At 44.7% G+C, this 57,671-nt stretch carries 55 protein-coding genes (2 of these 55 cut by a window edge); 5 read left to right on the forward strand and 50 right to left on the reverse strand.

The genetic code is table 11. From position 1 onward, the window contains the following. The 6 genes from ald to QY97_RS01390 all read right to left on the reverse strand — a co-directional run. Window positions 1-467: the 5' end (the start) of an alanine dehydrogenase gene (gene ald / locus QY97_RS01365; RefSeq protein WP_039232449.1), read on the reverse strand. The gene continues 646 nt to the left of window position 1, outside the view; the window shows 467 of its 1,113 coding nt (coding positions 1-467); its start codon is at window positions 465-467; its stop codon lies off the left edge, out of view. 103 nt (window positions 468-570) lie between these two features. After that, complete coding sequence (locus QY97_RS01370) at window positions 571-1,806, reverse strand: PucR family transcriptional regulator (RefSeq protein ID WP_039232451.1); 1,236 nt, start codon at window positions 1,804-1,806, stop codon at window positions 571-573. 239 nt (window positions 1,807-2,045) lie between these two features. Continuing rightward, the gene (locus tag QY97_RS01375; RefSeq protein WP_039232455.1) at window positions 2,046-2,225 is read right to left on the reverse strand and encodes a hypothetical protein; all 180 of its coding nucleotides are present in this window, start codon (window positions 2,223-2,225) and stop codon (window positions 2,046-2,048) included. A 230-nt stretch (window positions 2,226-2,455) separates the two neighbouring features. After that, window positions 2,456-3,049: an SCO family protein gene (locus QY97_RS01380; RefSeq protein WP_039232458.1), complete on the reverse strand. Its 594-nt coding sequence runs from the start codon at window positions 3,047-3,049 to the stop codon at window positions 2,456-2,458. Between the two features lie 221 nt (window positions 3,050-3,270). Beyond that, window positions 3,271-6,399: an AAA family ATPase gene (locus tag QY97_RS01385; RefSeq protein ID WP_039232461.1), complete on the reverse strand. Its 3,129-nt coding sequence runs from the start codon at window positions 6,397-6,399 to the stop codon at window positions 3,271-3,273. Continuing rightward, window positions 6,396-7,541, reverse strand: a complete 1,146-nt coding sequence (locus QY97_RS01390; RefSeq protein ID WP_039232464.1) for an exonuclease SbcCD subunit D — start codon at window positions 7,539-7,541, stop codon at window positions 6,396-6,398. Before QY97_RS01390 ends, QY97_RS01385 begins: the two co-directional genes overlap by 4 nt. Before the next feature lie 162 nt (window positions 7,542-7,703). Here QY97_RS01390 and QY97_RS01395 point away from each other — a divergent pair, with 162 nt between their 5' ends. After that, window positions 7,704-8,129: a DUF2621 domain-containing protein gene (locus QY97_RS01395; RefSeq protein WP_039232468.1), complete on the forward strand. Its 426-nt coding sequence runs from the start codon at window positions 7,704-7,706 to the stop codon at window positions 8,127-8,129. Between the two features lie 43 nt (window positions 8,130-8,172). Here QY97_RS01395 and QY97_RS01400 read toward each other — a convergent pair whose 3' ends face one another. Then, window positions 8,173-8,673, reverse strand: a complete 501-nt coding sequence (locus QY97_RS01400) for a CcdC family protein (protein WP_082090059.1) — start codon at window positions 8,671-8,673, stop codon at window positions 8,173-8,175. Window positions 8,674-8,738: 65 nt separating this feature from the next. After that, entirely contained in the window at window positions 8,739-9,446 is a 708-nt protein-coding gene (locus QY97_RS01405) for a cytochrome c biogenesis CcdA family protein (protein ID WP_039232472.1), read from the reverse strand. Window positions 9,447-9,647: 201 nt separating this feature from the next. On the opposite strand from QY97_RS01405, the gene QY97_RS01410 reads away from it, so the two are divergent. After that, complete coding sequence (locus QY97_RS01410; protein ID WP_039232475.1) at window positions 9,648-9,839, forward strand: aspartyl-phosphate phosphatase Spo0E family protein; 192 nt, start codon at window positions 9,648-9,650, stop codon at window positions 9,837-9,839. Between the two features lie 92 nt (window positions 9,840-9,931). On the opposite strand, the gene QY97_RS01415 is transcribed toward QY97_RS01410, so the two are convergent. The 6 genes from QY97_RS01415 to yneA all read right to left on the reverse strand — a co-directional run bounded on the left by QY97_RS01415 (window position 9,932) and on the right by yneA (window position 14,458). Then, window positions 9,932-10,150 (reverse strand): YneF family protein, encoded by a 219-nt coding sequence (locus QY97_RS01415; RefSeq protein ID WP_039232478.1) that lies wholly within the window; start codon window positions 10,148-10,150, stop codon window positions 9,932-9,934. A gap of 80 nt (window positions 10,151-10,230) precedes the next feature. Continuing rightward, the gene (sirA, locus tag QY97_RS01420) at window positions 10,231-10,677 is read right to left on the reverse strand and encodes a sporulation inhibitor of replication protein SirA (protein WP_039232480.1); all 447 of its coding nucleotides are present in this window, start codon (window positions 10,675-10,677) and stop codon (window positions 10,231-10,233) included. Window positions 10,678-10,844: 167 nt separating this feature from the next. Next, window positions 10,845-12,851 (reverse strand): transketolase, encoded by a 2,007-nt coding sequence (tkt, locus tag QY97_RS01425; RefSeq protein WP_039232483.1) that lies wholly within the window; start codon window positions 12,849-12,851, stop codon window positions 10,845-10,847. A 270-nt stretch (window positions 12,852-13,121) separates the two neighbouring features. Next, window positions 13,122-13,355 (reverse strand): DUF896 domain-containing protein, encoded by a 234-nt coding sequence (locus tag QY97_RS01430; protein ID WP_039232485.1) that lies wholly within the window; start codon window positions 13,353-13,355, stop codon window positions 13,122-13,124. A 117-nt stretch (window positions 13,356-13,472) separates the two neighbouring features. Then, entirely contained in the window at window positions 13,473-14,129 is a 657-nt protein-coding gene (locus QY97_RS01435; protein WP_039232488.1) for a YneB family resolvase-like protein, read from the reverse strand. A 5-nt stretch (window positions 14,130-14,134) separates the two neighbouring features. Further along, window positions 14,135-14,458 (reverse strand): cell division suppressor protein YneA, encoded by a 324-nt coding sequence (yneA, locus tag QY97_RS01440; protein WP_039232491.1) that lies wholly within the window; start codon window positions 14,456-14,458, stop codon window positions 14,135-14,137. 158 nt (window positions 14,459-14,616) lie between these two features. Here yneA and lexA point away from each other — a divergent pair, with 158 nt between their 5' ends. Together lexA and QY97_RS01450 are read left to right on the forward strand one after the other, a co-directional pair. Further along, window positions 14,617-15,240, forward strand: a complete 624-nt coding sequence (gene lexA, locus QY97_RS01445; RefSeq protein WP_039232494.1) for a transcriptional repressor LexA — start codon at window positions 14,617-14,619, stop codon at window positions 15,238-15,240. A 147-nt stretch (window positions 15,241-15,387) separates the two neighbouring features. After that, window positions 15,388-15,612 (forward strand): KTSC domain-containing protein, encoded by a 225-nt coding sequence (locus tag QY97_RS01450; RefSeq protein WP_229731519.1) that lies wholly within the window; start codon window positions 15,388-15,390, stop codon window positions 15,610-15,612. A 79-nt stretch (window positions 15,613-15,691) separates the two neighbouring features. On the opposite strand, the gene glnA is transcribed toward QY97_RS01450, so the two are convergent. The 4 genes from glnA to hflX form a co-directional block, all read right to left on the reverse strand. Further along, complete coding sequence (glnA, locus tag QY97_RS01455) at window positions 15,692-17,026, reverse strand: type I glutamate--ammonia ligase (RefSeq protein ID WP_039232500.1); 1,335 nt, start codon at window positions 17,024-17,026, stop codon at window positions 15,692-15,694. 59 nt (window positions 17,027-17,085) lie between these two features. Next, on the reverse strand, window positions 17,086-17,490 hold the full coding sequence (locus QY97_RS01460; protein WP_039232502.1) for a MerR family transcriptional regulator: 405 nt from the start codon (window positions 17,488-17,490) through the stop codon (window positions 17,086-17,088). 134 nt (window positions 17,491-17,624) lie between these two features. Then, window positions 17,625-18,887, reverse strand: a complete 1,263-nt coding sequence (locus QY97_RS01465) for a methionine gamma-lyase family protein (protein ID WP_039232504.1) — start codon at window positions 18,885-18,887, stop codon at window positions 17,625-17,627. A gap of 13 nt (window positions 18,888-18,900) precedes the next feature. Beyond that, window positions 18,901-20,163, reverse strand: coding sequence for a GTPase HflX (gene hflX / locus QY97_RS01470; protein ID WP_039232507.1), 1,263 nt, complete (start codon window positions 20,161-20,163; stop codon window positions 18,901-18,903). A 154-nt stretch (window positions 20,164-20,317) separates the two neighbouring features. Here hflX and QY97_RS20360 point away from each other — a divergent pair, with 154 nt between their 5' ends. Continuing rightward, complete coding sequence (locus tag QY97_RS20360; RefSeq protein WP_157761879.1) at window positions 20,318-20,467, forward strand: hypothetical protein; 150 nt, start codon at window positions 20,318-20,320, stop codon at window positions 20,465-20,467. An 81-nt stretch (window positions 20,468-20,548) separates the two neighbouring features. Here the strand turns inward: QY97_RS20360 and QY97_RS01475 are convergent, their stop codons facing one another. The 32 genes from QY97_RS01475 to QY97_RS01630 all read right to left on the reverse strand — a co-directional run. After that, window positions 20,549-22,087, reverse strand: coding sequence for an acyl-CoA carboxylase subunit beta (locus tag QY97_RS01475; protein ID WP_039232509.1), 1,539 nt, complete (start codon window positions 22,085-22,087; stop codon window positions 20,549-20,551). A gap of 77 nt (window positions 22,088-22,164) precedes the next feature. After that, complete coding sequence (locus QY97_RS01480) at window positions 22,165-23,073, reverse strand: hydroxymethylglutaryl-CoA lyase (RefSeq protein WP_039232511.1); 909 nt, start codon at window positions 23,071-23,073, stop codon at window positions 22,165-22,167. Between the two features lie 11 nt (window positions 23,074-23,084). After that, window positions 23,085-23,297, reverse strand: a complete 213-nt coding sequence (locus QY97_RS01485) for an acetyl-CoA carboxylase biotin carboxyl carrier protein subunit (protein WP_039232514.1) — start codon at window positions 23,295-23,297, stop codon at window positions 23,085-23,087. Window positions 23,298-23,310: 13 nt separating this feature from the next. Beyond that, entirely contained in the window at window positions 23,311-24,669 is a 1,359-nt protein-coding gene (locus QY97_RS01490; RefSeq protein WP_039232517.1) for an acetyl-CoA carboxylase biotin carboxylase subunit, read from the reverse strand. Window positions 24,670-24,688: 19 nt separating this feature from the next. Beyond that, entirely contained in the window at window positions 24,689-26,323 is a 1,635-nt protein-coding gene (locus tag QY97_RS01495; RefSeq protein WP_175286605.1) for an AMP-binding protein, read from the reverse strand. 25 nt (window positions 26,324-26,348) lie between these two features. After that, on the reverse strand, window positions 26,349-27,491 hold the full coding sequence (locus QY97_RS01500; protein ID WP_039232520.1) for an acyl-CoA dehydrogenase: 1,143 nt from the start codon (window positions 27,489-27,491) through the stop codon (window positions 26,349-26,351). A 141-nt stretch (window positions 27,492-27,632) separates the two neighbouring features. Then, complete coding sequence (locus QY97_RS01505) at window positions 27,633-28,196, reverse strand: TetR/AcrR family transcriptional regulator (RefSeq protein ID WP_083965740.1); 564 nt, start codon at window positions 28,194-28,196, stop codon at window positions 27,633-27,635. 178 nt (window positions 28,197-28,374) lie between these two features. After that, complete coding sequence (gene spoVK, locus QY97_RS01510) at window positions 28,375-29,307, reverse strand: stage V sporulation protein K (RefSeq protein WP_039232787.1); 933 nt, start codon at window positions 29,305-29,307, stop codon at window positions 28,375-28,377. A 227-nt stretch (window positions 29,308-29,534) separates the two neighbouring features. Further along, complete coding sequence (gene hfq, locus QY97_RS01515) at window positions 29,535-29,768, reverse strand: RNA chaperone Hfq (protein WP_039232523.1); 234 nt, start codon at window positions 29,766-29,768, stop codon at window positions 29,535-29,537. 32 nt (window positions 29,769-29,800) lie between these two features. Then, the gene (gene miaA, locus QY97_RS01520; RefSeq protein WP_039232526.1) at window positions 29,801-30,751 is read right to left on the reverse strand and encodes a tRNA (adenosine(37)-N6)-dimethylallyltransferase MiaA; all 951 of its coding nucleotides are present in this window, start codon (window positions 30,749-30,751) and stop codon (window positions 29,801-29,803) included. Window positions 30,752-31,043: 292 nt separating this feature from the next. Next, window positions 31,044-31,817, reverse strand: coding sequence for an arylamine N-acetyltransferase family protein (locus QY97_RS01525; RefSeq protein ID WP_039232529.1), 774 nt, complete (start codon window positions 31,815-31,817; stop codon window positions 31,044-31,046). 99 nt (window positions 31,818-31,916) lie between these two features. Next, on the reverse strand, window positions 31,917-33,569 hold the full coding sequence (locus QY97_RS01530; RefSeq protein WP_039232533.1) for a glycerol-3-phosphate dehydrogenase/oxidase: 1,653 nt from the start codon (window positions 33,567-33,569) through the stop codon (window positions 31,917-31,919). A 162-nt stretch (window positions 33,570-33,731) separates the two neighbouring features. After that, the gene (gene glpK, locus QY97_RS01535) at window positions 33,732-35,225 is read right to left on the reverse strand and encodes a glycerol kinase GlpK (protein ID WP_039232536.1); all 1,494 of its coding nucleotides are present in this window, start codon (window positions 35,223-35,225) and stop codon (window positions 33,732-33,734) included. Between the two features lie 18 nt (window positions 35,226-35,243). Beyond that, window positions 35,244-36,065 (reverse strand): MIP/aquaporin family protein, encoded by an 822-nt coding sequence (locus QY97_RS01540; RefSeq protein WP_039232789.1) that lies wholly within the window; start codon window positions 36,063-36,065, stop codon window positions 35,244-35,246. 172 nt (window positions 36,066-36,237) lie between these two features. Further along, window positions 36,238-36,792, reverse strand: coding sequence for a glycerol-3-phosphate responsive antiterminator (locus tag QY97_RS01545; protein WP_039232539.1), 555 nt, complete (start codon window positions 36,790-36,792; stop codon window positions 36,238-36,240). 70 nt (window positions 36,793-36,862) lie between these two features. Beyond that, complete coding sequence (gene mutL, locus QY97_RS01550) at window positions 36,863-38,776, reverse strand: DNA mismatch repair endonuclease MutL (RefSeq protein WP_039232542.1); 1,914 nt, start codon at window positions 38,774-38,776, stop codon at window positions 36,863-36,865. A gap of 61 nt (window positions 38,777-38,837) precedes the next feature. Further along, entirely contained in the window at window positions 38,838-41,459 is a 2,622-nt protein-coding gene (mutS, locus tag QY97_RS01555; RefSeq protein ID WP_039232545.1) for a DNA mismatch repair protein MutS, read from the reverse strand. A 116-nt stretch (window positions 41,460-41,575) separates the two neighbouring features. Next, on the reverse strand, window positions 41,576-42,109 hold the full coding sequence (gene cotE / locus QY97_RS01560; protein ID WP_039232547.1) for an outer spore coat protein CotE: 534 nt from the start codon (window positions 42,107-42,109) through the stop codon (window positions 41,576-41,578). Between the two features lie 126 nt (window positions 42,110-42,235). After that, the gene (locus QY97_RS01565; protein ID WP_039232549.1) at window positions 42,236-42,667 is read right to left on the reverse strand and encodes a RicAFT regulatory complex protein RicA family protein; all 432 of its coding nucleotides are present in this window, start codon (window positions 42,665-42,667) and stop codon (window positions 42,236-42,238) included. A gap of 1 nt (window position 42,668) precedes the next feature. Continuing rightward, entirely contained in the window at window positions 42,669-44,213 is a 1,545-nt protein-coding gene (gene miaB / locus QY97_RS01570; RefSeq protein ID WP_039232552.1) for a tRNA (N6-isopentenyl adenosine(37)-C2)-methylthiotransferase MiaB, read from the reverse strand. A 213-nt stretch (window positions 44,214-44,426) separates the two neighbouring features. Beyond that, window positions 44,427-45,293, reverse strand: a complete 867-nt coding sequence (locus QY97_RS01575) for a 2-oxoacid:ferredoxin oxidoreductase subunit beta (RefSeq protein WP_039232556.1) — start codon at window positions 45,291-45,293, stop codon at window positions 44,427-44,429. Next, a complete protein-coding gene (locus tag QY97_RS01580; protein WP_039232561.1) occupies window positions 45,293-47,068 on the reverse strand; it encodes a 2-oxoacid:acceptor oxidoreductase subunit alpha in 1,776 nt (591 codons plus the stop codon). The genes QY97_RS01575 and QY97_RS01580 overlap by 1 nt, the downstream gene beginning before the upstream one ends. A gap of 90 nt (window positions 47,069-47,158) precedes the next feature. Beyond that, entirely contained in the window at window positions 47,159-48,079 is a 921-nt protein-coding gene (locus QY97_RS01585; protein WP_039232563.1) for a dipeptidase, read from the reverse strand. Between the two features lie 235 nt (window positions 48,080-48,314). Next, window positions 48,315-48,575 (reverse strand): stage V sporulation protein SpoVS, encoded by a 261-nt coding sequence (gene spoVS / locus QY97_RS01590; protein WP_039232564.1) that lies wholly within the window; start codon window positions 48,573-48,575, stop codon window positions 48,315-48,317. Between the two features lie 126 nt (window positions 48,576-48,701). After that, window positions 48,702-49,502 (reverse strand): TIGR00282 family metallophosphoesterase, encoded by an 801-nt coding sequence (locus tag QY97_RS01595; protein ID WP_039232566.1) that lies wholly within the window; start codon window positions 49,500-49,502, stop codon window positions 48,702-48,704. Between the two features lie 100 nt (window positions 49,503-49,602). Then, the gene (rny, locus tag QY97_RS01600) at window positions 49,603-51,162 is read right to left on the reverse strand and encodes a ribonuclease Y (RefSeq protein WP_039232569.1); all 1,560 of its coding nucleotides are present in this window, start codon (window positions 51,160-51,162) and stop codon (window positions 49,603-49,605) included. 252 nt (window positions 51,163-51,414) lie between these two features. After that, window positions 51,415-52,464 carry a recombinase RecA gene (recA, locus tag QY97_RS01605; RefSeq protein ID WP_039232572.1) on the reverse strand — a complete coding sequence of 350 codons (1,050 nt, stop codon included), beginning with the start codon at window positions 52,462-52,464 and terminating at the stop codon, window positions 51,415-51,417. Between the two features lie 294 nt (window positions 52,465-52,758). Next, entirely contained in the window at window positions 52,759-54,057 is a 1,299-nt protein-coding gene (locus tag QY97_RS01610) for an O-acetylhomoserine aminocarboxypropyltransferase/cysteine synthase family protein (protein ID WP_039232575.1), read from the reverse strand. Between the two features lie 176 nt (window positions 54,058-54,233). Beyond that, window positions 54,234-55,478, reverse strand: a complete 1,245-nt coding sequence (locus QY97_RS01615; RefSeq protein ID WP_039232577.1) for a competence/damage-inducible protein A — start codon at window positions 55,476-55,478, stop codon at window positions 54,234-54,236. A gap of 133 nt (window positions 55,479-55,611) precedes the next feature. Beyond that, entirely contained in the window at window positions 55,612-56,190 is a 579-nt protein-coding gene (gene pgsA, locus QY97_RS01620; RefSeq protein ID WP_039232580.1) for a CDP-diacylglycerol--glycerol-3-phosphate 3-phosphatidyltransferase, read from the reverse strand. Window positions 56,191-56,253: 63 nt separating this feature from the next. After that, window positions 56,254-57,150, reverse strand: a complete 897-nt coding sequence (locus QY97_RS01625) for a helix-turn-helix domain-containing protein (protein WP_039232583.1) — start codon at window positions 57,148-57,150, stop codon at window positions 56,254-56,256. 18 nt (window positions 57,151-57,168) lie between these two features. Beyond that, a protein-coding gene (locus tag QY97_RS01630; protein ID WP_039232585.1) for a YmfK family protein crosses the window boundary here: on the reverse strand, window positions 57,169-57,671 show its 3' portion. 289 nt of this gene lie beyond the right edge of the window; the window shows 503 of its 792 coding nt (coding positions 290-792); its start codon lies off the right edge, out of view — the gene reads right to left on this strand; it ends in the stop codon at window positions 57,169-57,171.

Here is a 57,671-nt window from a genome sequence, read left to right on the forward strand (position 1 = left end):
CCTTTCCCTCCCTTGTTCTTTTCAAGGAATTGAGCGCCGATTTGTGCAGCCATCCGACCAGCTACTTCACTCATCGGTGAAAGAAGCGGCAAAGTACGATTAACTGATACGGTTTCATAAGCAATGGCTGTTACTTTGTTCTCTACAAGAGCCTTTGTTAACGCCGGCTCTGCCGCAAGGTGAAGATACGTAAATAACAATAAACCTTCGCGGAAATATTGATACTCAGACTCAATTGGTTCTTTTACTTTCAAGACCATATCTGCCTGTCCCCAAACAGCTTTTGCTGAATCAACGATTTCTGCGCCAAGCTGTTTGTACTCTTCATCTGTAAAACCGCTTCCAATTCCAGCCCCGGCTTCTACAAGCACCTTATGGCCGGCTGTGGTAAGCGTAGGGACACTTGCCGGTGTCATTGCCACCCGGTTCTCATTGTTCTTGATCTCCTTTGGAACACCAATGATCATATCAACATCTCCCTTATTTTCACTATATACTTAATAATATGATAGAATCCGAATTTTTTCATTATTCTAAATAAAAAAATAAGAGAGGGGTTTTTGTGAATTTCTACAACTCCCCCTCTAGCTGATGAATTAATAAGTCTAAATACAGCGTCATCTTTTGATTCGCATCCTTTAGCTGTATTCCGGCTATTTCAGATATTCGTTTTAAACGGTAGGATAGGGTATTGGCATGAATATGGAGTGCTTTAGCTGCCTCATTAATATTGCCATCGTGCTGAAGAAAAACAAAGATGGTTTCCTGAAGATTTGAATGGTGCTCACGATCATACATCTTCAGCTTTTGAAGCATTGGATTTTGGTACCCGCTCTTTTTTCTAATCGCTGCTAAATCCTCAATAAACTGAAACACTCCAAGCTTTTCATAGCTGTAAATAGACGCAGTTGCTTCAGGAAATTGCTGCTTCATTTTAAATACATATAATGCTTCCTGATAGCTTTCCGACACCTTCAACGGATTATCAACCACACAACCTGCTGCAGGGACAATCTTTGCCATTTGGCCGCGTTCCTTCATTTTTTCAAGAAAATTCCCAATAAAGTTTGTCATCGCTTCAAACTCGTTTGTCTCCGGAAGTCTTACTAATAAAATCAGCTGACTATTATCAACTGTTTTTGCAACTACGGGAACCTGCTGCATCGTTTCAATTAGATACCCCGCCTTCCGCTCGACGGAAAGGGTAATCGGCTCTATAAAGTCAAAAATAACAACAGCAAGCGACCCCTTTACACGCAAATGGTAATGCTCATTCGCCTGCTCAAAGTCTTTCATCCGGGAAAAGTGTCCAGTTAACAGCTTCCAAAGCAGCTCTTCCCCATTTTTTTCTGCCTTCTCGCGCTGATTTCGACGCTGGATCAATTGATTCTTCACCGCCTGAGCAGCCTCCTGCAAAATGGCAATCTTTTTCTCATCAAACGGCTTACGTGGATGTGCCCATATGAATCCAACCACTTCCTTATTCTTCCGTACAGAGATAGCCACCCGCTCTTCAATCTTTACTTGTTCAATTTTAGGAACAACAACTGGCTCCTCCGACTCAAACAATTTAGGAATGGCTCCCGCCTTCCAAAGGCTGTTAATGACATGCTCAGGCACCCGTCTCCTCATGATGGTAGCAATTCTAACCGGGTCCACTTCATCTTCATGCCGGCTGTAGGCGATAATTCTATGGTTAGCATCTTCTATTGTAATCGGGCACTCAAGCTCCTCACTAATTAAATCAGCGAGTGTTTCCAGCGACTCGTAATGGCCTGAAAAGAAATTCTCTGCCGCTTTCTCCATATAACCACTTTCTTTCTCTCAAAATTCACGTACAAATATTATATTATGATAAAGCTTGTCTTAAAAGTATTTTCACCTATCCGCGTGGAATTAGGATGTTTGAGTCCATAGGAAAACGGAGCAGCCGCTTCGGCTTACTCCGTCTTAATTGAAAAGTGAATAGATTAGCAGGCAATCCGATAGATTGGCAGGCAAATAGGAAATGAATAATTCGTAGAAGGCAAATATCGGGAGAATGGTTAATACTTTCTTGCACCGCATTCTGGGCAGATGTAGACATCTTCAGCATCAAAGATTGTACCGCATTTTGTTTGCTCTAATACAACAAAAGCCTTTCTTAAATCTGCACGTACACCTTCCCAACCGCATTCACATTTGACTTGATTGAATGACCCGAACTTGTAAACACCGTAGTTCATTCTTTCCACCCCTTTTTTAATTTTCAGAAAATATCCTGTGTAATTATCTTACACAAATTAACAAAAAAAATCAATTAAAAATTTGTGAATTTTTTGTTAATAATGTAAAAAATCAAGTCTTGTTTTTATTTTTCAATATGGTAAATTAATAGAATGAGTCTTATTTTCAGCAGCTATTATGACCTGCCGAAAATAAGGCTCATTTTTTGTGCCAGCGCTTATACCTAGCGTTATTCCTGCTCAGCTAAGACTTTCATATCCTGAACAATTTCCTCAAACGGTACATCCTCTGAACCATTATAGCTCTTTACAACTGTTCCTTCTTTGTTAACCAAGTAGAAGCTTGTGCCATGCATAACTTGATTAGAGTTTGGATCTGGAATCGCTAAAGTTTGAAAGTTTTTCTCAGCGAATTCTCTTATATATTCCGGACTATAACCTGTAAGAAGGTCCCACTTTTTCTCATTAACTTCGTAGTAAGAAATATATTCCTTGAGCTTTTCAGGTGTATCCACCTCGGGATCTACACTGAAAGAAACGATATGATAATCATCAATGCCTTCTTCTTCAATCACCTTTTGTAAATCCGCTAAGTTTTTAGTCATTGGCGGACAAACGGTTGTACAATTTGTAAAAATTAAATCCGCAATCCAGACCTTTCCTTTCAAATCGTTAAGGCTGACCTGCTCATTGTTCTGATTCGTATGTTCAAAATCCTGCAGTTTTACATCCATATTTGGCTCAATAGTATCATTTCCGCAGCCAGCGAGGACAAAGAGCAGGGTGAACGCAGAGACCAGTAAATACTTGCGCCATCGTGTCATTTTATTTCCCTCCTAGAAAGCAAGCTAGTACGCTTCTCCATTCATGTTATGCGATACGTCATACAAACTCAATGCTTGGTATGTATTTTATTCTAAACAATTTATGAACAGCCTCATGTTATTTGTCCTTATATAAAGAAGCTGCTCTATTCACTCATGAATAGAACAGCCCAGCTAGGAACATGATTTGTCCTGCCTCTGTGAAGAGGCTCGCTGTGGACTTACGTCAGCTGAAAGCGAGTGTAGCTTCCGCTTTGCGTAGCGACAACCTCAAGGCGGGCATCAATCCGCTCCTTTAATTCCGGAACGTGTGAGATTAAACCGACTAGTCTTCCCGAACCTTGAATTTCCATTAATGATTCGATCGCCTGATCGAGCGACTCTGAATCAAGCGTGCCGAAGCCTTCATCAATAAACATAGTCTCCAGCGATATTCCTCCAGCATATTGCTGTACAATTTCTGCTAAGCCAAGCGCCAAAGCCAGGGCCGCCTTGAAGCTTTCTCCTCCTGAAAGAGTCTTCACATGCCTCTCCTTGCCCGTATACTGATCAAATATCAGCAGCTCTAATCCGCTTTGAGCATTACCTTTTGCCCGGTCCTTCTTTCGATGAAGCGTATAGCGGCCGCTTGTCATTTTAACGAGCCGCTCATTAGCTACCGTTAAAATGTCATCAAGGAAAGAAGCGAGGACGTACCTTTCAAAGGTAATCTTATGTACGTTCTTTCCATGAGAAATTTCATACAAGTGGCCGATAATGCCATATTCTTGTTCCAGGTCCTTTAGCTTTTCATTAATCGCCCTTACCTGCGTCTGGATGTGGTCGTAATTGCTGATTAAATGATTAATGCGCATACGCTTTTGATCTTTTTCAGCCAGCTGCTGTTCAATAATTTCCTTCTTCGCTGACAGGTCGGAAAGGTCCGGTGCTTGTACACCTTCTAAATTCTCCGTCCATTCATGCAGCCGGTCAGAAACAGAGCGATACCGCTCGTTAAACTGATTAACATCAGCCTGCAGCTGTTTTACTTCATCCTCGCTGCGTTTGCTGTCTGCATAATGTTTATAATTCTTAAATCCCTGCTCTGTTTGCAGCTGAACAAAGCGGTCCCGTTCGGCATCCAGACGTTCCTCTTGCTGTTTGAGTGCCCATTCTCTTTCCTTTAAGCCTGCTTCCGCTCCAGCAAGCTTTGTTTCTGCGGCCTGCTTTCTTTGAACGGCTTCTTCCAGACGCCTTTCCAATTCCTTCTTTTTAGCCTCAGCTTGTTTTACCGCTCGTTCAAACGCCGCTTTCTCCCGAATTGGAGCCGGGATTTTCTCAAGCAGTCCCTTCACCTGTGACTGCTTGCCTGCATACGCCTCCCGGGCAGCCAGCTCCTTCTTTTGGTATTCTTCTAATTGCTCGCGTTGTTCCTTCCACTTTGCGTTCAACTGCCGCCGTTCGGCCAGCCACTTTTCTTTTTGCTGCAATTGCTGCTCTGCTTGATTCCTTTCCTGTTCGGCTCTCTGATGAACGACCATCAGCTCGGCTTTCTGCTCAGCCATACGTGACCAATGTACTTGCATACCGGCTTCCTTTGCTTCTCTTTCAAGCTCTTCCACCTTCTCCTGCTCCGATTGAACATGAATCAGGAGAGCATCCAGCTCACGCTCTGCCTCCTGTTTAGCTGCTTCTAAACGCCTTGTTTCCTGTTTAGCTGCTTCTACTTCATTCTTCTCCGGGGCATCAAGATGAATAGATGCCGGATGCGGATGCTCCGTCGACCCGCACACGGCACACGGTTCGCCTTCAGTAAGGGCTCGCGCCAAAATGCTCGCCTGCTGCTTCTGCCAGCTCTCCTCAAGCAAAGCGGCGTTTTTCTCCGCTTCGGCAAGCTGCTGTCTTTTCTCAACCGCTTGCTGCTCTACCTTCACCCTTTGGCGCTGATATTCTTCCAGCCGCTGATTGGTCCATGCAGCTTTGTCCAGCACACGAATTTGTAAATCTGCCTGCTGTTTTTTCTTTTCTTCTTCATACAGTATCTTTTGCCAGCCGTCTAAAGACTCAATCCATTCTTCCAGCTTTTCAAGCCGCTCCTCCAGCTCTTTGCCCTGTGAAGAAAGCTGGGCTTTCCTTTCCTCGTATTCTTTCGCTTCCTTATTTAAACGGCTAAGGGCAGCTTGCTCTTCATCAAGCGAGAACACTTGTTCTCTTAGAGCTAGGAGGGCATTTAATGCTTCAGCTGCTTCGCTCCGTTCGGCTTCCCTATTTCTTTCTTCCTCCCATTCTGATACAGCTTTCTTCAATGCTTCCTGGCTGGCTGTAAACGCGGCGTTCGCTTGCACAGCCCTTTCCTTCTCTCTATCAAGCTCTTTCTTTAGTTTCCAGCATACTTGCTCCTGCTGCTCAAGCTTCCAGGCTCTTTGTGCCCATTCAATGTCTTCCTTCTTTCTCTCGATCAATGGCTTTTGAGCTTCGAGCTCCTTTTTTGTTTCCTCGAGGTGTTCTTTGTGCTTTAGCTGCTCAATAAGACGTTTTGCCTCATGAATGGCTTGATTGAGCTGGTCACGTGCCGTTTGCTGTTCATTAATCTCTTGCTGAACCTCTCGCAGATGATCTCTCAATACGCGAATTTCCTCATCCAACTGAGAAAAAACAGCCGTCTCATTACGAGGCTCCTGCTGCAGGAGATGCTGCATTTTTTCTGTAACAGGCTCGATGCTGTTTAACAGCTGCTCCCTTTCCTGCCTGCTGCCCCTTACCCTTTCTGCTAATTGATCTGCTTCCTTTTTCAGCTTTTCTTCAATCAGCTTATAAAACTGAGTATGAAACAGCCGCTGCAAAACCTTTTCTTTTTCTTTACTGTCGGAGACAAGCAACTTTCTGAATTCCCCTTGAGGAATCATTAAGATTTGTCTGAATTGATTCGCATCGATCTGAATAATTTCTTTGACCTTCTCATCAACATCCCGAACGTTCGCTGCAATCAGTTCTTTTTCACCGTCTGCTTTTAATTCATATAATTCTGCTTTCGCCGTCACCGTCGTGTAGCCCTCTCCGCGTTCTTTCTTCTTATCCTGCTGCGGGGCCCGGTAAATTTCGTAGCTCCGTCCCTTTAAGGAGAACTCAAGGGACACCTCAGTCAGAATGCTTTCATCAGCAAACTGGCTGCGGAGCTCATTCCCTGCTCTTTCCTCACCGCTGGACTTTCCATAAATAGCGTAGCTGATTCCGTCAAATATCGTTGTTTTTCCAGCCCCGGTATTGCCAGAAATGACGAACATGGTCCGGTTCTCCAACTGCCTAAAGTCGATTTCCTCCCTGGCTGCATAAGGACCAAACGCCTGCATCGTAAGCTTAATCGGTCTCATCGCTGGTCTGCCTCCAAACGTGCTTCCTGAATTACTTTTTCCATGATGGTTCTCTTTTCATTTGTGAAGTCTTCTGTCGTCATTTGCTGATAAAAATCAGCAAACAGTTCAACCTCCGATTTCTTCTTTTCTCTTTCGAATGCATAGGTTGTCTTTTCCCGCTGGTCGATCAGCTCTATCTTTCTCTCTAAGTGGAGAATGTTAGGATAGGCTTGGCGCAGTTTCCCCATTGGATCAATCAGAGCTCCCTGATCCAGCAACGTAACCTTTAAATAGTCTTCTGCTTGTTCTGCCTGGATTCGTGAAGGGTCCAATAGCTCTTCCATTGTTCCCTCGATTTCGCGCATGTCCTTCTTTGGTTTCAATGTCCGTTCCTTGATGGAAAATACCCCTTTGTCATCTATGTCGATAATCGAAATGCTTTTCCGCTGTTTCGCTTCAGAGAAAGAGTATTTTAATAAAGAACCAGAATAGCGAACGGTATCATGCTTAATCGCATCGGGGCTATGCAAATGGCCCAGCGCCGTATAGTGAAAAGGCTCAAAGACATCGGCGCTGACACAGCCTGAACCTCCAACAGAAAGCGTCCGCTCTGAATCACAGGTTTGTCCTCCAAGCACAAATGCATGCCCGACAAACACATTTACTTCACGATGATCCATTTCTTGCTCCATCTTGCCCACCAATGCCTTCATAGCCTCCTGATGGGACCGGATAGAATCATCGCCTAGCAGCTGCCGAACGACTCCCGGTTCTGCATAAGGAACACAATAAAAATTGACCCCGTTGATCCGAACCGGCGACAGCTGATCATCCGCTTTGCTTTTCAAATAAAACCTGCTGTGCTGAAACCATGATGATCCAAAGGAAAGCCGCTCAGCACTGTCATGGTTCCCGGCAATAGCCACGATCGGTGTTTCCAGTTCAATATTGATTTTAAACAGCATCTCATTCAATAATTCCACTGCACTTGTCGGCGGCACCGAACGGTCATATAAATCGCCCGCAATGACAACGGCATCTGGCTTCTCCTCTTCTATCACTTTAGCAAACTGCTCTAATACTTCACGCTGCTCTTCTGTCATATAGACTCCATGTACAAGCTTTCCTAAATGCCAGTCAGCTGTATGTATAAACTTCATTTATCTCACCTCAAAAATTTCTCTTCCTATCATAGTATCGAAATTTCTTTCCGTCGCCAATCACTTCTTAACCGAATCCATTAAACTGGCCGTTTCCTGTTGTGCCTCGATTTATGTTTGACTATAATAAATATTGGTAGTATAAGTTTGGAGGTTGCTATCATGCTTGAAGGCTGGTTTTCTTATTTTATTCTTTTTTGGACCTTTTTTTTAATCGGAAGCTTTGCCATTGGCGGATTCTTTATGTTCCGCAAATTTTTGAAGAGACTTCCGAAAGCGGACGGAAAATCAGACATGGATTGGGAAGAATATTACGTCGAAAAAACAAGAAAACTTTGGCAGCAACCTGAAAAAGAGCTGCTTGAAGAGCTTGTCAGCCCGGTCCCCGAGCTATTTCGGGATGTCGCCCGCCAGAAAATCGCTGGAAAAATTGGCGAGCTCGCATTAAGAGAGAAAGCAAAAAGAATTAACCAAGATTTAGTTATTAGGGGCTATATTGTGGCTACTCCTAAACGCGACCATAAATTTCTGCGCAAGAAGCTCAATGAAATGCAAATTGATGTTTCTCCCTATAACCACTTATTTTAAGTCTACAAAAAAGAGCCCGCTTTCTAATAAGCAGGCTCTTTCTTCATAGAATCGTCTGATGATCCAGCGAACCATTCGACATTTTCGTTTTCAGCTTTCGATATTGAAGGTACATAGAAATTCTCCACGGCAGGATCATGGAGAAAGCGAGAATAAAGAACATGCCGCTCAGTTCTCCTAGATCGACAGATGAGCTCAATACTACCTTGCCAATAATTCTAATGATTAAAAGGCTGATTAAAATAATGGGAAACGCTTTCGAACGCTTTAAATAAATCTCGCTGCTTCGAACTTCAAATTTGGATGTTTTTATTAATAAGATGGAGAACAGCATTCCCACCACTACAGCTTCCAATAATTCCACAGGTGTCACTCGAAACACCGGAAAGATAAACATAAGGGCACCTGTACTCATAAATAGCGGCGGCAAAATAATTTTCTTCGCTGACGCTGGTTTCTTCGCCGCTTTCATGCGCACAATCATTGCGGCAATGCCCATAAGAACCGCTAGAATGGTTGAAGCCGCAATCCACATTTTGATCATTCCTTATCTGTCATATGCATTTGCTATGCTATTATAATTGATTTTCACTAAAAAGCAAAGGGACCTTAAAATCCCGTAAAGCCGCCGAAAAACGGACTTAAGAAGATAATAATCTTCGTCATCCAGTCAAAGAACAAAACAATCCCCATCACGATCATAATGTAGCCGCCAACCTTTACAATCATTGCACTATGCTTCCGAATCCATTTCATCCGGCCGATGAAGAACGACAGAATAAAGAATGGAATGGCAAATCCAAGTGTATAGGCAATCATGTACAATAAACCAGAACCCGGATTAGCCGCTGCTAATGCAAAGACCGATAGCAGGATTGGCCCGGTACAAGGTGTCCAGCCAGCGGCAAACGCTAAACCAATCAGCACAGAGCCAAAATAGCCAGCTGGCCGATTCTTAAATTCCACTCGCCTATCCTTCATCATGAATGTCGGCTGAAGAATACCTGTTACAACCAATCCGAAGAAGACGATGAAGATGGCTCCAATTTGTCGAATGAAGTCCTGGTAACGGGCAAATAGGTCACCAATAAAGCTTGAAGCAAACCCTAAAGCAATGAAAATCAGCGAGAATCCGAGCAGGAAGCAAAGGGTGTGAAGCATGCTTCGCTTCTGCAGCATATTGTTTTCATTTTTCAGTTCATTTACGCTCATGCCGGTGATATAAGAAAGAAATGCTGGATACAGCGGCAAACAGCATGGAGAAATGAAGCTGAGAAAGCCCGCTCCAAATGCTAAAAATATATTAATATCAGTCAATGTACTTCCCTGCCTTTCCATTCACATTGTAACAAAGTTTCATGCTGGAGAGGAGAAAAACCCTCATAAACTCTAAGCAGCCCCTTTCTGTATAAATAACTAATAGAGGAAAGTATTTAATTTTGAAAAAAAGTAAAAGATTGGGTATACTAGAGAAACTACAAGAGCTGTCTCATTACTTTACAGAAAGGAATCGTACCCGTGCGCAAAGATGAATTGCTAGATGCCATCGAGAGAAAACGGACAGAGCTGTTCAAGGTTGTGGCAGCTAACGGTTTAAGCTCCCCTCTGGCAGTGAAGTACAGCCAGGAACTCGATCATTTATTGAATCACTATGACAGTAAGTACACCCGTGTCTCTTCACTGCCTTTTAATAAACCATACAAAAAATGAGCACATATTCCGATAACTACTGAGGAATAGTGCTCATTTTTTGTATGCTCGCAATGAGCTCAAAATAAAAGCACTCAATATTGAGCGCCCTTTTATTTATTATTATCGAATTGCTTGTTCATTTGAGACATCATTTGATTTATCTTCTTCTGCGAAGGCTTCATTCCCATTTGCATCATTAACATTCGCAGCATTTGTTCATTAATTGGCGGATTTTTCTTTAAGTAGTCCATCATATATTTACGGGCTAAGAAAAATCCAAGCGCAATTCCAGCTGCAAAAGCCAGAATTCCGACGATTACATACCACATAAAATACTTCCTCCTTCATATTGTCTAATAAAAGTTTACTAAACCGGAAACCATTATACAATATGAAAGAGTAATTTTCCTTACTTAAAGAGGATTTCTTTTTTGATCGGAGCGAGCCAGCCGTAGTTTTTTTGCTGGAAGTCTACAGCAAATAAGCAGGCATTCAACTTCTTTAGTGCATGGAAGAAAATCGTTTCTGCTTCGTAGCTGCCTGATGCCTTTAAGTAAAGACAATGCTTCTTTGTCAGGAGTACTGCTTTTCCTTTTTCTTTCGGCAGTTCTACTTTGTATAACGATTCACTCTCTGACGAAAAACCAGATTTGCCGCCTAGTGCCTTTTTCAAGGCAGAAGCGACTGCGCTTAAGGAAAACTCCTGTGTGATATGTTGAATCTGCCGCTCGATAACACTTTTTTCTTCTTTTCCTTTAATTGTACTCTCGAAAAACAGCTGAAAAAAACTATGTTCACGCCCATAGAAGTAGTGGGCAAATTCTTCACCGATCCAATAAATTTGATAGCTCCTCATTCCCACAATCCCTCCTGCTTGTCCTTTTCTCCCATTATAGAAAAGAATTGTTGCCGGAGTTGTTGAATTTTGGGAAAAACAATCACTAGTTTTGTCGATTCTTTATTTTTTAACCACAAGAAAAGCCAGGCAAGCCTTGCCCGGCTTTTCTTTCTTGTCTTTTGTTATTAACGATCAAGCAACGCTTTGGCGCGTGAAACGATATTTTCAGCTGTAAATCCATACTCTTTCATCACAGTAGAGCCTGGAGCAGAAGCACCAAAACGATCTATTGCTACTATATCTCCTTCATCGCCTGTATAGCGTTCCCATCCAAAGGAAGCTCCCATTTCAATTGCTAAGCGTTTCTTTACTTCTTTCGGAAGGACAGAACGCTTGTATTCTTCGCTTTGCTGCTCGAAGCGATCCCAAGAAGGCATGCTGACAACTGATGCATGAATCCCTTCCTGCTCAAGAGCTTGCTGTGCCTCCACAGCCAAACTCACTTCAGAACCTGTCGCTAGAAGCAGCAGATCAGCTGTTTCTTTTCCGGCCGGTGAGACGACGTAAGCACCTTTCGCTACGCCTTCTGCTGCCGTCTCAGCAGTCCCTTTTAATGTTGGCAAGCCTTGACGAGTCAGTACAAGCGCTGTCGGTGTCTCCTTAGACGTAACAGCCAGCTTCCAGGCCGCCGCTGTCTCATTTGCATCAGCCGGGCGAATAACAGATACATTCGGCATGGAGCGCAGAGCCGCTAAGTGTTCAACCGGCTCATGCGTTGGCCCATCCTCACCTACAGCAATGCTGTCGTGTGTAAACACGTATGTGACCGGTAAATTCATTAGCGCAGATAGTCTAATAGCCGGGCGCAGATAGTCTGAGAAGACAAAGAAGGTGCCGCCGAAGACTTGAAGTCCGCCATGAAGCGCCATACCATTCAGCGCTGCTCCCATGCCAAACTCCCGTACACCGAACCAAATGTTGCGTCCTTCATATGCGTCTGGGAAAAAGTCTTTTTCGTTTTTAATCGCTGTCTTATTGGAGCCTGCTAAATCCGCAGAACCGCCGATAAACGTAGGAAGATTTTTCGCAATCGCATTTAACACTTCACCAGAAGACGCACGGCTGGCCAGGCTTTTTCCTTCTTCATATACTGGAATATCCTTATCCCAGCCTTCAGTCAGCTCACCATTTATCGCTCCCTGGAGCTGTCGGCCAAGCTCGGGGTACTTTTGCTGGTATTCCTTAAATAGGTTGTTCCATTTTTCTTCTGCTTCTCTGCCCTTCTGAACGATGAGTTCCTCGAAGCGGCCGTATACCTCTTCAGGCACATAGAAGTCTTCTTCAAATGTCCATTGGTAATATTCCTTCGTCAGTTTCATCTCATCTTCACCGAGCGGGGCACCGTGGACATCTGACTTACCTGACTTATTTGGTGAACCATAACCGATAATTGTTTTTACTTCAATCAGAGTCGGGCGGGAAGTATCCTTTTGTGCTTCCTCAATCGCTTTGGAAATTTCTTCCATGTCGTTGCCATCTTCTACACGCAAATATTGCCATCCGTATGATTGGAAACGTTCCCCGACATTTTCAGAGAAGGACTTATCCAGTTCTCCATCTAGTGAAATATCATTAGAATCATACAACATGATCAAACGGCCTAATTTCAAGTGCCCAGCAAGAGAGGCAGCTTCTGAAGCTACACCTTCCATTAAGTCTCCATCTCCGCAAAGGGCATATGTAAAGTGATTGACAACCTCATAATCATCCTTATTATAAACAGCTGCTAGATGTCTTTCAGCCATCGCCATTCCGACAGCCATGCCTACCCCTTGACCAAGAGGACCTGTTGTAGCTTCTACGCCATCCGTATGGCCATATTCCGGATGTCCTGGTGTCTTGCTTCCCCATTGGCGGAAGTTCTTAATTTCCTCCATAGAAAGATCGTACCCGGATAAATGCAGCAAGCTGTAAAGCAGCATAGAGCCGTGGCCTGCTGAAAGTACAAAACGATCCCGGTTGAACCATTTGGAGTTTTTTGGATTATGATTCATAAAGCGGCTCCAAAGAGTATACGCCATCGGGGCAGCGCCCATTGGCAGCCCTGGGTGGCCGGAATTTGCTTTTTCAATCGCATCTATTGAAAGAGTACGAATAGTATTGACTGCTAACTGATCAACTTTGTCGAACATGGCAAACTTCCTTTCCTAGACAATGTAGTTCCTTCTTAATATTATAGGTCTTTCAGAAAATATACAAGATTTCGGAGAACATCCGCCTCAAATTTATAACAAAAAAACCGGCTTCAGCCGGCCCTTTCCTATTAGCAAAGACTCACTTCTTCCGCGCGGGCGCTTACAGGTCCGTAACCATACCGCTTTCCGTGCTTTTAAGGCAAGTATTCTTAACTAACCTATTCATATTGAACATGAACTTTTTCCGCTGACAAAGACGAAGTTACATTAATGCATTCTTTTTCGGTTTTGAATGTTTTTGACCTTTTTAGGAGTTACTTCATTCCCCTCTGGATCAAAAATACGCACGTTTTCTACCGTGTTCTTTACCGACTTGCGGAAAGCATTTAAGTATTCCTGGCGCAGCTCTTTCTGCTCCGCTTGCTCTTTTGGTGTAAGGCCTTCTGCCTTTGACTTTTTAGAAAGTTCATTGATACGTGCAAGTTTATTTGAAGAAAGCATAGATTGTCTCTGTTCAACCTCTAACCTTAAATGGTTAGATATTCAACAGACGCTCCTTTCTATAAGATGATTCCTTCTCATTCTATAAGAAAAAAGACGTCTAAACAAGCAAGTTGCCTAATTAACGGGCTCATTCACCTTCTCGGCGTATTCTTTAAACCTTCTATGTACAGTCGCTTTTGATATGTTATAACCAAACCCTCTTAAGGTTGCCGCAATTTCATCAAATGTCAGCTTGTTTTTGCGCAGGCGGACAATCTCTTCAATAGGTACTTCTTTTCTTTCTCTGCCTGCCGGGTTTCCTCTGTTTTTCAAATTCTTTTCAGGCTGAAACCCATTCTCTACAGCACGCTTCATTCCGCGCTTGATTTTTAAGTTATGTATTTTCCTTTGATACTCCTCAACCATACTGACAATCTGAATAACCATTGAATCAGATTCAGACAGCCGAAGCTCTCCATCATCAGCGATACTGTACACCCTTACCCCTTCTTTAAATAAGCAATGCAGCAGGGCAATTTTTGCATTTCCCCGTCCAATCCGTGTCTCATCTTGAATTAGTACCGCAGATACTTTTTCTGCTTTCACCTTATCCAGCAGGTCGAGCATTCCCGGCCGGTCCAGCTCGTAGCCGCTCGCCCGGTCTTTAATTACTGCTGCAACTTCATATCCTCTGCTGGCGGCTAATTCCAGCAGCTCTTCTTCCTGACGTTCCAAAGACGTCTCTTGAGATTCCTTTTTCGTGCTTACCCTGCAATAAATGATTGCTTTCACTCTGCTTACTCCCCTTTAAGTACGACTTGACGATCAAGATAGGCCTTCGACTCGCTAATGGGAATTAAGAGCCGGTCTCCTTCTATAATCTTAACGGTCCGCAGCTGATTCTCCTCCTGAATCCACTTAATAAATTCTTCCTTATTCATGCCATTTTCCGCTACATATCGGTCCGCTATACTCCAAAGAGAATCTCCCTTTTGGACAATGACCTCTTCATAGGAATAATCCGGTGTGCTAAAGCCGCTAATCAGCATAAACCCTGCTGCTATCGTTACAATTGCTAATAATAATACGTAGTAATTTTCTTTTAGTGCTGTCTTTATCATAACAAAATCCCTCCGCTCGAATATTCGTTCGTATTGTTATCTATTATTTTAGTAAGAACATTTGTTTGAGTCAAGCCAGGAACTCGAACTTATGTTTGTATATTGCCCTGTACCGTGCTATAATACAGAAAAACGATAAACGTAAGAGGTGTGGATGGATGACGAAACTATCAAAAAGGCAGCAAGACATATTAGATTTCATTAAGCGTGAAGTAAAGTCTAAAGGATACCCGCCATCAGTGAGAGAAATTGGAGAAGCAGTTGGCCTCGCCTCAAGTTCTACTGTTCACGGCCATCTTGCCCGCTTAGAAAGCAAAGGCATTATCCGCCGTGACCCAACCAAGCCGCGTGCGATTGAAATATTAGATACAAAAGAAGAAGACCTTGTACCAAAACAGAACGTAGTAAATGTTCCGCTTGTCGGAAAGGTGACAGCTGGTCTGCCTATCACTGCTATCGAAAATGTAGAGGAATTCTTTCCGCTGCCTGAGAGGCTTGCTCCTGCTGATGAGAAGGTATTCATGCTTGAGATTGAAGGTAACAGCATGGTCGAAGCCGGGATTTTAAACGGCGACTACGTCGTTGTACGGCAGCAGCAAACGGCCAAGAACGGCGAGATCATTGTAGCTATGACAGAAGAGAACGAAGCTACAGTGAAGCGCTTTTTCAAAGAGAAAGACTTTATCCGCCTCCAGCCTGAGAACTCCTCCATGGAACCTATCATTCTGCCAACTGTCACGATTCTTGGAAAAGTGGTTGGTGTTTACAGACATATTCATTAATAATTTCACCTTGCTCCTTTCCTTGAAGCTGAAAGGAGTTTTTATTTTCAAAGATCACAGAGTTTAATAGATTGTTAGTTTAATAAAACGTATGAATGAATACGAAGGAATATGAACAGATTTTTTGCGAGGTGATTCATCATAGATATGAACCCGGTTCGTTCCAGCCATTTAAAAGCCGTTGGGTACGATGAAGAAAGCCGTACGATGAGGGTGGAGTTTCATAATGGTATCTATTTGTATTTCGATGTGCCACGAACGGTCTATGAAGGCTTACTGCGGGCTCCGTCAAAAGGCCGGTTCCATGCTGCACGAATAAAATATAAATATAGATACCAGAAAGATACAGAAGTGTATTCTCTTATCAGTTAACAACCACAGACATTGTGTCATTCCATTCCCACCTAAAAAAAGCCGCCAGCACTGAATGTGCCGGCGGCTTTTGGTTGTATTAGTAAGTTTGGATGTATTGCTCGCGCTCCCAAGGGTGAACTTGCGTACGGAACATGTCCCATTCAATTTCTTTCGCTTCGATAAAATGCTCAAAGATGTGCTCTCCAAGCGCCTCTCTAACGACTGGATTTTTCTTCAATTCTCTAAGTGCTTCAGCCAATGTGGATGGAAGATCTTCTATTCCTTCTGCTTTTCTTTCTTCTTCATCCATTGTGTAAATGTTGCGGTCAACAGCCGCTGGAGCCTTCAGTTCGTTGCGAATACCGTCTAGCCCTGCTTGAAGAAGAACGGCCATCGCTAAATATGGGTTAGCTGCCGGGTCTACGCTTCTTACCTCTACACGGGTACTCATGCCGCGTGCAGACGGGATACGGATAAGCGGGCTGCGGTTTTGTCCGGACCAAGCAACATAACAAGGTGCTTCATAGCCTGGAACAAGGCGCTTATAAGAATTGACAGTTGGGTTTGTAATCGCTGTAAAGGCCTGAGCATGCTTGATCGTGCCCGCGATGAATTGGTAAGCTGTTTCACTTAGCTCTAATTCACCTTCTGGATCGTAGAAAGCATTTTTGCCGTCTTTAAATAAGGACATGTTACAGTGCATTCCTGAACCACTCACACCGAATAAAGGCTTTGGCATAAACGTAGCATGCAATCCATGTTTTCTTGCGATTGTTTTAACAACAAGTTTGAATGTTTGAATATCATCACAAGCTGTTAAAGCATCCGCATATTTGAAGTCAATCTCGTGCTGTCCTGGAGCGACTTCGTGATGAGACGCTTCTACTTCAAAGCCCATTTCTTCAAGCTCTAGTACGATATCGCGGCGACAGTTTTCACCAAGATCTGTCGGCGCAAGATCAAAGTAGCCTCCATTGTCATTTAATTCTAAAGTAGGCTCACCTTTAGCATCTAGTTTAAATAGGAAGAATTCCGGCTCAGGCCCTAAGTTGAAGTTTGAGAATCCTAATTCTTCCATTTCTTTTAAAATACGCTTTAAATTGCTGCGGGGATCTCCTAAGAATGGCGTTCCGTCCGGCATATAAATATCACAGATTAAGCGGGCAACCTTTCCTTTTTCAGCTGTCCAAGGAAATACAACCCACGTATCTAAATCTGGATAAAGATTCATATCAGACTCTTCAATTCGTACGAAGCCTTCAATGGAAGAACCATCGAACATCATCTCATTGTCTAATGCTTTTTGCAGCTGGCTTACCGGGATCTCTACGTTTTTAATAGTTCCTAGTATGTCAGTGAATTGCAGGCGGATAAATTTTACATTCTCTTCTCTCGCCAAGTTCATAATGTCTTCTTTTGTGTACTTGCCCATACAGATGGATTCCTCCTCAAAATAATAAAGCTTAATAATTGAACAGCAAATAGCTGGTCTTAATGAAAATTGCGAAATTTCTCTCCGAAGGAAGAGTCGGGGCGCTGAAACCGCCCTGCGTTAATTAATTCCTTGCGCAGAAGCTTTCTGACTTCTTCGTCAGTGAAATCTTTCTTACCTTTACCTTCTTCATCCTTCAAGTCACTATGTACAACTGTCTTTCCTTCTTCTAGCAGAAGCTTTTTGATTCCTGCCATATTGATTCCTTCATCGAGTAAGTCCTTTACTTCAAAAAGGCGATCAATATCGTTTAAAGAAAAGAGCCGGCGGTTTCCCTCCGTCCGTTGTGGATGAATCAATTGATGCTCTTCGTAATAGCGAATTTGCCGGGCCGATAGATCGGTCAGTTTCATCACCGTTCCAATCGGGAATAATGGCATAGAACGCCGAATACTGCTTCTCATCAATGATCTCTCCTTTCCTCAACGCCGTTATTATATACCTCGTAAATTTACTTGTCAAACCTATGTTAGCTAACCTTACATAATAAAAAAAACAAACCGGCCCCTGCATCAACTGCTGGAACCGGTTTGTTTTTTTACAGTAAATTTTTTTCAATAAGCGTATTTAACGCCTGGCAGACGGCAATTTTTACGTGGGCATATGTTAGTCCCCCCTGCACATAAGCGACAAACGGCGGGCGCAGCGGACCATCAGCACTCAGCTCAATGCTGGCCCCTTGAATAAATGTTCCTGCTGCCATGATGACGTCGTCTTCATAGCCTGGCATATAGCTTGGATAAGGGGTGACATGAGAATTGACAGGCGAAGCATACTGAATAGCCTGGCAAAACGCCACCATCTTCTCACGATCATCAAACTGCACAGACTGAATAAGGTCGGTTCGTTTTTCATGCCATTTGGGTGTCGTGTTCATTCCCATCTTCTCCAGCATGGCCGCCGTGAAGACCGCTCCTTTCAGGCTTTCTGCTACAACGTGAGGAGCGAGGAAAAAGCCCTGGTACATTTCCTGCAAACTGTACAGACTCGCCCCTGCCTCTGCTCCTATGCCCGGAGAGGTCATTCTGTATGAGCAGCTTTCTACAAATGGAGCTTTCCCTACGACGTAGCCCCCTGTCTTCACAAGGCCGCCGCCCGGGTTTTTGATGAGAGAACCCGCCATCAAGTCCGCCCCGACATGGCATGGCTCCCGCTCCTCTGTGAACTCACCGTAACAGTTGTCGACGAATACAACGACGTCCTCCTTAATCCCTTTAACAAACTCAATCATTTCCTTGATCTCTGCAACAGTAAAGGAAGGCCGGACAGCGTAGCCTTTTGAACGCTGAATGCCAATCATCCTCGTACTCGGCTGAATGGCTGCCCGGATGGCCTCATAGTCCGGACGTCCGCTTTCCTGAAGCGGAACGCTGTTATAAGCAATACCGAACTCCTTTAAAGACCCATTGCCTGTACCCGAGATGCCGACGATTTCCTCTAATGTGTCATAAGGCTTTCCTGTTATATAGAGAAGCTCATCTCCTGGCCGTAAGATACCGAAAAGCGCGATAGAAATCGCATGAGTGCCCGAAATAATTTGCGGACGGACAAGGGCTGCTTCGCCTCCAAGTACATCTGCATAAATGCGCTCTAAGGTATCTCGGCCGCTATCATCATAACCGTAGCCGGTAGATGGAGTGAAATGAAAATCACTCACCTGCTGGCGCCGGAAGCTCTCTAGCACCCGAAACTGGTTGGTCTCGGCCATTTTATCAATCTCTCTATGCACATCAGCGATTTGTCTTTCTACTTCTTCAGCAATAGGCTGAAGCTTATATCCATGTGTCAGTAACTCAAACATTGCTGTTTCCCTTCTATTCTTCTGTATATTTACGAATGTCTCCCGCAATCGGATGGTCGCTAAACGCAAACCCTTTCACAAAATATGTCTCATCCTCTTCATCAAAGACAGCTGATTCTACAATGGTTTCTGTTTTCAGTTGAGTAAGCAGTCTGCCTTCCGATGCAGGAATTCTTCCCCGGTAAGGCGCCATTTGCTCTTTCATCATTTTTTCAATCGCTGACTTTAGCTCAAGACGGTCCTCTTCTAAAAAAGCGCTGATCAGCAAGTGCTCTGACCTGGAGGATGGAACAAACTCATCGTGCCGCTGATCTTTCTTATTATACACCGTCAGCTCCGGCAAATGGTCCATTTCTAGCTGCTTAAGCAGTTCATTCACTGTTTCCTGATGCTGGTTAAAATCAGGGTTAGAACTGTCTACCACATGCAGCAGCAGGTCTGCTTCTCTTACCTCTTCCAGTGTAGAGCGGAAAGCAGCGACAAGGGTCGTCGGCAAATCCTGAATAAAGCCAACGGTGTCGGTTAAGATCGCCTGATAACCGCTTGGCAGCACCACTTTTCTTGTCAGTGGATCGAGCGTAGCAAACAGCTGATTTTCTTCTAATGACTCAGCCGTGGTCAATCGGTTAAACAGGGTGGATTTTCCGGCATTCGTATAGCCGACAAGCGCGATCTGAAACGCCTTGTTTTTCTTGCGGCGGCTCCGGTATCGTTCACGATGATGAACGATCGTTTGAAGCTGACGCTTAATATCATCTATTCTCCGGCGGATGTGGCGGCGATCACTTTCAAGCTTCGTTTCTCCCGGACCTCGTGTACCGATTCCGCCCCCGAGACGAGATAAAGCAGTCCCCTGTCCAGCAAGCCGCGGCAGCAAGTACTCCAGCTGTGCAAGCTCCACCTGCAGCTGCCCCTCCCTTGAGCGGGCTCGCTGAGCGAAAATATCAAGAATTAATTGCGTCCGGTCAATTACTCTTGCGTTAAGCTCTGTGGATAAGTTTCTTATTTGGCTCGGGGAAAGCTCGTCATTAAAAATAATAAGGTCCGGCTCAATCTCTTCTTCTAAACGCTTCAACTCCTCTAGCTTGCCTTTCCCTATATAAGTGCTTGAGTCAATGCGCTCTCTTTTCTGCGTAATAACGGCTTTCACTTCTCCTTGGGCTGTTTCCGTTAACGACCGCAGCTCTTCCATCGAATAAGCAAATTGTTCACTGTCATCTGTCAATTGGCAGCCCGCAAGTATCGCATACTCTTTCTCCCGTTGATGATTATCCAATTATCTTCCCACTTTCCTTGCGTTTTTGATTATTCAACATCTTACCAAAAAGCAGGCAAAAATACTAATTAAGGGGCTGATAGCAAAGGTTTTTCTAATTTTTATTAGTCAGTCGCCCCTTAAATTTTTTATTATAAATAAATGAGTAACTTCGGTGGCAGCGGCGGAGGAAGATTGTGACTTATTTGGCGTTCAGGCATCCGGTATGATTATAGTATTTGGAGACAGAGACATCCGTAACATCCTTATTGGTGTGCCTATTTCTGCGCTCTTGCAGGCACTATCTATAAATATAACTAGATGATGCTAAAGAGAGCGCTTCGTTCTAAAAAAAGACAGCCTTCTCAGGTCGGCTTCTCCGTTCTGAAAAGGCTGTCTTTTCTGCTCATACTGGATTTACACCATGTTTGCGGTCGGTGAATATCATGTACTTCGACATGTACACATCCAGCCGGGCCGCAAGCTCTTCACGAAGCCGGTCAGGCTCCACCACATCATCAATAATTAACTCAGAAGCGAGCCGGTAAATATCAATATCTTCTTTATATTCCTCCCGCTTCTCCTGAATGAACTTTGGCCTGTCCTCTTCTGGAAGGGCAGCGATTTTATTCGCGTACACGGCATTCACCGCAGCCTCTGGACCCATCACTGCGATTTGAGCCGTTGGCAGAGCCAAACAGCAATCCGGTTCGAACGCCGGTCCGGCCATCGCATAAAGACCGGCACCATAAGCCTTTCGGACAATCACTGTCATTTTCGGCACGGTGGCTTCGCTCATCGCAAAGATCATTTTAGCACCGTGGCGAATAATACCTGCCCTTTCTACATTCGTTCCAATCATGAAGCCTGGCACGTCCGCAAGGAATAAAAGAGGAATATGAAACGCATCACACAAGCTAATGAATTTTGCTGCTTTATCCGCCGAGTCATGAAACAGCACTCCGCCTTTTACACGCGGCTGATTAGCGATGATCCCAACCGGCTGCCCTTCAATCCGGCCGAATCCGGTAATCAGCTCTGCTGCAAATAGCTTTTTCACTTCACAAAAACTTTCCTTATCTATTAAACGATCAATCAATTGATACATATCAAAAGGAGCATTCTGGTTTTTCGGTATGATTTCCTCAATAGTTTTCTCAAAATCAGCGGGCGGCTGAGGTGCGGTTCGGGCAGGCCTCTCCGTGTAATTGCCAGGAAAATAGGTTAGGTACTTCTTTGCATACTCAATCGCCTCTTCTTCGGTGTTTACGAGCACGTCCCCGCAGCCGGAAACGGAACAATGCATTTTGGCGCCCCCCATTTGCTCTAGCGTAACTTTCTCACCGATCACCATTTCCGCCATTCTTGGTGAGCCTAGATACATGGAAGCATTTCCTTCTACCATCACCACGACATCACAGAACGCTGGAATATATGCACCTCCTGCCGCCGATGGGCCGAAGAGCAAACAAATTTGCGGAATTTTACCAGACAGTTTCACCTGATTGTAAAAGATACGGCCGGCTCCTCTGCGTCCAGGGAACATTTCAATTTGATCCGTAATTCTTGCCCCAGCAGAGTCAACGAGATAGATCAGCGGGCAACGGAGCTTTTCTGCCGTTTCTTGAATACGTATGATCTTTTCAACTGTTCGCTTGCCCCATGAGCCTGCCTTCACCGTTGAGTCATTCGCCATAACGCATACCCTCTGCCCATTGATTTTCCCTATCCCCGTCACAACGCCGTCTGCCGGTAAATCCCCCGCCATTACATTAGCAAACAATCCGTCCTCTGCCTGCAAGCCTTGATCGAACAAAAGCTGAAGTCTGTCGCGTACAAACAGCTTGCCAGCTTCTTTATTTTTTTCATGATACTTCTCCTGTCCGCCTTTCAGTACGCGCTCCTTTCTATCCTGATAGCTTGTCTTCACATCCGTTTCGCTCATTTGCCTCTCCTCACTTTCCTCTATTTGTTGCCGGTGGGCCTTCTCTTCTATTCTGCTTGTCTCTGATCATGCCCCTTCTACTCTACTTCTACTTTGCGGTAAACCTCCATCTGCCTGCTGTTCATCGGCTTTCCCAGCACAGATTCCATATAACTTCCAGCTTCGATCAGCTTATCCATGGAAACGCCGGTTTCTATTCCAGCCGCCCCGAGCATATAGAGCAAGTCCTCTGTCGCTACATTTCCTGCTGCTCCTTTGGCGTATGGACAGCCCCCAAGCCCTCCAAGAGCACTGTCGAAGGTGGTAATGCCCATTTCAAGCGACTTCCATACGTTAGCTAAGGCAGTACCTCTCGTATCATGAAAATGCATGGCAAGGAACTTTTCCGAAAAATCAGGCAGCAATGTTTCCAACAGTCTCTCTACTTGCGAGGGCACAGCGACCCCAATTGTTTCACCGAGCGAAAGCTCCTCGATCCCCATTTCCCTTAATTCACCGGCAATAGCCTTCACTCTTTCCGGCTCAATCAATCCTTCATGAGGACAGGCAATGACGGTAGATAAATAGCCTCTTACCGACTTGCCTGCTGCTTTGGCATCCTGCACAACCTCTTTCAATACGGGCAACGTGTCCGCTATCGTTTTGTTAATGTTCTTCTTATTGTGTGTTTCACTTGCTGACATGAATACACTGACTTCATCCACATTCCCTTCCAGTGCTCTTTCCAGACCGCGCCTGTTTGGTACGAGAGCGGCATATGTAACTCCCGGCTTTCTCTTAATGGAAGAGAGTACCTCCTTCGCATCAGCCAGCTGCGGAATCCATTTCGGATGGACGAAGGAGGTTACTTCGATATAGGACAGTCCGCTTTCCGATAAGCGATTAATCCAGGCAGTCTTGTTGTCTGTGCCTACTTGCTGAGATTCATTCTGCAATCCGTCCCTGGGTCCGACCTCTTTAATCGTGACTTTGTTCGGAAGCTTCAATGTACACCCTCCTATTCCACCTCAATGAGATCATCTGCCTCGTTCACAAAATCCCCTTCGTTCACATATATTTTTTGTACTTTTCCATCTGCCTGAGCCGTAATAGGGATTTCCATCTTCATCGATTCTAAAATGACTACATCTTGGCCGGTCTTCACTTCCTCTCCTTCCTTTACCAGCACCTTCCACACGTTTCCTGCCATGCTTGCTTGTATTTTAGCCATTCTTAACACTCCCTTAGTTGGTTTGTACTTTTTCTGGAACATAGTAGTCACTTACAAAATGAGTGGTCGTCATGCCTTTTAAAAACTGCTCATGAGCAATCACTTGTTTCAGCATCGGTATATTTGTTTTGATTCCTTCTACCTTGTATTGATCCAATGCAGCTTTCATTCGCTTGCAAGCTTCTTCTCTAGTGGCTCCCCACGTAATCAGCTTCCCAATCATAGGATCATAGAAAGGCGTCACTTGAGAACCCGCTTCAATGGCACACTCATTACGAACTCCTTTCCCTGACGGCAGCTGGAATTCAGTAATCTTTCCGGGCGAAGGAAAGAAGGTGTTCGGGTCTTCTGCATAAATGCGCACCTCAATGGCATGCCCGTTTCTTTTTACTTCCTGCCGGGTAAAGGAAAGCTTCTCACCTGAAGCGACCTTTAGCTGTTCTTCTACAAGATCCAAACCGGTAATTTCCTCTGTCACTGGATGCTCCACCTGCAGTCTGGTATTCATCTCAAGAAAGTAAAATTTTTGCTCGCGATCGACTAAAAACTCAATCGTGCCCGCATTCACATAGCCAATGCTTGCGGCAGCCTGCACAGCTGCGTCTAGCATCTTCTGGCGCGTTTCCTCGCTTATAAACGGTGACGGGGCCTCCTCAACTACTTTCTGATGCCGGCGCTGAATGGAACACTCCCGCTCCCATAAAGGAACGGTCTGCCCGAAAGAATCAGCCATAATCTGCACCTCAATATGGTGCGGAGCTTCAATATATTTCTCTAAAAACATATCTCCATCTCCAAAGAAAGACTCTGCCCTTTTCTTATTACCGGCAAACGCCTTAGCAAGCTCCTCCTCTGAATGGACAAGCTGCATGCCGATACCTCCACCTCCTGCCGACGCTTTTAACATTAGAGGATAGCCAATAGCAGCCGCTGCCTTCTTCGCTTCTTCTTCTCCCTTGAGAGGAATGTTCACCCCTTCGATAATAGGTATGCCTGCTTGCTTCATCGTTTTTCTAGCTTGAATCTTGCTGCCCATCGCTTCCAGCACATCAGGGGACGGTCCAATAAAAGTAATTCCCTCGCGTATACATCTCTTTGCAAAGTCAGCATTTTCAGATAGGAGACCGTAGCCCGGATGAATCGCTTCGGCCCCGCTTTTCTTGGCAGCTTGAATAATTTCCTCCACATTCAAGTAGCTCAGGTTTACTTGCGGCTTGCCAATGCAATAGGCCTCATCCGCCTCGCGGACAAATAAGCCCTCTTTGTCCGCTTCTGAATACACTGCCACTGTAGCAATCCCCAGCTTCTGGCATGTGCGAATCACTCGTAAAGCAATCTCTCCACGGTTGGCAATCAATATTTTCGAAAACAAGAGCAACGCCCCTTTTCGTTTACTTTAATGCGCCTACAGTCTGTTCCCGCAGCTTGAATTTTTGTATCTTGCCTGAAGCGGTCATCGGATACTGCTTTGTAAACAAGATTTGTCTAGGAATTTTATGACGCGAAATTTTCCCTTTGCAAAACTCTCGAATTTCGCGTTCGTCCGCCTCTTCTCCCTCTTTCAAAATGACCCAGGCAACAATCTCTTCTCCATACTTCTCGTCAGGCACGCCAATGACTTGAGCATCCAGGATTTTAGGATGAGTATACAAAAACTCCTCGATCTCCCGCGGGTATATATTTTCACCGCCCCGGATGATCATATCCTTTAGACGCCCTGTTACTCTTACGTATCCATTCTCATCCATAACAGCAAGATCTCCGGTATGAAGCCAGCCATCATTGTCAATCGCTTCCCTCGTTGCTTCCTCATTGTTATAGTAGCCTTTCATAACATGGTAGCCTCTCGTGCATAACTCGCCCTGCGTATTAGGCGGCAGTTCATTGGAGGTGCCTGGTTCTACAATTTTCACTTCGACGTTCGGAAGCGCCCGTCCAACCGTTTCTACGCGCAGCTTAATTGGATCATCTGTCCTTGTTTGCGTAATAACAGGAGAAGACTCTGTCTGACCGTAGCAAATTGTAATTTCCTCCATATGCATCTTGTCTATGACTGCTTTCATTACTTCTACCGGGCAGTTCGACCCTGCCATCACACCCGTTCGAAGGGTAGACAGGTCATAATCTGAAAAATTACGATGATTTAATTCAGCAATGAACATTGTGGGAACGCCATGTAAAGCAGTACAACGCTCTTTCTCTACGGTCGCTAACACCGCTTCGGGATCAAATTCCTGCACCGGTACCATCGTCGCGCCTACAGACACGCAGGCCAGAGTGCCAATCACACAGCCAAAGCAATGAAAAAACGGGACAGGAATACAAAGACGGTCTTCCTTTGTTAATTGCATACATCCAGCGATATTAAAAGCATTGTTAATTAAATTGCTATGTGTAAGCATAACGCCCTTTGGAAATCCCGTTGTACCAGATGTATATTGCATATTGATTACTTCATCTGCTGAAAGCTCCTCCGTTCTAGCATCCAGCAGCTCTTCTGTCACTTGGTCAGCTTGCTCCAGGACATCGCTCCAGCTGTATGTGCCTCTATACCTCTTGTCACTAAGAACAATAACGTTCTTTAAAAGCGGCAGCCGTTTCGAGGATAATTTTCCTGGCTCACATTCATGCAGCTCAGGACAAAGTTCATAAATGGTGTCAATGTACGAATTACCTCGATAATCTTCTATGAGGATAATTGTCTTGCTTTCTGATTGCTTCAATAAATATTCCAGCTCGGAAGCTCGATAATTTGTATTAACAGTAACCAAAACAGCTCCCATTTTCCCGGTTGCAAACTGCAGAGTGACCCATTCAGGCACATTTGTTGCCCAGACAGCTAAATTTTCTCCTTTTTCAATACCGAGCGCCATTAATCCGCGAGCTGCCCTCCGGCACAGGCGGTCAAATTCACTGTATGTGTATCGCAAATTTCTATCTGGATAGATAAGTGCTTCATGCTGTGGAAATTGTTCGGCTCTTTTGGCTAGTAGTTCTCCTACCGTTTCGCGTAACAATCCACTCATTTCACTTCGTCCCCCTCTTATCCTTTTAGCATCCTAAATGCCTTGCGATCACTAAGCGTTGGATTTCAGATGTACCCTCTCCAATTTCAAGCAGCTTTGCATCTCTTAACAGGCGCTCCACCTCATATTCGCGCATATAGCCGTAGCCGCCATGAATTTGAATAGCCTGGTTGCCTGCGCGGAAGCTCGTTTCTGAAGCGAACAATTTTGCCATTGCTGCTTCCTTTCCAAACGGCTGGCCCTGATCCTTCAGCCAAGCTGCCTTATAGACGAGGTTGCGCGCCAGCTCTATCTCAGTAGCCATATCGGCAAGCTTAAATTGAATAGCCTGGAATTTAGAGATCGGCTGCCCGAACTGAACACGCTCTTTAGCATATGCCAGCGCTTTCTCCAGCGCAGCCTGCGCGATGCCCACAGCTAAAGCAGCTATCGAAATACGACCGCCGTCTAATGTGTACAAAAACTGACTGAACCCCTTTTGGCTGTCGCCAAGCAGGTTCTCCTTCGGCACACGCACATTATCCAATACAATTTCACACGTGTTAGAGGCACGGACGCCCATTTTATCGTAATTGCAGGAAATCGTTACCCCCGGTGCATCTGTCGGTACGATGATAGCCGAGACAATGTTCTTTCCGTTCTCCCGTTTGCCAGTTACAGCGGTCACGATCACCTGACGGGCATAGCCTGCATTCGTAATCCAGCACTTTTCTCCATTTATGACATACTCATTTCCATCAAGCACTGCCTTCGTTTTTGTTCCGCCTGCATCAGAACCGGCATTTGGTTCTGTTAAGCCGAAGGAGCCCAGCGTATCCCCTTTAGCCATTGGCACAAGCCACTTCCTCTTTTGTTCTTCCGTTCCAAAGTAATAAATTGGACTCGCACCAAGGCTCACGGCTGCAGCATAGCTTAGGCCGGTACCGCCGCATGCTTTTCCGATCTCCTCAACTGCAATCGCATAAGAAACCGTATCTCCACCAGCTCCGCCATATTCTTCTGGAAAAGGAATGCCGAGCAAACCGAGCTCCCCTATTTTTTTGAAAATCTGCTCACCAAACTCCGACGATTCATCCATTTTCTGTGCATGAGGCTTAATCTCTTTTTCAGCAAAATCACTAATCATTTCCTTCAACATCTGCTGCTCTTTCGTTAAATCGAAATTCATATATATGCCCCCTCCATTTGACCTCTCCTGAGACGGACTAGTCGGTCTCTCACAACACGTTATAATAGCCAGCTTACTGAACCGGCTGACTTTTTAATAAATATGCTTGTGTTTCAGAATCTTGCAATCCTTTTTCCGACACTAATGAATGAGCAGGTCATTAAAGATTCTGCCTATTTCCTCGATGCTAAACCGTCCATCCTTTCTGAACCATTTATACGTCCAGTTCACCATGCCGATAATTGACATCGCTGCAATTTCAGCTGGCACTTCTTTCCGGAAATCACCGTTTGCTTGTCCTTCCTGAATGATCTGGAGGATGATCCGGCGATACTCGTCCCTCTTATTATTGATTTCTTCCTTGAATTCTCCCTTAAGGTAAGCGCTTTCTTGGTAAAAAACTGTAATATGCGATTTGTATAAGTCAAACACCTTAATGAAGGATAACAAGAGAGCACAAAGCCTGCCTACCGGCGTTTCATGGTGACTGTACGCCTCCCGTGCTCCGTCAAGTACATACGTGATGAATACGTCATGGATCTCGTACAAAAGTTCATCTTTTGATTTAAAGTTGTGGTAGAACCCTCCTTTCGATGTTCCGCTTTCTTCCACAATTTGATCTACCGTCACGCCATGATACCCATGTTTTTCGAACATGGCCAGTGAGGTATCCATGATTCTTTCTTTTGCTGGTTTTTTTGTCAATTTCATCACCTTAAACGTATGATACCCCCGTTTTCTCATATTATAACACAATATTCTGAAAATAAAAACTAGTTGTTCAAAGCGGAAAAGGATATTTTGTGTGCAGCTGGGAGAGGTAAGCGATCATCTGAAAAAGTATTGTTATGTATGAAGGTACTGCCGCTTTTCCGCTTCTTTTCTAAAGGTCCATATCCCTTGCTTGAATCGTCATTAATTCTTCGTATTCGTAACTGTTTTCTCCGAGCAAACGCACAGCGTGTGCCCTCATTGCTTTCTCTATCACGTTTCGCACATACCGGCCATTAGAAAAGGACTGAGTCGAGTGAGACCGGATTCGCACGAAATGCTCCCGCAGCTTCGTTTTTGCTTCCTTGCTTAATTTATACTCTTTCTCTGCTGCCATTTTTTCAGCAATAGCCATCAATTGTTCAGGACGGTAATCCGGAAAATGGAAAACGAGTGGAAAACGTGATTCAAGCCCCGGATTCAGTGAAAAGAAGTGATTCATCTCTCTTGGGTAACCGGCAAGAATTAAGATAAAATCGTTCTGTTTATCTTCCATGTGCTTTACGAGTGTATCAATGGCTTCTTTTCCAAAGTCCTTCTCTCCGCCTCGTCCTAACGAATATGCTTCATCAATAAATAGGATGCCGCCCATCGCTTTCTTTATTAAATCGCGTGTCTTTTGTGCTGTATGGCCGATATATTCACCTACGAGGTCCGCCCTCTCCGCTTCAATTAAATGTCCCTTAGATAACACTTTCATCTCATAGAAGAGCTTTCCTATAATGCGGGCGGCCGTTGTTTTTCCTGTGCCCGGATTGCCTTTAAACATCATATGCAGCACTTGTTTGCCCGCCTTTAGTCCACTGGCTTCCCTTTTTTTGCTGATGAAAATCCATGCATATATTTCACGGATCATCTTCTTTAACTCATCTAATCCTACTAAAGCGTCCAGTTCGCCTTCTATCTTCTTTAATACCGCATGCTCGGAGGAGCTGGACCAGTTATACACGCTTTCTTTAGGGGCTGGCTGCTGTCTTTGCTCATTTTTAGTGTGCAGCACGACATTGATCTGACCATTATCTTTCATGCGAATTGGCTGCTTCACTTTTATCACCCCACCACCTTTGACGCGAACCGTCACATTCTGTCTCTTCTTGCGCTTTCCCGAGAAATAAATTCCCTTGCTTCATTCTATTCACCTGCAGAACAAACCATGCGAAGAAAACAAAATACAAGCCGCAGGCCGCTTTCTTTGCACCTCCCAGCTTCAAAGCCAACATTGCATGCACATGAAAAAAACGCGTACAAAAAGTACGCGTCTCACGAATTCATTTATTCTTGTTCTTCCAGAGAAATTTGCACGTTTCGTTGAGGAGCAAAAGTAGAAATGGCATGTTTATAGACCAGTTGCTGCTTGCCATCTGATTCGAATAAAACGGTGAAATTATCAAAACCTTTTATATAACCTCGCAATTGAAATCCATTCAATAAATACACAGTCACAAGTGTACCGTCTTTTCGAAGCTGATTTAAAAATTGATCTTGGATATTGACCCCTTGTTTCATAAGCTTATTTCCTCCTCTTTCTGTCTATACTTTTACTTATTCTCCTTTAACTGCAGCTTTCCTGCAATAAAATCTGAAATTTGCTGAATTTTTACCATCCGCTCTTCCTTATTAGAGAGGTCAAACCAGTTTACCGGCATTTTATTTCGGAACCATGTGAGTTGACGCTTTGCATAATTTCTGGAGTTTTGCTTTAACTGCTCGACAGCCTCTTCTAAAGATGCCTCTCCTTTTAAGTAGCTGAAAATTTCTTTGTAACCGATGGCCTGAACAGCCTGGCCGCTGCGTATGCCTTTTTCCCACAGACCGGTCACTTCTTCAAGCAGGCCATTCTGCATCATTATGTCCACCCTCTTATTGATGCGCTGGTAAAGCTGTTCACGCTCCATCGTCAAACCGATCAGCACAGCGTCATAAAGCAGCTCCGGCTCTTCTGTTTGTTGCCTGGACATCTTCTCTCCTGTTGTGTAGTAGACTTCTAAAGCCCGAACTACCCTTCGAACGTTATTTGGGTGAATCGATGCGGCCGCTTCAGGATCGATGCCCTTCAGCTTTTCATAGAAAGCTTCCTTCCCAATGCGTTCCGCCTCTTCCTCGAGTTCTTTCCGAATCAGCGGATCGCCGCCCTGTTCAGCAAACTGATAATCATAAATAACAGACTGAACGTATAAGCCCGTGCCCCCAACAATAATGGGAAGTGCGCCTCTGTTCGTGATGTCTGTTATTGTCTTCCTCACAAGCTGTTGAAACTCAGCAGCTGAGAATGCTTCATCCGGCTCTTTTATATCAATTAAATGGTGGGGAATATCTTGCATTTCCTCTGACGTAATTTTAGCGGTGCCGATATCCATTCCTTTGTATACCTGCATAGAATCACCGCTGATGATTTCCCCGCCGAATTTTTTAGCTAAGTGAATACTCAACGCTGTCTTTCCAACCGCGGTGGGACCAATAATAACAACTAGCTTTTCTTTTGCCTGCAATCTTTTCACTGCCTTTACCGATTTTTCTTCATCGTATCATAAGAATAGACAGTTACAAAAGCTAGTACCCCATTCTTTCCCGCTTTCCCTTATTTCAGTCCATTTATTCTTAATAAATTTTAAAAATCTTATATTTCCCACCATACTGCCCACCTCCAAGAGTATATAAAAAGAGAAATCACGAGGCTTTCCCTTTATTCCTCCACCTTCAATAACCTTACACTGTTCAGTGTGACAAGAAGCGCAGCTCCCATATCAGCAAATATGGCGGCTCGTAAGGTTAGCCGGTGAGTTAGCGGAAGTTTGTCCGCACTGTCTCTTCGAATACTTCTTCCTTTACCTCTCTTTTTTCCGCTTTTCCATCTGTCCATTTCGTCAATACATTGCCCGACAGAGTAATATTTCCCCTGTCAGTCAGACGGGTGATTAACGGCTTTTTATTAAAAGGGGACTCTGGATGCTCAACGATTACCGTTTGCATCTCATTCAGCTTAGATACCTCACCGATGGTTTCTACCGAATTAAAGGCGTACCCTACTCTCCATTCTTTATCTTTATGCTTTAATTTCATATAAAAAAGGTAATCGCCGTGTTCCGTATCCGTCTGCTCCACTCGAAATTCTCCATTTCCTGACGTCACTGCCTCTCCATTTAGCGGTACAGGTTTTAATGGAAGATTCCCGCCAAATCCGGTATCCACTAAATAAAGCTGTCCGGCATGTTTCAAAAGAATCGCTGCGTGGGTCTTGCCTGTTACACTCCATTGCTGCTTGGCATGATCGTATATAACTCCGCGAACTAAAGCAGCATCAAACCCGTTATCAACCAGGAATAAATAAAAAATGGAGTTGAGTTCATAGCAAAGGCCGCCCTCATTTCTTGTAATGATCTTCCTTATTAAGTTCTCTTTCGTAATACCGGCAGTCTCATTTGCTATAATGCACAGGTTTTCAAACGGAATCCTTTTCGCCGTCTTTTCTAGAACGGTATTTAATTTTTCAAATGTGAGCACTTCCTCTTGGGAAAAGCCGATCCGTCTGCGGAACAATGTGTTTAAATCACTCATCATATTCTCCTCCTTTTCTATAGTATAAGACAAAAAAGATGATCAGCCTTCACTCGTAGACTGACCATCTTTTTTCTTTACGGTATTTTGTGCGTGCCGTTATTGCAGGTCCACCGGCACTCGCGCATCTTGTATTTCTTTTTCTAATTCCTGTTCATAGGCAGCTTTAACGGCCGGCTCCCATCCAAACACCTCAGCCATTACATCAATGACCGGTTGCTTGTAGCGAATGACTTCCTCTATGCGGAAGAATAAGCTTCCTGTCCGACGAATAAAGAAGTCCACCGGCTTTGCAGCCATTTCATAATGAATAGCATATAACAGCTGGAGATATAGCTTCTTAGGCAATTGATCAACTGTCTTATGTTCACGGGCAAGCTTAAAGAGCACATCTACATTAGAGCCATACATACGGGCAAGGCTCTCTCCTTCTTCCCTCGTTAATCCGTAAGCTTCAGCTTCTTTTGCTTTGCTCGCTACAAACGCCTCTAGTTGTTTAGAGCCGCCAATATCTCCTCCAGAAATCGGCAAATGAGCGGTTTGGCTCTCACTGAATAAGATGTCCGTTTCTTCCTTTAAACGCTTAGACACAAGATCTACGACCATTTCAGCCATCTTTCTGTAGCCAGTCAGCTTTCCTCCAGCAATCGTAATCAGTCCGCTGTCCCCTTCCCAAATCTCATCCTTTCTTGATATCTCAGAAGGATCTTTCCCCTCTTCATAGATAAGCGGGCGCACACCTGCCCAGCTGGACTCCACGTCTGTCTCCTGGATACTTACCTCTGGAAACATATAGCGGATCGCCTTCAGCAAATACTCCCGGTCCTCAGCCAGCATTTTCGGGTTCGCCTTGTCTTTATCATAAAACGTGTCTGTTGTACCGACATAAGCTTTCCCATCGCGAGGAATCGCAAAAACCATCCGGCCATCTGGTGTATCAAAGTATACTGCCTGCTTTAAAGGAAACTTAGATTGGTCGATGACAATGTGGGTACCTTTCGTAAGGCGCAGATGCTTATTATTTACAGAATAATCCTTCTTGCGCACCTCATCCACCCATGGGCCAGCTGCGTTAACGACTTTGGTTGCTTGAATATTGATTGTCTCGCCAGTGAATAAGTCCTTTGCACGAATCCCCGTAACCTTTTGATTCTCATACAGGAACTCTTCCGCTTTGACATAATTGATAGAGACGGCGCCCTTTTCCACAGCTTTCTTCATGACTTCCATCGTTAAGCGGGCATCATCTGTCCGATACTCTACATAGTAACCGCCGCCTACCAAATCATTTTTCTTTACGAGCGGTTCCTTTTGCAGTGTCTGTTCTGCAGACAGCATAGACCGTCTCTCTGATTTTTTCACTCCAGCAAGAAAATCATATAACCGCAGGCCGATCCCTGTAGTGAACTTGCCGAATGTACCACCCTTATGCATTGGTAAAAGCATCCACTCAGGTGTCGTTACGTGAGGACCGTTTTCATATACGATTGCCCGCTCTTTTCCTATTTCAGCAACCATCTTTACTTCGAATTGTTTTAAATAACGTAAGCCGCCGTGCACAAGCTTTGTTGAACGGCTTGATGTCCCAGCCGCAAAATCCTGCATTTCAACAACGGCTGTTTTCATGCCTCTCATCGTTGCATCCAGTGCAATGCCGGCTCCTGTAATCCCGCCTCCAATTACGACTAAATCAAATGCTTCTGTCCGCAGCTTATTTAACGTTTCTTTTCGTTTTAAGCTAGAAAATGTCATATTATATTCCCTCCGCTTTCTATTTTCCCCGGCACTGTCCCAGAAAAACAAAAAGAGACTCGTCAAAGCATAACGGCATGATGCCGCTATGCAGACGAGTCTCTCAGATTCTCCGGACAATGTATTAACTTATCTTTATTATAAAGCAGCTTCGCTAAAAATTCAAATCTTAAAGGCTAAAGTAGCTTCTACAGCTTTCTTCCACCCTTTACACAGACGGACCTGCTCTTCTTTTTCCATGTGCGGATAAAAATTGTGCTCCATCTTCCATTTAGATGAAATGTCACTCCGGTCCTTCCAGAAGCCTACCGCGAGGCCGGCAAGATACGCAGCACCTAAAGCAGTAGTTTCATTAATCACAGGCCGTTCTACTGGAACCTGCAGCATGTCGCTTTGGAATTGCATTAAGAAATTATTCTTCACTACTCCGCCATCCACACGGAGCTTCTTCAAGGAAATACCTGAGTCTGCTTCCATCGCCTCAAGAACATCTTTCGTTTGATAAGCGAGTGATTCCAGCGTAGCCCGGATAAAGTGCTCTTTCTCTGTTCCTCTCGTTAAACCGAATACCGCCCCCCGTGCATCACTATCCCAATAAGGCGTTCCCATGCCGACAAAGGCAGGGACCACATACACACCTTCAGAGGAAGTCACGCGCGTCGCGTATTCCTCCGTCAAGGCCGGGTCATTAATCATTCGAAGACCGTCCCGCAGCCACTGAATGGCTGATCCCGCTACGAAAATACTTCCCTCTAAGGCATATTCTACTTTTCCATCAATTCCCCATGCAATGGTTGTGAGCAGTCCATGATCAGACTCTACCGCTTGTTCCCCTGTATGCATTAACATAAAGCAGCCTGTGCCGTACGTATTTTTCGCCATGCCTTCCTCATAACACGCTTGTCCGAACAAGGCTGCCTGCTGATCACCCGCCGCTCCCGCGATGGGCACTTCTTTGCCGAAGAAATGACTCGCTGCTGTATGAGCATAGACCTCTGAAGACGGCCGCACCTCTGGAAGCATAGAGGCAGGAACATTGAGAATGTCCAGCAATTCCTCATCCCACTTAAGCTCATGAATGTTATACATTAACGTTCGCGAAGCGTTAGAGTAGTCAGTGACATGTGCTTTGCCGCCAGACAATTTCCAAATCAGCCACGTATCAATCGTGCCGAATAGTAACTCTCCTTTGTCCGCCTTTTCGCGCGCGCCCTCGACGTTATCTAAAATCCACTTCACTTTCGTACCGGAGAAATAAGCATCGATCAACAAGCCTGTTTTTCTCCGAAACAGGTCATTATAGCCTTGTTCCTTGAGCTCATCGCAGATATCAGCAGTCTGCCGCGACTGCCAAACAATCGCATGATAGACAGGATTACCCGTCTCCTTTTCCCAAACGACCGTTGTTTCCCGCTGGTTCGTAATCCCGATTCCAGCAATTTGCTCTGCTCCGATATTGTTTTCAGAAAGTACCTCCGCAATGCAGGACTGAACGACTCCCCATATTTCATTCGCATTATGCTCCACCCAGCCAGAATGAGGAAAATGCTGAGTAAACTCCTTCTGCGCTACGTGTACGATCTCTCCTTTCTTATCGAAAAGGATAGCCCGTGAGCTTGTCGTACCTTGATCGATCGCTAAAATAAATTGGTCCATCTGTTTCTCTTCCTCTCTCTATCCAATATCTACTTGATTAGACACTGTCTGATGCTTCTTTCCTATTATAAATGCAACCAGCCAAACAGCTGCGGTTAGAATGGCAACCGCCCAGAATGCCGGCACTGTATCCCCAAGGAAAACCGACCGGTAAAACAAACCGCCAAGCGACCCGCCAAGAAGCGGTCCGATGACAGGAATCCAGGCATATGGCCAATTGGAACTCCCTTTACCTGCAATAGGAAGCAGGAAATGAGCCAGCCGCGGACCAAGGTCACGCGCCGGATTGATCGCATAGCCTGTCGTTCCTCCTAATGATACACCGATAGCTACGATCAACAATCCTACAATAAACGGATTTAGCCCTTCCGTAAACTGATTCGCTCCAATAGATAATATGCCGACAGTCAAAATAAAAGTCCCAATGATTTCACTCAAAAGGTTGGAGGCCGTATGCTGAATAGCCGGCCCGGTAGCAAACACACCGAGCTTTGTCCCTTCGTCCTCTGTCACTCGCCAATGCGGATAAAAGTGAAGAAAAACTACGGCTGCCCCAAGAAAGGCGCCAATCATTTGAGCCGTTATATACGAAAGAACGTCTCCCCAAGCAAAATCTCCCGCAAACGCTAAAGCTAATGTCACAGCTGGATTTAAGTGAGCACCGCTGAATTGTCCGACCGCGTATACAGCCATCGCTACAGCTAACCCCCAGCCAGCCGCGATGACGATCCAGCCAGACTGAAAAGCAAAGGATCCTTTTAAATTTACGTTCGCACACACACCCGCCCCGAAAATAATGAGCAAGGCCGTGCCAATCAATTCCCCCATGAATGGTGTCATGTTCTCCCCTTCTTTCAGACAAAATAAAAAGAACACAAAAACCACAACGAATACTCCTTCTTTACAAAGGAATATGCTGTGAGTCTCCGTGTTCTCTATCACAAATTATTAACTTGTTTCCATCATAAATCTTTTTGTAAGCGGTGTCAACAGTCTTGCACTTTCCCCTGTACTAATAATACAGTTTCCATAGCTCCCGGTTAGAGGTTGTAATCGCACAGGCACCTGCCTCAAGCGCTGCCTCTACCTCTTCCTGGGTTTCAATCAGCCCCCCGGCGAAGATCGGCTTTCCTGTTCTCTCGTGAAGTGTGTTAATTACCTTCGGCACCACTCCTGGGAGTACTTCAATGAAATCAGGATCCGTCCGCTCAATCAGTTTAATGCTTCTTTCGAGCGCGCTGGAATCAATCACAAATGCACGTTGGGTTGCCAGTAATCCTTTTTGCTTTGCTTTCACCAAGGCATTGCCTTTTGTAGAGATCACCCCGTACGGCTTCGCATATTGAGCAATAAATTCAGCGGCGGGTTCATCGCTTGTTAAGCCATGGATCAAATCTAAATGTAAAAACATTTTTTTCTTTTGCTGGTGTGCGTACTCAAACACACTCTTTACCATGCCGATGTGCAGATCTAAGAAAACACCATATTCAAAAGGCGTTTCAAGCATTTTATCGAAGTCTTTCATCGTTCGAACTGCCGGCAAAATTTTTTGTCCATGAAAGCTCATGATTGATTCTCCTCGTCTTTTGTTCACTTCAGCCTCGTTCATAGATAGACCAAGGCTGAAGTGTAGATCCTTACATAATTCGCTTAAACATTTTCTCAATTTCATAGGTGGAATAGTGAATAATAATTGGACGGCCGTGCGGGCAGGTGAACGGATCGCTGCTTCGTCTCAGATCATCCAGAAGCTGTTGGATTTCATCATGGCGAAGGTGATGGTTCGCTTTAATCGATGCCTTGCAGCTCATCATAATCGCTGCCTCTTCTCTCAGCTTTTTAATATCTACCTTCTTCATAGACAACAGCTGCTCAATGATTTCCTCGATCATCTGTTGCTCTTCCCCTTTTGGAAACCATTGCGGATGACTATTGACGATAAACGCCCGCTCTCCGAATGGCTCTAAGAAGATGCCTACCTCTTTTAACTCCTCTAAATGCTCAGTGATTTTAATACAATCATCCGCTGCATATTCGAGTGTCATTGGTACGAGCATATCCTGAAGCTCCTTTTCCACCTGTCCTACTTTTTCGCGGAAAAATTCATATTTCAACCGCTCCTGTGCCGCATGCTGGTCAATCATATAAAGCCCCTTTTCATTTTGGGCAAATATATACGTACCATGCATCTGGCCGATCGGATAAAGAGGCGGCAGACGGCTTTCATCATCCTCGCTTGGCTCTTCTTGCATCTCCACTTCTTCCTTTACAGCACTTGCTCCGAAGGCCGATTGGAGAAGATCCGGCTTTTCCTCCTTCAGCTCTGATGGAAAGAAAGGTTCTCTTGTTCCGGGCTCTGGCTCATATAGCTCCCTTGCATAGAGCTCCTTCATTTTCTCCGTCGGCAGCAGCTCCTCCTGCTTTTGAACAGGGGAAACAGGCACGGTTCGCACACGTTCTTCTTTCTGTCTCTTTTCAACATAACTCGTATGGTCAAGCGAAAAGGCCTGCTGATCGGACACCGGTTTAACCTTCTTCGGCGCCTGAACACTGCTCGGAATTAACGTTTCCTGTCGCCACGCTGAACGAATAGAAGAGGTAATCAGTTCCTTCAGCTCCTGCTCCTTACTAAAACGAACCTCGAGCTTTGAAGGGTGAACATTCACATCCACTAATATAGGATCCATCGTGATATGGAGAAGAGCAATGGGGTACCGGCCAATTGGAAGCAAGGTATGATACCCTTCTTGTACTGCCTTCGTTAAACTGTAATTTTTAATAAACCGTCCATTCACCATGGTAGAAAGGTAATTTCTCGAGGCACGTGTCACCTCAGGAAGAGCGATCCAGCCGCTCACATCAAAATCAAGAGAAGAAGCGGTCAGCGGAATCATCTTCTTCGCTGTATTTAACCCATAAATAGCCGCCAGTACCTGACGTACATCACCGTTTCCCGTCGTATGCAGCAGTTCTCTTCCGTTATGGCGAAGCCGAATAGCCGCTTCCGGGTGAGCCAGGGCCAGACGGTTGACAACATCCGTGATATTTCCAAGCTCTGTGTGAACCGTTTTCATATATTTCAGCCGTGCCGGTGTATTGAAAAATAAACCTGACACCTTTATATCTGTTCCTTTTCGACTCGAGGCCGGTTCATGCTCCTGTATGACACCACCTGAAAGAACCAGCTTTGTGCCCGGCCCTTCTCCGGTTCCGGTCGTCACAGACAGCTCTGATACCGCTGCGATGCTCGGAAGCGCCTCTCCTCTAAAGCCGAGCGTGCGAATACGGAACAAGTCATTTTCATCTTTGATCTTACTCGTTGCATGACGGGAAAAAGCCGTAAGCACATCCTCTGGGGCAATGCCATCACCGTTATCCAAGACACGAATGCTTTCAAGGCCTGCTTCTTCCACGTCAACTTCAATGACCGTACTGTTTGCATCAAGCGCATTTTCTATAAGTTCTTTTACGACGGAAGCGGGCCGCTCTACCACTTCCCCGGCTGCAATTTTATTAGCCAGTTCATCGCCAAGCTGAATGATCTTTCCCAACTTCCTTCACTCTCCTTCTGGTCATTGTGTTCTTTATTCCGGTACAAATAGCCGGAAAAGATTACGATTTCTTAAGCTTTTTTTGCAGGGCATATAAGGCATTCATTGCCTCTAATGGAGTCATCTCCAGCAGATCATAGGACTTCAATTCTTCAATAATATGTTTCTCTTTAGGTGAAGCCGGTTTGGAAGATACAGAAGCTGGTTCTTCTTCAAAGAAAGAGAGCTGGCCTGCTGCCTCTTTCACGACCGTTTTCTGCTCTTGCTTTTCCCCCTCTTGTACCCTCACTTTAGGGGACGCGGCGGCCTCTTCCTTCTCAAACTCCTTAAGCAGGGCTGCTGCCCGCTCAATCAGTTCATCAGGAAGCTCCGCCAGCTGGGCAACATGAATACCGTAGCTTTTATCAGCCGCTCCCTCCTTAATTTTATGAAGAAAAACGACTCTCCCATTTTGCTCTACCGCGCTGACGTGTACATTCTTCAAGCGGGAAAGCTCTTCCTCTAGTACCGTTAACTCATGATAATGGGTAGAAAAGAGCGTTTTAGCCTGGATATGCTCATGTATATACTCAATAATCGCCTGGGCAAGAGCCATGCCGTCATAAGTAGAGGTGCCGCGCCCGATTTCATCGAATAGGATGAGTGATTGTCTCGTTGCATTGGTTACGGCATTTTTAGCTTCAAGCATTTCTACCATAAATGTGCTTTGTCCCGAAATTAAATCATCCGCTGCACCAATTCTCGTAAATACTTGATCAAACACCGGTACAACTGCTTCGGACGCAGGCACGAAGCAGCCGATCTGTGCCATTACCGCCGTTAAAGCAATTTGTCTCATATACGTGCTCTTACCCGACATATTAGGACCTGTGACGAGAAGCATTTCCCGTTCCTCGTCCATCACGCAATCATTCGGCACATACTCCTGAGAATCCATTACCTTTTCTACTACCGGGTGACGTCCATCTTTAATAAAGAGCTCCCGGCTATTGGTGAGCTGCGGCTTCACATATTGACGCTTCTCACTGACCTCTGCAAAGCATTGCAACACATCCAGCTCACTGACAAGACGAGACAGCTCCTGCAGCTGCGGAATAAATTCTTTTACCTGCTCCCTCACTTCCAGGAACAGCTCGTATTCAAGCTCGACGCTTTTTTCATTCGCCTGCAGAATGAGCGTCTCTTTCTCCTTCAATTCAGGTGTAATAAAGCGCTCGCAGTTTGCAAGTGTTTGCTTTCTCTCATACCGGTCATCCTGAAGCAAGTGAAGGTTTGCCTTTGTCACCTCAATATAATAGCCAAAAATCCGGTTATAGCCGATTTTGAGCGATTTAATACCTGTTCTTTCCCGTTCTTCTGCTTGAAGGTTGGCAATCCAGTTCTTGCCGTTTCGGCTGGCATCTCTATATTCATCAAGCTCCGGATGGAAGCCTTCCCGAATGATCCCTCCTTCTTTCACTGAGATCGGCGGCTGTTCCACTAGTGCCCGCTCCAATAAATCAGTTAATTCCTCGCAAGGATTCATCGCCTTTGAAAGCTTATGCACAGCCGGGCTCTGAATTTGAAGCAGCAGTTCCTTTAGTACAGGGATCTGCTGGAGAGACTTTTTCAGCTGCACAAGATCGCGGCCGTTTACATTGCCAAATGCAACCCTTCCTGCCAACCTCTCCAAATCATATACTTCCTTCAGCAGCTCTCTCACTTCCTGACGTTCAAAGAAGGAGCCAATCAGCACCTCCACCATGGATAAACGTTCATTGATCTTCCCAGGATCAATCAGCGGCCGGTCAATCCATTGCTTTAACATTCGACCTCCCATAGCTGTCATTGTTTCATCGAGCAGCCATAACAGCGAGCCTTTCTTTCCTTTTGATCGAATCGTTTCTGTTAATTCCAGATTTCGTTTTGAATAAAAATCTATTTTCATAAATTGGTTGACTTCGTATACAATAACCGGCTGCAGATGAGTAAGGCTTCTCTTTTGCGTCCGGTGCAAATAATGAAAAAGCAATGAAACGGCTGTCCGCAAAGCTGAGTCAGCCACTTCCTCCATCAATGCCTGGAAGTCCTCTTGTTCCTCTGCAGTGTCCTCTATGGACAGAGTCACCTGCAGACGCTCTTTCAGCTGTTTCCGTACCAGCTCGTCCAATTCTTCTTGAATAACAATTTCCTTCGCGCGCAGCGTAGATATCTCATTGATTACTTCATCCAATGCAGAAAGCTTTGCAGTCCGGCTCTCTCCAGTAGAAACATCGCAGAATGCTAAAGCATATGTATCATCAGCCTCGTGAATAAGCGCTGCAATGTAATTATTCTCCTTCTCCTGCAACCCTTTCCCTTCCATGACCGTGCCTGGGGTAATAAGCTGAACGACCTCCCGCTTCACCACACCCTTAGCCTGCTTGGGATCCTCTGTCTGCTCGCAGATGGCTACCTTGTATCCCAATTCAACTAGCTGTTCAATATAAGAAGCAGCAGAATGATAAGGCACCCCACACATTGGAATACGCCCGGATTGGCCCCCATCTCTGCTCGTTAATGTAATCTCTAAAAGCTGGCTGGCTTTTGTCGCATCTTCAAAAAACATCTCATAAAAGTCGCCTAAACGAAAAAATAAAAAGGCATCTTCGTACTGTGCCTTCACTGTCAAATATTGCTGGATCATTGGTGTGTATTGCTTCATCTGTCCCAATCCCTTTCAAGAAATCGTAGCTATGTTCAACTTCACATTATACCATACTCTGCTTTTGCCCGCTTACACAAACAATGCGAACTGGAAGGTTCCAGTTCGCATGCTTGTTAGTCTTTTTTATGATCTATAAAAGCCGTATCCAAGTCTTCATAATCATCATCATCTATATCAAAGTCCCAGTCATCATCACACCCGTCAGGATTTACTGCTACGCATACCTTAGTTTCGCCTACAACCTCCACTAAAAATTCTCTTTCTGCCTGCACAACAATTCTTGTTCCATTCGAAGTGATTTCCGCTTCACAGCAATTGGGCTGCTGGAGCACCCTGGCCATGACTTCATTATCATCGAAACAGTGTTCGTCCCGATACTTCAGCTTAATGATATCTTTATACTCTACTTTTTCCGTTACGACTGAAGTTCTGGTATTGTCATGATGTGAATACCACACGTTAATGTCGTATGTCCCATGCACTTCTACTTTTCTGCCTGTTTTTTTTGCTTTATATTCATGATTAATAATCCAGCAGCCTAAAATGCTCGATGGATGATGCGGCGGACAAATGGTGTGATGCGTCTGAGTAAACTTCCGGCCTTTGGCAACGACCGACTTCGTAATAATCTCTCTATATTCTGCCATTCGAGCGTCCCTCCTTGCATGTTCTCCATTTATCATATGCACGGAAACCATGACATGTGCCTAGAACATACAAAAAATTAAAAAAGCACCAGCTGGCTTAGCTGATGCTTAGTACAAAAAGACCTCTTAACGGCAGCCTCCTGGCATGCTGTTTTTTACCTGAGCGCCGGTTTGTCCGCGAAGCAGATCTCCGCCGGTCGACTCAATAATATCGTTTGTCACTGTATTTGAAATAGCTGAAGTAACGATTTGTAAAATGTCATTTACTTCTACTTGAGATTCCTTAAATTGCTGAACAATAGGAAGCTCATCTAGCTCCTGTTCGATCTTTGCCATCTTTTCTTCCACCATTTTTAACGCTTCAGTCTTGCCATAGTGCTGGAAGTTAACAGCTTGTTTTTGCAAGCTTTTCAAACTGGCAATCTTCTCACGCACTTTTTGATTTTCATGAATTTTCGCTTCTGCTTCTTTAAAAAATTCTACTTCTTCCGTTTCAGCAATCATGTGCGCAAGCTCTGTTGCTTTTGCCAGAATATCATCCTTTGTAAACTTCTTCATCTCACTTCACCTCAGCCAGCTCATGTTCTTCTACCATTTCCCCGTTTAACGACCATGTTTTCGCTTCTGTGATTTTCACATTGACGATTTTACCAATCGCTGTTTTAGGTCCTTTGAAGTTCACAAGCTTGTTCTTATTTGTGTAGCCTGCCAGAATGTCAGGGTTGTTTTTGCTTTCTCCCTCTACAAGCACTGGTACTACTTGTCCTTTATACTTAGCCATTGCTTCAGCTGAAAGCTCATTAACCACTGCATTCAAGCGCTGAAGACGATCTTTCTTCACTTCCATCGGCACGTTATCTTTCATTTTTGCGGCCGGTGTGCCTTCACGAGGGGAATAAATAAATGTATAGGCAGCTTCAAAACCAACTTCACGATATAAAGAAAGCGTCTCTTCGAATTGCTCTTCCGTTTCATTCGGATAGCCCACAATAATATCGGTTGTTAAAGCCACATCAGGGATCGCTGCTTTAATCTTGCGTACCAGCTCCAAGTACTGTTCACGAGTATATTTACGCGCCATGATCTTCAATACATCTGTTGACCCGGACTGAACTGGTAAATGGATATGATCCATTAAGTTGCCTCTCTTCGCGAGTACCTCGATTAGACGATCGTCGAAGTCACGCGGATGGCTTGTTGTGAAGCGAACACGCGGAATGTTGATTTTTCGGATTTCATCCATTAAATCGCCCAGACCGTATTTCATGTCCTCAAAGTCTTTGCCGTAAGCATTAACGTTTTGGCCTAACAGCGTAATCTCCTGATAGCCCTGTGCCGCTAAATGACGCACCTCTTGAATAATTTCTTCCGGGCGGCGGCTCCGCTCTTTCCCGCGTGTATATGGAACGATGCAGTACGTACAGAATTTATCACAGCCGTACATGATATTTACCCATGCCTTGATATTTCCGCGGCGCACCTTCGGAAGGTTCTCTAATACATCACCTTCTTTAGACCACACTTCTACAACCATTTCCTTTGACATATACGCTTCTTGCAGCAGCTCAGGAAGGCGGTGAATATTATGCGTGCCAAAGATCATGTCTACATGGTTATATGTCTTAAGAATTTTGTTTACTACCGACTCCTCTTGAGACATACATCCGCACACTCCTAAGAGAAGATCAGGGTTCTCTTGCTTATAGCGCTTCAAATGACCAAGTTCGCCGAATACTTTATTCTCCGCATTCTCACGGATTGCACATGTATTAAGCAGAACCACGTTCGCCTCTTCTACATTCTCTGTCGCTTCGTATCCGAGAGCCATAAAAATGCCGGCCATCACTTCCGTATCATGCTCGTTCATTTGACAGCCGTACGTTCGAATATAGAACTTTCGGCCATTCCCCATGCCACGGAACTTTTCATCAATTTTAAAGTCGTTATGGTATTTCACTTCTTCCTTCCCGCGCTTTTTCGCATCTTTTAGGGAAGGAGGGACAAATACTGTTTCAAAATACTTGCTGTAATCCTTTTCGGATTTTTTGTCCGTTGGATTTTTCTCAGTTGTTTGCTGGCCTTGCAGGCGTTGTTCTTCGTTCATAAATAAACTCCTTTCTCTCGTTGTACATCCTATATGAAAGATCATCAGCAAAGCCTGATCAGACCCTTGTACAACGGCCCTCTTTTATCAAGGCTCTGCATGCATCTTTTCCTGCCATTGTACACATTACTTTAGTATAAAGGTTTCTATTTGATTAAACAATAGATTGCCTGCGAACAAAACAAAAACCCGCAAAAGCGGGTTTTCGTCTGCTTACATAAATTCTTTTACTAGCTCGTTAAATGTGTCTTCATTAAATTGAAGGTCCTGAGAAGCTAACGGCTCTTCCGCATAGCCATGGATTAAATCCTGGTAGGACGGACGATCTTTATCCTGATATACAATACCGGTTACAAGACCATTATGCTGCATAAGCGTGTTCATTGCCTGCTCTCGGTTAGTTGGATCATAATCTTCAATTGTGGAAAGCTTAGTTAAATTCTCTTTAAACCAATCGTACGTATTAACCTTGTTATAAGTTACACACGGGCTGAATACATTGATAACAGAGAAACCTTTATGCTGAATACCAGCTTCAATGATCGCTGTTAAATCCTTTAAATCTGTTGAAAAGCTTTGAGCTACGAAAGAAGCACCGCTCGTAATTGCCAGCTCCATCGGAGAGACAGATCCTTCGATCGCTCCTTTTGGTGTAGACTTCGTTACAAAGCCCTGCGCTGAACGAGGGGATGTTTGTCCTTTTGTTAACCCATAAATCTGGTTATCCATGATGATATAAGTAATGTCCATGTTACGGCGCATGGCATGAACAGTGTGTCCCATACCGATCGCAAACCCATCACCATCACCACCAGAAGCAATCACAGTAAGGTCCTTATTAGCCATTTTAACACCTTGAGCGATTGGTAAAGAACGTCCGTGAATACTATGGAGACCATAAGAACGGATATAGCCTGAAATACGTCCGGAACAGCCGATTCCCGAAATGACAGCCAGCTGTTCTGGCGTTAAGTCAAGGTTCGCTACTGCACGCTGAATGGCAGCCTGAACAGAGAAGTCGCCGCACCCCGGACACCAGTTTGGTTTGACATCGTTACGAAAATCTTTAAATGTGACCATTACAAACTCTCCTTGCCGCTTGGAAGTGAATAATACAGTTCGAATAATTCTTTGCTGCCTTCATGAATATGATGAGGCTGGAATGGATTGCCGTCATATTTTAGGAGGCTCTTAATTTTATGAGCGTGACCAACGTTCATCTTAACGATGTTCGCAAGCTGGCCAGTCGCGTTATTTTCAACGATTGCAATATTCTTCGCAGATTCAACTAGCGGAAGCAGCTCCTCTGCCGGGAATGGATGAACCAAACGGACATGCGCATGATTTACTTTTACTCCGTCCTTCTCCAAACGTTCAACAGCTTCTTCGATTGCTCCGCGAGTAGATCCAAATCCTACTAGTAACAGGTCCGCCTCTTCATGCTTTGCATTCGTATAAACAGGCATGTTCAACTGAAGACGATCTAGCTTGCGCATCCGCTTGTCCATTTGCGCCTGACGGTTAGCTGGAGACTCAGAAGGTTTTCCAGTCTCATCATGCTCTACGCCTGTTACATGATGGACGCCATTCTTCATGCCCGGAATAACACGAGGAGAAATGCCATCCTCTGTTACCTCGTAGCGCTTAAAGTAAGATTTATCTTCTCTTTCCGGCAGTTCTTCTTGTACCAGCTTGCCCCGGCGAATCTCTACTTGGCTAAAGTCAAGCGGCTCGACGGTTTGCTTGCCTAGAGAAAGCTGCAAGTCTGATAGAAGGATAACCGGGCATTGATATTCCTCTGCAAGGTTAAATGCTTCTATCGTATCATAGAATGCTTCCTCTACTGTGCTTGGCGCTAAGACAATTTTCGGAATTTCTCCGTGTGTTCCGTAAATCATCGCCATCAAGTCTGACTGCTCCTGCTTTGTCGGAAGGCCTGTAGAAGGACCGCCCCGCTGAGTATCCACCACCACGAGCGGTGTTTCTGTCATTCCGGAAAGCCCGATCGCTTCCATCATTAGAGAGAGGCCTGGGCCTGCAGAGGCAGTGAATGAACGAATACCTCCGTAGTTTGCTCCAATGGCCATTGTAGCCGCAGCAATCTCATCCTCTGTCTGAATAACGGTTCCGCCTACTTTTGGAAGTTTCTCAATTAAATACTCCATAATTTCTGATGCAGGAGTAATTGGATAAGCCGCCATTAAGCGAACTCCGCCAGTCAGCGCTCCAAGTGCAATCGCATCGTTACCGATCATAAACATGCGCTGGCGGCCATCCGCCTCATCCAGTTGAAGCGGGCTGACTTTGTCCCCAAGCTGACTAAGCATATAGTCATAGCCTTGCTGAATGGCCTCCATATTCTTTTGAACTACCGCTTCCCCTTTGCGGCCGAATATTTCTTCAACCACTCCGGTAAACGCTGCCACTTCGACATTGATAACTGCACAAGATGCGCCTACAGCTACCATGTTTTTCATTAAGGAAGTCCCTAGTTCAGAAGCAATTTCTGTGAATGGAACTACGTAGAAATCCGCCTGCACATGATCAGGCTTTACAGGCTTGAATTTCGCATCGGCAATAATGATTCCATTTTCGTGAAGCTCTCCACAATTTAGGTCGATCGTCTCCTGGTCAAAAGCCACAAGAATATCTAAATCATCTGCAATCGTACGTACAGGTGTTGTGCTTACACGAATTTTGTTATTTGTATGTCCTCCCTTAATACGGGAGGAGAAATGGCGATAGCCATATAAATAATACCCTAATCGGTTTAAAGCAATTGAAAAAATTTCCCCTGTGCTTTCAATTCCTTCACCCTGCTGTCCTCCAACTTTCCATGAAAGCTGATTAACCATTGTTTATCCAACTCCTTTAGTCCGTTCAACTCTTCAAAGCTGTTACTCTTTTAGTTTATCACGTTTAATTATCAAGCACTATAAGATATTTTATGGTGCAGGAAACCTCCGAGAAAAGTTTCCCCATAAGAATTTCTCTACTTGCCGGGCCGAAAAATGCTTAGCAAGCTCTTCTGCCCAAGCTGTATAGAGTTCATATGAGCTAAGGCCATCAATCGTCTCCTCTATACCATCGAAGTCGGAACCGAATCCGATGTGATCCTCTCCTCCCAGTCCACAAATATGATCAACATGGCGCAGTAAATCTGTCATCGTGGCCGTTCCCTCTTCCTTGACAAAAAAAGGAACGAAAGACAAGCCAATCACGCTGTCTTTTTGGATTAATGCACGAATTTGATCATCCTTTAAATTACGCGGATGAGCACAAAGGCGGTAACTGTTTGAATGACTGGCAATAGGCGCATCAGCTAGCGCTATCACATCCCAGAAAGCCTTCTCTGACAGATGGGATACATCAGTCCATACATTCCACTTGTTTAATAACTGTACCACCTCATTTCCAAATTCCGTCAAGCCACCGCCCCGCTTTGTCATTACACCATCTGCCAGCGCGTTTGAATTATTCCAAGTTAAACCGATAGACTTTACACCTAGACGGAGCAAAGTCGTCAGCTTCAAAGGATCTTCCTCAATTGCTTCGCAGCCCTCTAAAGTAAGGACCGCTCCAATTTCTCCTTCTTTCAGATCATTCATTTCCTCTCTAGATGTAACAGCTTTCATATCGGGGTAAGGACGAATGATTTTCTCATAGAATAATTCAACTTGCTCTAAGGCAGCTCTAAATCGATCATGCGGCTTTGTAGAAGGCGATAAAAAAATAGCAAAACACTGAATTTTCGCGTTTGCCTGCTTTAAACGGGTATATGTAACATGCAACGACGGATCCTCAAATGTTTTATGACGATCTTGCTGCAATTGATACAATACGTCGCAATGGGCATCGAAGATCATTTCCTTTTCTCTCCTCCAAACGCGCAAAACCAATGAAGTAAATCGGAATGATAAATAGAATATATCGTTATTTTTCCACGAAATCAAGAATTTTTCGAAAAATTAAATAAGATTTCTTCTATTAATCACTTTTCGGCATTGATTTTACACATGGTTGATATGAATTCACCCGTGTAAACGAAAAAACACATTTACACGGATGAACCGGTTTCTTGTTATCCTTTACTCCAAAAGATTAGCGGGGCTCAACAATCAATTTAATCGCTGTGCGTTCTTCTCCATCAATGACGATATCTGTAAAAGCCGGGATACAAATCAAATCCACTCCACTTGGAGCAACAAATCCGCGGGCAATCGCAACTGCTTTCACTGCTTGATTCAATGCGCCCGCTCCAATTGCCTGAATTTCAGCCGCTCCTCTTTCTCTAAGAACACCGGCAAGTGCACCAGCTACAGAATTAGGATTAGATTTTGCCGAAACTTTTAATATCTCCATTTCTTGCCCTCCTTTTGTTAACCATACCGCCGTTCATGTAAGTGAACATTGTAGGTCATTATCCTTCCATTGTTACTATATTCGGCGAAGGAGGCTTGTATTACTTGTCTGATGGAACAAAGACTTTTATTCAGCAAGAAAAGGAAAATCGTCATTTATTAAAATGCGGTCGATGGCTTTCGCCCGCCCTGTTTTCTTATCTACATCAATCAGACAGGCACTCAACTGTGTACGGCCGCTCTTTGGTACCTCGAACCTTACAGGCAGGCTCGTAATAAACTTCTTCATTACCGCCTCTTTCTCCATACCAAGAATGGCATCGTAAGGGCCAGTCATCCCAACATCCGATAAGTAAGCCGTCCCTTTCGGCAACACACGGTTATCCGCTGTTTGAACATGTGTGTGTGTACCGACAATGGCTGACACTTTTCCATCCAGAAACCACCCAAGCGCTTGTTTTTCGCTGGTCGCCTCAGCATGGAAATCAACAAATATGACCGGGGTCCGTTCCCGCGCTTTGGCTACCAGCTCCTCCGCCTTTTTGAAAGGGCAATCCAGAGCCGGCATAAACGTGCGTCCCTGCAAGTTAATAATAGCCACTTCTGTCCCTGCTTTTTTCACAAAAATTAAACCCGTGCCGGGAGCGCCTTCTGGAAAATTAGCCGGACGTACTATTTCTCTAGCATGATCGATAAAGTCAAAGACTTCCTTGTTGTCCCATGCGTGGTTGCCAAGAGTAACAGCATCGGCTCCGTCCGCCAAAAATTTACGATAAATTTTTTCCGTTATTCCCCGTCCCGCAGCTGCATTTTCTCCGTTTACAATTGTCCAATCAGGGGAGTATTTCTTTTTTAACATAGGTACGTATTCACTAATCATATCGCGTCCTAAAGAACCTACAACATCACCGATAAATAATATCTTCATATGCGTTCCTTTCTTCTTCCGCTTCTTAATTCAGAGAGGAGCTGGCCATGTACGGCATATAAAAAAACAAAGCGGTGTGATTTCTCACACCGCCCATTTCTTATTTTGCATATTCTACCGCACGTGTCTCTCTTATTACGGTTACTTTAATATGACCCGGATAATCGAGCTCTCCTTCGATCCGCTTGCGGATGTCACGTGCCAAGCGGTGTGCTTGGAGATCATCCACTTGCTCCGGTTTCACAATGATGCGAATTTCGCGTCCAGCCTGAATAGCAAATGATTTTTCTACGCCATCATATGACTCAGAAATTTCCTCAAGCTTTTCTAAACGGCGAATATAATTCTCCAACGTTTCACTGCGGGCTCCCGGTCTTGCAGCTGAAAGAGCATCAGCTGCAGCAACGAGTACAGCAATTGTTGAAGTTGGTTCCGTGTCACCATGATGAGAAGCAATACTGTTAATGACGACAGGGTGCTCTTTATATTTCGTTGCAAGCTCTACCCCTATCTCCACGTGGCTTCCTTCTACTTCATGGTCGACAGCTTTACCAATATCATGAAGCAATCCAGCACGGCGGGCAAGTGTTTCATCCTCACCAAGCTCGGCGGCTAGCAAACCTGTTAGGTAAGCGACTTCCATAGAATGCTTCAATACATTTTGCCCGTAGCTTGTACGATATTTCAGACGACCTAAGATCTTGATGAGATCCGGATGCATACCATGCACCCCAACCTCGAAGGTCGTTTGCTCACCGACCTCCCGGATATGCTCGTCCACTTCTCTGCGCGCCTTATCCACCATCTCTTCAATGCGAGCTGGATGGATACGGCCATCGTGTACAAGCTTCTCAAGTGCAATTCTTGCTGTTTCTCTTCGAATTGGATCAAATCCGGAAAGAATGACCGCTTCCGGTGTATCGTCAATAATAAGATCGATACCCGTTAATGTTTCAAGGGTGCGAATGTTTCTTCCTTCCCGTCCAATAATACGGCCCTTCATTTCATCATTTGGCAAAGTGACAACGGAAACCGTTGTTTCTGCTACGTGATCGGCCGCACAGCGCTGGATGGCAAGAGAAAGAATTGACTTAGCTCTCTTATCTGCTTCTTCCTTTGCTCGGTTTTCCTGCTCTTTCGTCATGATAGCGATATCATGAGCAAGCTCTTGTTCCACACGCTCTAAAATAATTGAGCGGGCTTCATCCCGAGTCAGACTAGCGATTCGCTCTAGTTCCTCTTGCTGTGTTTTGATCATCTCTTCCACTTTGCTGTCCATCTCTTCAATATGTTGTTGTCTTTCATTAAGAGCTTCCTCTCTTCTCTCTAGCTGCTCTTCACGCTTTTCTAGAGATTCATCTTTCCGATCGAGGTTCTCTTCTTTTTGTAACAAACGATTTTCTTGTCTTTGCAATTCGTTTCTTCGTTCACGAAGTTCTGATTCGGTATCTGTACGAAGCTTGTGAATTTCATCCTTTGCTTCAAGCAGAGCTTCTTTCTTCGAAGATTCTGCTTCGCGTTTTGCGTCATCAATGATTTGTTCAGCAGCGCTTTTAGCACCGGCAATCTTTGATTCGGCAATGGATTTTCGAACAAAATAGCCAACAACGACACCGACGATTAGGCCAAGCAAAATGGAGATGATTGTAATGGCGTCCATTCTTTCACCTCCTCTTGCTATGAACTTTTGCCATGCTTTAAACATGTCGGCTGATACATTGTGTTAACATTTCAATATTCAGCTGCTAACTTCTGTTGTTAAGAGAAAAAATGTAAATACACATCTCAATTTTATAGTTGTGAATTTTTGTTGTCAAGAGTTTCATTGCTCGCATTGTATTTCCTTATCTCTTAACTGAAATAATAAAAGACTATAAGAAAAAGCAATGCCTTTCGACATTGCTTTCCTGTTTTACTCATCCAGTAGGTTGAATTCCTCCGGGAGTGATTCTTCTTCCGCTGGTTCTGCCACCTCAGCATCTAAGCCATGGTGTTGGCGGAGCTTCGTCATAATCTCATGGCGAATTTCAGGGTTTTCTTTCAAGAACTGCTTAGCGTTCTCACGCCCTTGACCGAGGCGCTCCTCATTGTAAGCATACCAGGCACCGCTTTTTTGCACGATATCAGCTTCAGCACCCATATCAATGAGTTCACCCTCTTTGGAAATACCTTCCCCATACATGATGTCCACTTCAGCTACGCGGAATGGAGGAGCCACCTTATTCTTAACAACTTTAATTTTTGTCTTATTACCTACCATTTCATTGCCCTGCTTTAAAGTTTCCGCACGGCGGACCTCAAGACGGACAGAGCTGTAGAATTTAAGCGCACGTCCACCTGGAGTTACTTCAGGGTTACCGAACATAATTCCGACTTTCTCACGAATCTGGTTAATGAAAATAGCAATTGTTTTTGATTTATTAACGGCACCCGATAATTTACGAAGAGCCTGTGACATCAAACGGGCTTGAAGACCTACATGGGCATCGCCCATTTCTCCTTCAATTTCTGCTTTTGGCACGAGGGCTGCGACAGAGTCAATAACAAGAATGTCTATCGCTCCGCTCCGTACAAGAGCTTCCGCAATCTCAAGTGCCTGCTCTCCAGTATCTGGCTGGGAAAGTAATAATTCATCAATGTTAACGCCAAGCTTCTGAGCATAATCCGGATCCAGAGCGTGTTCGGCATCAATGAATGCTGCTTGTCCTCCATTTGCTTGCACCTCTGCAATGGCATGCAGAGCGACTGTTGTCTTACCAGAGCTTTCTGGGCCATAAATCTCAATAATACGTCCGCGCGGATATCCGCCTACTCCAAGAGCTGCATCAAGCGCGAGCGAGCCGCTTGGGCTTGTAGAAATCTTTCTCTCTGTTTGCTCTCCTAGTTTCATAATAGAGCCTTTACCAAACTGTTTCTCAATTTGTTTCAAGGCCATATCTAACGCTGCTTGACGATCGTTCACTAAAATTCCTCCTCGAAATTAGCAATCTATAAATTAAACACACGTGAATATACTGTTTCAAAACCTATATTAACTATACCTTTTCAGCGGTGAAATTTCAAGCAAAAATCGAACATTTATTCGGTTTTTTATTCCAAAAAATAGAGGGACGAGACTGAAGAAAAAGATGAAGAAATTCAATAAAATATAGAAGAACACTGCCTCTTTATTTTACCACATACGCCGAAATGGTGGTAATTTTACGCATAGAACGTGCCCCTGTCAGGGAGGACAGAGGCACGCTTAAGAGAGTTTTTATTTGTAGGAGGCAACACCTGTAGCCTTTTCAATAGCTTGTTCTAAATCAGCGATTAAATCTTTCGGCGATTCCAGTCCAATCGACAGCCGGATCATTTCTTCTGTCGTGCCCGACTTGGCCAAATCTTCGATGCTCAGCTGCTGATGGGTGGTAGAAGCCGGGTGGATAATTAGTGATTTTCCGTCTCCCACATTCGCTACATGTGACCATAAACTGATATGGTCAATTACTTTCCTTCCAGCATCCCGTCCGCCTTTGATACCGAAAATAACAATCGAACCGAACGTATTGTTTAAATACTTCTTGGCTAATTCATGTGATGGATGGTCCTCCAGGCTCGGATGAGACACCCACTCTACGCCGGGGTGCTCCTTTAAGAAGTCTACAATGGCCAGCGTATTCTCATGGTGGCGCTGGATGCGAAGGTGCAGAGTTTCCAAGCCTTGCAGCAGCAAAAAGGCGCTGTTTGCGCTTAAAGCCGGACCAAAGTCCCTTAAGAGCTGGACACGCAGCTTAACCGCGAACGCCGGACCTTCTAAATCAGCAAACTTTAATCCGCCATAGGACTCATCGGGTTCTGTAAATCCTGGAAACTTATCGCTGTTCCAATTGAATGTACCGCCATCGACTACGACTCCTCCAATCACGGTACCGTGGCCGCTGATCCACTTCGTTGCGGAATGAACCACAATATCTGCCCCCCACTTTAACGGCTTGGCCCCATAAGGAGAAGCGAATGTGTTATCAATAATAAGGGGAATATCATTCTCATGTGCAATGCTCGCAACCTTCTCAACATCCAATACGTTCAATGACGGGTTGCCGATGATCTCACCAAAAAGCGCCTTCGTTTTTGGAGTAATCGCTTGGCGGAAATTCTCAGGGTCTGTTGAATCAACGAACTTCACTTCTATTCCGTACTTCGGAAGCGTGTTGGCAAATAGGTTATACGTTCCCCCATACAAATTAGCTGCCGCTACAATTTCATCTCCTGCATGAGCTACATTTAAAATCGAAAAAGCAATGGCTGCCATCCCGGAAGAAAGGGCTACTGCAGCAGCTCCTTCCTCAAGCATAGCTACTCTTTTTTCAAATACGTCAACTGTCGGATTAGTAATACGTGTATAAATATTACCAGGCTTTTGCAAAGCAAATAAGTCTCTCGCATGATCTGCATCTTCAAACACATAAGAAGTTGACTCATAAATCGGCACTGCCCGGGCACCAGTCACTGGATCAGGCACCTGGCCGCCATGAAGCAAAATTGTCTCTTGATCCCAAGATTCCTTTGTCATATTTCTTCCTCCATTCACTTGATATGTAGAATACTTACAAAAAAACCTTCTTCTTGTTTTCTAAGAAGAAGATTTCCTTTCTCGCTGTCTACCATGTTCCCTCACCTAACTATATAACCTTTTAGACAGAATAGTCAATCTATTTGAAAGCTTGCCTGGCTAAGAATAGCCTGGCTTTATGTTTTTTGAGAGAGCTCAGCTAATAAGTAATGACAGCCATACTTAACTGCCCTCTTTCGGACACCGGCCCGACTCCCGCTCAAGCTTAATTTAAAGGTTTCCGTTTCTTTTCCTTTGCGAGACAATCCAATCCAGACAGTACCGGGAGGATGGCCTTCTAGGGGCTCTGGACCCGCCGCTCCCGTAAAGCTTATACCAAACTCCGCACCTAGTAACCGACGCACGTTTTCTGCCAGCTCAGCTGCGCATTCCGCACTGACCGCCCCGTATCTGGCTAGCGTTTCCTCTTTTACTTTTACTAGTTCTTTTTTTGCTTCGTTGGAATAACAAACAATCCCGCCGCTAAAGAAAGAACTCGCTCCCGGAACATCCGTTAATTCACTTTGGAACAATCCGCCTGTTAAGCTTTCAGCTGCGGCAATACTGGAATTATGCTTTTTCAAATGAACAGCCAATTCACGGGCAAGAGTCGTATCGTTATAACCATAGAAATACTCCCCTACCCGACGCAGCACTTCCTCCTCTGCCTGCTGGATCATTTGCAGAGCCGCTGCCTCTGACTCATGCTTAGCCGTAATTCTCAAAGTGACTTCCCCATCTCCTGCAAGCGGAGCAAGAGTAGGGTTTTGCTGCGCAATCAGCAGGTCTTCTAATTCCGTTTCCAAGGTTGATTCGCCAATTCCGAAGAATCGCAGTACCCGAGATTCAATCTTCTCTACTTTTTCAAGTATATTCAACAGCTCAGGCCTTGCATAAGAGGTAAACATCGGCTGCATTTCCCGGGGCGGGCCTGGCAAAAGAATATACGCATGCTTATTCTTTTTCACCAGCATCCCTGGTGCCATACCGTAATCGTTTGGCAGCACGACGCTCTTTTCCATCACAAGCGCTTGCTTTCTGTTGTTTGGCGTCATGGTAATCCTGGTCTTTGCAAAATAATTTTCGATGCTCTCTAAAGCCGCTTGATCATATACGAGCGGACGGCCGATGTGAGTGCTGATCGTCTCCTTCGTTAAGTCATCCTTTGTTGGGCCAAGCCCGCCAGTGAAGATAAGCAGGTCAGCCCGGCTCTCTGCTTCTCTAATTGCATGAATCAGGCGTTCCTTATTATCGCCGACAACTGTATGATAGTACACATTAATACCGATTTCCGCCAGCTGCTGTGAAAGAAATTTAGCGTTTGTATTTGTAATTTGTCCTAATAATAGTTCAGAGCCTACAGCAATAATTTCTGCATTCATTCAGTTTACTCATCCCTTCTGCTTTCAACATTAATATAAAAAAGACCGTTCCAGCAGCGCGCCTTTGCATCTTTTTTCTCGTGCCATTATGCGGCGCTTGTAAAGACTCGGCTCTTGCTGCTGAAACAGTCTCTTATTTGGAATGTTTAAAAACTCCGCGGTTTAGATAGAAATAATCCCATCCTGACCAAACAGTGAAAAAAGCAGCCACCCATAAAGCAATATCTGCGAATGGAAAACCAATGTTTTCAAATGGCGCATTGTGAAGAAGCAGTGCTGCAATCGCAATAATTTGTGTCCATGTTTTAATCTTGCCAAGCATGTTCGCAGCGACTACTTCCCCCTGCCCTGCCAAAATCAAGCGTAAACCGGTTACTGCAAATTCCCGGCTGATGATTAGGATAACAATCCATGACGGAGCCAAATTAAATTCTACTAGTACAATCAACGCAGCTGATACAAGCAATTTATCAGCGAGCGGATCTAAAAACTTCCCTAGATTTGTTACCAAATCCAGCTTTCTTGCATAGTAGCCATCAATCCAGTCGGTTGTTGAGGCGATAATGAATAATACAGCTCCCCAAAAGTGAGATGCAGGCATCGTCACTCCTAAAACAGAGAGATCTCCCCACCCGAAGTCAACGAGCATGATGACTAAAAATAAAGGGATCATTACAATCCTTGCAATGGTTATCTTATTCGGTAAATTCACAACAGACCCTCCACCTATTCTATCTTCAGACAGCTGACAAACGGCTGCTGAATAGCTGCTCCATTACTGTGCAGCTGGCTGAACCTGGATAACAATATCCTGTCTCACCTGTTTGTCTACAGGAAGCTGGTATTTCACCGGCTGGCCATTTACTCTTACTTCTGTAGCAGGCGCATATCCAACAATCACCTTTGCCGACTTCTGCCCCGTTAAATTAAACGTTTGAGACTGGCCGTTAGTAAGCGTACCGCTAAAATGGCTCTTTCCGCTTCCATCCGTTACTCCTATCCACGTTTCCCCTTTTGATAGAACAGATACCTCGAACTTGTCTGCATTCTTCAAATGATATACAGCTGTTTTGCCATTTACCCCGGCTGCAGCTAAAGCAGGCTGAGGCTTAGCTGCCGGCTTTTCTTGTTGAGGAGCAGCAGGTTTAGGATCTTGTTCCTCCTCCGCCTTCTCGCTATCCTGCGGCGTACCGCTAACTGCTTCCTCCCCGCTGTTCACCTCTTCATTTGGAGCTTCTACGGTTGACTCCTCATCCTGAGCCACCTCATTCGGTTCATTCTTTGGAATAAGGAACCATACAAGGAACACAGCCCCGATAATGAAAGCCCCAACTAATATTTTTGGTAAATACTCCAGCAGCTTGGAGGGTTCCGCCGGAACGGTAGTGCGCGCTTTCTCCGCATTAATCTCTCTTTGCGGTACCTCATCGTCACTTGCAGCAGGAATTTCATGTTTATATTCCTCAAACAGCTGCTCAGCATCAAGCCCTACGGCTTCCGCATACTGCTTAATAAATGCCCGAATGTAAAAATCCCCGGGCATCATGTCATAATTTCCTTCTTCAATGCCGCTTAAATATCTTTTCTGTATTTTCGTGATTTCCTGCACGTCAGCTAACGACAGCTTTTTTGCTTCTCTTGCTTCTCTTAAGCGGTTTCCTAGCTCAGTCACCCACAACACCTTCCATACTTAAAAGTTAAATCCACCAAAATCTGAGTCTTGAAAGAAGTTATTCTTTTCAACTGGCTCGTATGTAATTTCCTCATCAGGATGATTGCGAAGCTCGATAATATAATCAAAATCGTCCAGCGTATATTCGCTGTTTTGCACAAAGATATCCGGATGCTCTACCACCTTAACGGCCGGCAGGCGCATGATCTCTCTAACAAGCTGCCAATGCTTTTCATTGGCCCGCTTCGTGGACACCACCCCGTCCATAATAAAGATATGGTTAGGGTTATACTCTGCCCGAATTAATTGATCACGAACAGTTTGCTTAATCATTGTAGAAGACATAAACAGCCACTTTTTGTTTGCACATACACTAGCAGCTACAACCGACTCTGTTTTTCCAACTCTGGGCATCCCGCGAATACCAATTAGTTTATGGCCTTCCATCTTGTATAGCTCAGCCATAAAATCAACGAGAAGTCCAAGCTCATCACGCACAAAACGGAACGTCTTCTTATCGT

Source organism: Bacillus thermotolerans, from assembly GCF_000812025.2.
Classification (GTDB): Bacteria; Bacillota; Bacilli; order Bacillales; family Domibacillaceae; genus Quasibacillus; species Quasibacillus thermotolerans.

Coding starts and splice junctions, on each gene's coding strand:
- QY97_RS01475 (WP_039232509.1), bottom strand. CDS start 22,087: ATGAGCGAAACGGATGTGAAGACAAGCTATCAGGATAGAAAGGAGCGC.
- QY97_RS01385 (WP_039232461.1), bottom strand. CDS start 6,399: ATGAGACCGATTAAGCTTACGATGCAGGCGTTTGGTCCTTATGCAGCC.
- QY97_RS01540 (WP_039232789.1), bottom strand. CDS start 36,065: ATGACACCATTCATGGGGGAATTGATTGGCACGGCCTTGCTCATTATT.
- QY97_RS01395 (WP_039232468.1), top strand. CDS start 7,704: ATGCTTGAAGGCTGGTTTTCTTATTTTATTCTTTTTTGGACCTTTTTT.
- miaB (WP_039232552.1), bottom strand. CDS start 44,213: ATGAACGAAGAACAACGCCTGCAAGGCCAGCAAACAACTGAGAAAAAT.
- rny (WP_039232569.1), bottom strand. CDS start 51,162: ATGGACGCCATTACAATCATCTCCATTTTGCTTGGCCTAATCGTCGGT.
- QY97_RS01415 (WP_039232478.1), bottom strand. CDS start 10,150: ATGTGGTATGTAATCGTCGGAATTCTGGCTTTTGCAGCTGGAATTGCG.
- QY97_RS01390 (WP_039232464.1), bottom strand. CDS start 7,541: ATGAAGTTTATACATACAGCTGACTGGCATTTAGGAAAGCTTGTACAT.
- QY97_RS01595 (WP_039232566.1), bottom strand. CDS start 49,502: ATGAAGATATTATTTATCGGTGATGTTGTAGGTTCTTTAGGACGCGAT.
- tkt (WP_039232483.1), bottom strand. CDS start 12,851: ATGTTCGACAAAGTTGATCAGTTAGCAGTCAATACTATTCGTACTCTT.
- cotE (WP_039232547.1), bottom strand. CDS start 42,109: ATGGCAGAATATAGAGAGATTATTACGAAGTCGGTCGTTGCCAAAGGC.
- QY97_RS01565 (WP_039232549.1), bottom strand. CDS start 42,667: ATGAAGAAGTTTACAAAGGATGATATTCTGGCAAAAGCAACAGAGCTT.
- QY97_RS01545 (WP_039232539.1), bottom strand. CDS start 36,792: ATGAGCTTTCATGGACAAAAAATTTTGCCGGCAGTTCGAACGATGAAA.
- glnA (WP_039232500.1), bottom strand. CDS start 17,026: ATGGGCAAGTACACAAAAGAAGACATTATGAACTTGGCGAGAGAAGAG.
- sirA (WP_039232480.1), bottom strand. CDS start 10,677: ATGAGGAGCTATCAAATTTATTGGATCGGTGAAGAATTTGCCCACTAC.
- QY97_RS01460 (WP_039232502.1), bottom strand. CDS start 17,490: ATGAGAAGCAGTATTCGGCGTTCTATGCCATTATTCCCGATTGGAACG.
- mutS (WP_039232545.1), bottom strand. CDS start 41,459: ATGAAGCAATACACACCAATGATCCAGCAATATTTGACAGTGAAGGCA.
- QY97_RS01465 (WP_039232504.1), bottom strand. CDS start 18,887: ATGTTTGAGTTACTGACACATGGATATAAGCTTCAGCCTATTGCTGAA.
- lexA (WP_039232494.1), top strand. CDS start 14,617: ATGACGAAACTATCAAAAAGGCAGCAAGACATATTAGATTTCATTAAG.
- QY97_RS01370 (WP_039232451.1), bottom strand. CDS start 1,806: ATGGAGAAAGCGGCAGAGAATTTCTTTTCAGGCCATTACGAGTCGCTG.
- QY97_RS01575 (WP_039232556.1), bottom strand. CDS start 45,293: ATGGTCACATTTAAAGATTTTCGTAACGATGTCAAACCAAACTGGTGT.
- QY97_RS01380 (WP_039232458.1), bottom strand. CDS start 3,049: ATGACACGATGGCGCAAGTATTTACTGGTCTCTGCGTTCACCCTGCTC.
- QY97_RS01530 (WP_039232533.1), bottom strand. CDS start 33,569: ATGACATTTTCTAGCTTAAAACGAAAAGAAACGTTAAATAAGCTGCGG.
- QY97_RS01580 (WP_039232561.1), bottom strand. CDS start 47,068: ATGGTTAATCAGCTTTCATGGAAAGTTGGAGGACAGCAGGGTGAAGGA.
- QY97_RS01430 (WP_039232485.1), bottom strand. CDS start 13,355: ATGCTTTCTTCAAATAAACTTGCACGTATCAATGAACTTTCTAAAAAG.
- yneA (WP_039232491.1), bottom strand. CDS start 14,458: ATGATAAAGACAGCACTAAAAGAAAATTACTACGTATTATTATTAGCA.
- glpK (WP_039232536.1), bottom strand. CDS start 35,225: ATGGACCAATTTATTTTAGCGATCGATCAAGGTACGACAAGCTCACGG.
- QY97_RS01500 (WP_039232520.1), bottom strand. CDS start 27,491: ATGAATTTCGATTTAACGAAAGAGCAGCAGATGTTGAAGGAAATGATT.
- QY97_RS01375 (WP_039232455.1), bottom strand. CDS start 2,225: ATGAACTACGGTGTTTACAAGTTCGGGTCATTCAATCAAGTCAAATGT.
- spoVS (WP_039232564.1), bottom strand. CDS start 48,575: ATGGAGATATTAAAAGTTTCGGCAAAATCTAATCCTAATTCTGTAGCT.
- QY97_RS01485 (WP_039232514.1), bottom strand. CDS start 23,297: ATGGCTAAAATACAAGCAAGCATGGCAGGAAACGTGTGGAAGGTGCTG.
- QY97_RS01400 (WP_082090059.1), bottom strand. CDS start 8,673: ATGATCAAAATGTGGATTGCGGCTTCAACCATTCTAGCGGTTCTTATG.
- QY97_RS01585 (WP_039232563.1), bottom strand. CDS start 48,079: ATGATCTTCGATGCCCATTGCGACGTATTGTATCAATTGCAGCAAGAT.
- QY97_RS01450 (WP_229731519.1), top strand. CDS start 15,388: ATGAACCCGGTTCGTTCCAGCCATTTAAAAGCCGTTGGGTACGATGAA.
- hfq (WP_039232523.1), bottom strand. CDS start 29,768: ATGAAACAAGGGGTCAATATCCAAGATCAATTTTTAAATCAGCTTCGA.
- QY97_RS01610 (WP_039232575.1), bottom strand. CDS start 54,057: ATGACAAAGGAATCTTGGGATCAAGAGACAATTTTGCTTCATGGCGGC.
- QY97_RS01615 (WP_039232577.1), bottom strand. CDS start 55,478: ATGAATGCAGAAATTATTGCTGTAGGCTCTGAACTATTATTAGGACAA.
- QY97_RS01495 (WP_175286605.1), bottom strand. CDS start 26,323: ATGAGTGGATTGTTACGCGAAACGGTAGGAGAACTACTAGCCAAAAGA.
- QY97_RS01525 (WP_039232529.1), bottom strand. CDS start 31,817: ATGAGTGATTTAAACACATTGTTCCGCAGACGGATCGGCTTTTCCCAA.